This is a genomic window from Achromobacter insuavis (assembly GCF_902859645.1).
GTDB lineage: Bacteria > Pseudomonadota > Gammaproteobacteria > Burkholderiales > Burkholderiaceae_B > Achromobacter > Achromobacter insuavis.
In genome coordinates this window covers 1-41893 of record NZ_CADIJR010000055.1, presented here as the reverse complement: position 1 = coordinate 41893, position 41893 = coordinate 1, and the positions used below count along the sequence as shown (strand labels likewise).

The following is a 41893-nucleotide window of genomic DNA, read 5'->3' as shown; positions in this document are numbered from 1 at the left end:
GGCCCGGGCAGGCGCCTTGGCCGCGCCCTTGGCCGGCGCCTTGCGCGCGCGGGCGGCCTTGCGCGCCATCCAGCCCAGCAGCAGCGCGCCGGCCAGGCAGGTCAGGTCGAATCCCGCCATGACCCAGTCGCCCGCCGGCAACGACACGCCGAGGTGGCGCGAGGTGGTCAGGGCATTGACCACCGGCACCAGCGCCAGCGAAGCGGCGGCCAGCGTCAGCAGGTCCACCCACTTGCGCTTCTGGAACAGGAACGCATACACCAGCGACAGGCCCCAGGCGGCGAAGAACGCGCGCACTTCCCACAACTGGCGGCCCGGCAGGTCGGCCGGCACCAGGCGGTTGGTCCAGAAGAACGCGGCGACCGCGATGAACAGGCCGGCGATGGTGCCGGCGTTCAGGCCGTCCACCAGGCGCAACGAGAAGGCCTCGCGGGCGCCGGGGCGCGCTTTCTGGCGGCGCTTGGCGATCCACAGCACCAGGCCGGAACCGACCATGCCGGTGCCCGCCAGGCTGACCAGGAAATAGAACCAGCGCAGCAGCGGCTCGGCGAACAGGCCCAGGTGCAGGCCGACCACCACGCCGGCGGTGCGCACGGTCGGGCTCAGTTCGTCCTGCCCTTCCTGGAACGCGCCGGTGACGCCATCGAAGCGCGCATAGGGCGCGAGCCGGCCATAGGACACGCCATCGGCCGCATCGCGCGTCACGGTGACGGTGGCGCCGGCATCGCCGGGGTTGTTGACCGTGACGCGGCCCACGCGGCCATGCCAGCGCTGCTGCACCTGGTCCACCAGCGGCGCCAGGGCGACGAGAGGCGCGGGTTCGTTGCGCGGCGGCGTGACCTTGAACGCCGCGAACACGTCATCCGAATACTGGCGCGGGTTTTCATAGACCGCCATGATGCCGGCCGGCATCAGCATGGCCATGAACAGCACCAGGCCGCTGAAGGTGATCATCAGGTGGAACGGCAAGCCCAGCACCGACAGCGCGTTGTGGCCGTCCATCCAGGCCCGCTGCCCGCCCTTTTTCGGACGGAAGGTGAAGAAGTCGGCGAATATCTTCTTGTGCGTGATGATGCCGCTGATGATGGCCACCAGCATGAACATGCCGGCGATGCTGGCGAGCCAGCGCCCCCACGGGAACGCGGTCTCGAGTTCGAAATGGAAGCGGTAGAAGAAGTCGCCGCCGCGCGTCTCGCGCCCTTCGACGGCCTGGCCGGTCCGCGGGTCGAGCTTGGCGCGCACGAAGCCGCGCTCGCCCGGCTTGGGCTTGGGCACCTGGTACAGCAGCTGGATCACCGGTTCGCGGTCGGTCGGCGGCGTGATGAACCAGCGCTTGGCGTCAGGCGCGTGCTCGGTCAGGTAGCGCTGCGCCATGGCCACGGACTCGAGCGTGGGCGCGGCCTGCACCTGGATCTCGGGCTGCATCCAGCGGGTGATCTCGGGCCGGAAGAACGACAGCGTGCCGGTCAGGAACATCGCGAACAGCACCCAGCCGAAGATCAACCCCGACCAGGTGTGCAGCCACGACATGGATTGGCGCAGGCCCTCTTCGCCTTGCGCTTTTCCGTTAGCGGGTTTCATGCGCCCCCCACCATGCGGCCGATCAGGAACAGGCCGCCGAACAGCGCCGCCGGCAACAGGATGCCGGCCCAGGCGCGCCAGGCGTTGCGGGTGGCGAACACCCAGATGACGCCACAGGTGTAGACCACGAAGGCCGACATCTGCGCCGTGACCACGGCATCGGCGCGCTGCATGGGCAGCCAGACGGCCAGGCAGGCCGCGGCCGCCGAGGCCAGGCCGTAGCCGCCGAGGATGGCGGCCAGGGCCCGCGAGGCCACGGCAAGACGGTAGCGCATCATGCCTGCGCCGGCTGCGGGAGCTTTCACTTGGTCACGTTGAAGGTCAGGGTGGAAACGTAGCGGATCTTGGCGTAGGCCTTGCCGTCGGCCTCGCCGGCCTTGTCCTCGACGTGGGCGGCTTCCAGCACGTACTGGCCCGGCCACGGCGTGGTGATCTCGATGCGGCCGTTCTCGTCGCTGTGGAAACGCTTTTCCCACTTCGGCGGGCCGAACACGGTGACTTCGGTCTTGGCGAGCGGCTTGCCCTTGAACTGCAGCACGAAGGTATTGCTGCCCGCGGCGGCCGGCACCAGTTCCAGGTCGAGCTTGCCCTGGGTGTCTTCGCGGCCGGCCTTGGCGCCGTACTGCATCAGCGTGTCCTTGAACTGGATCGGCTGCGACAGGCGCACGTCGCCCTTGCCGGCGGCGGCGAACTCGACGAAATCCGCGCCCTCGGCCGACGCCTTGAGCGCCTTGCCGTCGGCGCCGGTCACCACCGGCGCCACCAGGACCTTGCCCAGGAGGCCGTCGCGCTTTTCACGCAGGTCGTCCGCCCATTCGCCGAAGTACGCCTTTGCCGGGCCCTGGTCGGCCCGCTCGAGCCAGACGAAGTGCGCCTGCGCCGCGCCGGCGCTGCCCAGCAGCGCAATGGCTGCCAAAGTCCTTGCGAATTTCATTGTCGATCTTCCTGTTATGAATGCCGGTCCGGAACCGCCGCCCGCGGCGGCCGCCTTATCGGCAAGGGTCTGAATTATAACCATTCTCACTACGATGTGAGGATCTGCGCGCGCGCCCGTCCACGGCCGGGCCGTGGACGGGCCATCTGGCCTACCAGCGATAACGCAGGCTGGCCTTGATCGAGCGCTGGTAGCCGTACCAGCACCAGGAATCGCCCGAGCACGAGGCGATGTATTCCTTGTCGAACAGATTCTGCACGTTCAGCGCCACCTGCATGCCCTTGAGCGATGGCGACACGCGGCCCAGGTCGTAGTCCAGCATCAGGTCGAACAGCGTGACCGACGGCACCTTCATGGTGTTGGCCTCGTCGCCGTACGACGATCCGATGTAGCGCACGCCGCCGCCCACGCCCAGGCCGGCCAGCGGACCGCCCTGCAACTGGTAGCGGGCCCAGGCCGAGGCCTGCTGCGACGGCACGCCCACCGGCGCCTTGCCCTTGAGATTCAGACCGGTCGTACCGGGATTGGCCTTGGAATAGGCGTTGTCCAGCAGCGAATAGCCCGCCATCAGCGTCAGGCCGCGCAGCGGCTCGGTCTTGGCTTCCAGCTCGATGCCCTGCGTGCGCAGTTCTCCCGACTGGATCTGGCAGCGCGCGTTCGACGTGCCGCACAGGTGCGCCGGGTCCGGATCGGTGGTCAGCATGTTCTCGCGGCGGATGTCGAACGCGGCCACCGACAGCAGCGTCGCGCTGCCCGGCGGCTGGTACTTGATGCCGACCTCGTACTGGTTGCCCTCGATCGGCTTGAACGGCGCGTTGTTCCAGCCGGTGCCCGATTGCGGCTCGAACGATTCGGAATAGCTGAAGTACGGCGCCACGCCGTTGTCGAAGTTGTAGATCACGCCGAAACGGCCGGTGAAGGCCTCGGCCCGCAGCGACGAGGGCGTGGTGCGGCCGGTGGCGATGGCGGTGCTTTCACCGACGTTGCGCGACCAGTCGTAGCGTCCGCCCAGCAGCACAGAGAGGCGATCGATCTTGATCTGGTCCTGGAAGTACAGGCCGGTCTGGTACTGCGTGGTGGTGGCGTCGGTCGAGAACGGCGGCACCGGGATGTTCTGGTGGTTGTCCGGGTTCATCACGTTCAGCGCGGGCGCGCTGCCGAAGCCCGACAGCGTGTCGGTCTTGACGTGCTGGTAGTCGAAGCCCAGCAGCACCGTGTGGCCGAAGGCGCCGGTGTTGAAACGCGCCTGCAGGTTGTTGTCGATGGTCAGCGCGCCGACCTCGACGTCGGTCGCGATCGCGGCGCGCTGCTGATACAGGTAGCGGCTGTCGGTGTAGCCGTAGAAGCGGCTGGACGCGCCGTAGATGCTGCGGTACTTGGCGTCGGAATGGGTCCAGCGCAGGCTCTGCGTCGCCTTCAGGCTGTCGCTGAAGCGGTGGTCCAGCACATAGCCGAGCGAATAGCTCTTGCGGTCGCTTTTCTCGAAGTTGGCGTCGCCGTCGTAGTAGCTCGGAGACAGGCGGATGCCGTCCGGCGCCGACAGCAGCGAGCGCATCGGCGGCACGGCGCCGTAGGAACCCATGTCGGGATCGCGCTGGAAATTCGTCAGCACGGTCAGCGAGGTGTCGCCGCTGGGCTTCCAGGTGAAGGCCGGCGAGACGAAATAGCGGCGCTCCTTGGTGTGGTCGATCTGGCCGTCGGACATGTAGCCCGATCCCACCAGGCGGTACAGGTACTTGCCGTCCGTATCGAGCGGGCCGCCGAAATCGAAATTGGCGCGCCGGTAGTCGTAGTTGCCGACCTGCAGCTCGACTTCATGCAGCGCTTCTTCCAGCGGCCGCTTGCTGACCTGGTTGACCACCCCGCCGGGGCCGCCCTGCCCATACATCACCGAGGCCGGCCCTTTCAGCACGTCCACGCGCTCCAGGCGGTAGGCATCCACCTGCGGCAGGGCATCGCGCCCGCCAAACACGCGCAAGCCGTCCAGGTAGGTCGACGCGGAGAAACCGCGCACGCTGAACTGGTCCAGCCGCGTGGCGGTGGCGCCGCGCGTTTCGGTCGCCACGCCGGGCGTATAGCGCAGCACCTGGTTCAGCGTCTGCGCGCCCTGCTCCGCGATCTGCTCGCGCGTGACCACGGACACCGATTGCGGCGTCTCGATCAGCGGGGTGTCGGTCTTGGTGGCGCTGACGCTGGCGCCGGCCACATAGCCCACGGTCGGCGCGAACGCGCTGAGGGAATTGCCCGACACCGTGACTGGCGCCAGCGTATGCGTATCACCCGCCTGCGCGGCCGGGGCCGCCACCAGCGTCCAGGTGTTGCCGGACTGGGCGCGCGCCTGCAGGCCGCTGCCCGCCAGGATGCGGGCAAAGCCCGCGCCCACCGAATAGGCGCCGTCCAGGCCGTCGGAGCGCAGGCCGCGCACCTGGGCCGGGTCGAACGACAGCACCACGCCCGCGCTGCGCGCGAACTGGGTCAACGCATCGCCGAGCGGACCGGCGGCGATCTGGTAGGTGCGCGGGGCCTGGGCCGCGGCGGGCGAGGCTTGCGCCCAGGCGGCAGGCGCGGCGGCCAGCCAGGCGCCGGCGCAGGTCGCGGCAAGCACGGCCAGGCGGCCGGCGGTCAAGGTCGCGCGCGGGCGCGGGCAGGATGAAGCGGACACGAAAAACTCCCTGTACGTAGGTCTCTATCTCTGCCTTTCCGTACCGGGAACAAAAACCTGCAATGCGTCGAGCGAGAAAATTGTAACGATCAGGCCGCGCGTGGACCGACCTGCAGCCAATACTGCGTATGCCGCGTCACCACGATGGGCAGCGCCGGCTCCAGCGCCCTGAGCGCGCGTTCGGCGTCGTCCAGCGGAAAGACGCCCGACAGCCGCAGCCCGGCCACCGCCGGGTCCACCCGGATCACGCCGATCCGCTGGCGCGCCAGGTATTGGGCGAAGTAATCCAGGCGCCAGTCCTTGGCCACCACCAGGCCGTCGACCCAGGCCAGGCGGTCCGGATCCGCGGCATGCCGCTCGACGGCGCCCTGCGCGCCATAGGTCAGGCGCTCGCCCGCCTCGGCCTGGGCCTGCCGCCCGTCGCGCAGCAGCGCGACGCTGCCCTGGTAGACCCCCAGCCGCGCGCCGTCATCCATGCGCCGCACGTCAAAGCGCGCATTCTCGGCCAACAGCACGCCGTAGCCCGTATCCACCCGCAGCGCGGTCGCGCCCGCCCGCGCTTGCGCGTTGACCAGAATCTCGCCGCGCAGCAGATCGATGCCGCGCGCGCCGCCATCGAGCCGCAAGCGCAGCGCGCTATCGCTGTTCAAGGTGATCAGCAGGCCATCGGCCACCGCGACCGTGCGCCGTTCGCCGACGCCGGTGCTCAGGTCCGCCGCCAGGCGTTGCCACGGCGTGTGCCGGTATCCGGCCCACCCCGTCACGCCGACGCCCGCAAGCGTCAGCATGGCGCGCAAGGCCCGGCGGCGGCCGGCCGGCCCCGGCGCGTCCAGCGCCGCATGCGCCAATGCCGCGGGAACGCGGCGCGCATCGCGGCCGATCATTTCCAGCCGATCCCAGGCCTGCCGGTGCAGGGGATCCCGCGCCAGCCAGGCATCACAGGCGTCGCGGTCGTGCGCATCGGCCTGACCGGATTGCAGACGGGCCCACCAGGCGATGGCCTCGCGCACCACGGACTCCGGCGGCCTGCCGAGGACGCTAGTCATAAAGCGCCGCATAGCAGGCGGACATGGCGCGCACCATGTACTGCTGCACGGAACTGAGCGACACGCCGAGCCGCTGCGCGATTTCGGGATAGGTCAGGCCGTCCAGCTGCGACAACAGGAACGCCGAGCGCGCCTTGGGCGGCAGGCTGTCGAGCAGCCGGTCGAGCTGCATCAGGGCCTGCATCTGCTCGGCCTGCGTTTCGGGCGACGGCGCATGGGCCTCGGGCATCGCGGCCAGATAGGCCAGATAAGCGTGTTCCAACGCCGCGTGGCGCTGATGATCGACCACCAGGCCCTTGGCGATGGTGGTCAGCAGGGCGCGGGCATCGCCGGCGCGCACCGCCTTGCGGCCCTGGATGACGCGCACGAACACATCCTGCGCCAGGTCCTCGGCGCGGTGCGCGCAGCCGAGCTTGCGGCGCAGCCAGCCGAACAGCCATGGCCGATGGTCGCGGTACAGGCCATCGACGGGCGTGACGGACGCATCGGCGCACGAGGCCGAAGACGGAATGAAGGGGGAAGACACTTGAAGACTGCGGTACGGGACCTGAAGTCTTCGGATCTTAATTGATAATGACTTGCATTACTAATGCTAACCACGCAAACCGCCCCGCGCGCGTCCACGAGGCGGGCGCTTGCGGCATAACTACAACGTTACGGTCAGGCGGCGCTCGGATTCCAGGTATTCGCGCGACTGCATTTCGAGGATGCGCGAGACCGTGCGGTGGAATTCATTGGCCAGCACGCCCTCGGTATAGATTTCCTCGGGTTCGCACTCGGCCGACATGATCAGCTTGACGCGGTGATCGTAGAACACGTCGATCAGCCAGGTGAAGCGGCGCGCCTCGGAGGCCTGCCGCGGTCCCATGCGCGGCACGCCGGACAGGATCACGGCGTGGAAGCGGTTGGCCAGCTCCAGGTAATCATTCTGCGAACGCGGGCCGCCGCACAGCGTGGCGAAGTCGAACCACACCACCGAACCGGCCAGCGCCAGCGCGCGGATCTCGCGGTGCTCGATGTGCAGCACCGGCTCTTGCGGCGGCGTGTCGGCCAGGCTGTCGAACGCCTGCTGCAGCGCCTGCTGCGCATGCTCATCGAGCGGCGAGTGATAGCACTGCACCTGCTCGAGCGAACGGCGGCGGTAATCGACGCCGGCATCCACGTTCATCACGTCCATGCGCGCCTGGATCAGCTCGATCGCCGGCAGCACGCGGTCGCGGTGCAGGCCGTCGGGATACAGCGTCGATGGCTCGTAGTTGGAGGTCATCACGAACGAGGTACCGTACTCGAACAGCTTGAACAGCAGACGGTGCAGGATCATCGCGTCCGCCACGTCCGACACATGGAACTCGTCGAAACAGATCAGGCGATAACGCTTGGCGACGCGCTTGGCGACCTCGTCCAGCGGGTCCTGCATGCCCTTCACTTCTTCCAGCTCGCGGTGCACGCCGCGCATGAACTCGTGGAAGTGCAGGCGCGTCTTGCGCACCACCGGCACGGTGGCGTAGAACGCGTCCATCAGGAAGCTCTTGCCGCGCCCCACCCCGCCCCACAGATACACGCCGCGCGGCACGTCGGGGCGGTTCAGCAGCTTCTTGAGCGCGTTCGAGCGCAGCGCCTTGAACTTGACCCATTCGTCGTAATAGCGCTGCAGCCGGTCGATCGCCTTTTTCTGGGCGGCGTCGGGCTGGTAGCCGCGTTCGGCCAGGGCTTGTTCGTAGTATTCGCGGACGTTCATGGGGAAGGCAGGTCAGGCAAATGAAAAAAAGGGCGGGTCCGAGAACCCGCCCCTTTGGCTAAGCCGCAGCGCGGTGCCGGATCAGAAGTTCAAGGCGCGCTTGTCGACGGCCAGGGCGGCTTCCTTCACGGCTTCCGACAGCGTCGGGTGCGCATGGCAGATGCGGGCGATGTCTTCGGCGGCGCCGCGGAATTCCATGATGGTCACGGCTTCCGAGATCAGTTCCGAGGCCATCGGGCCCACGATGTGCACGCCCAGGACTTCGTCGGTCTTGGCATCGGCGATCACCTTGGCGAAGCCGGTGGTGTCACCCAGCGCGCGGGCGCGGCCGTTGGCCAGGAACGGGAAGCTGCCGGCCTTGTACTCGCGGCCTTCGGCCTTGAGCTGCTGCTCGGTCTTGCCGACCCAGGCGATTTCCGGCGAGGTGTAGATGACCCACGGCACGGTGTCGAAGTTGACGTGGCCGTGCTGGCCGGCGATGCGCTCGGCAACCGCCACGCCCTCTTCCTCGGCCTTGTGCGCCAGCATCGGGCCGCGCACCACGTCGCCCACCGCCCAGACGTTGGGCAGATTGGTCTTGCAATCGCCGTCCACGGCAACGAAGCCGCGCTCGTCGAGCTTCAGGCCCACGGCGTCGGCGTTCAGGCCGCCGGTGTAGGGCACGCGGCCGATCGAGACGATCAGCTTGTCGACCACCAGCTTCTGCTCGGCGCCCTTGGCGTCGACGTAGGGCACGGTCACCGACTTGGCGGTCGCCTTGATCTCGCCGATCTTGACGCCCATCTGGATATTCAGGCCTTGCTTGGTGAAGGCCTTCAGGGCTTCCTTGGCCACTTGCTGGTCGGCGGCGGCCAGGAATTCCGGCATCGCTTCCAGGATGGTGACTTCCGAACCCAGGCGGCGCCACACGCTGCCCATTTCCAGACCGATGACGCCGGCGCCGATCACGCCCAGCGACTTCGGCACGGCGCCGATGTTCAGCGCGCCGTCGTTGGACAGCACGACCTTTTCATCGAACGGCAGGCCGGGCAGCTCGCGCGCCGACGAACCGGTGGCGACCACCACGTGCTTGGCAACCAGGTCTTCCTCGGCGGTGCCGGTGACCTTGATGGCCCAGCCGCCCTCGACCTGGCCGACGAACGCGCCCTTGCCATGGAAGAAGGTGACCTTGTTCTTCTTGAACAGGTACAGGATGCCGTCGTTGTTCTGCTTGACCACCGAGTTCTTGCGGCCGATCAGCGTGTCGAGCTTCAGGCTGACGCCCTTGACTTCGATGCCGTGCTCGGCGAAGTGGTGGTTGGCCTGCTCGTAGTGCTCGGACGATTGCAGCAGCGCCTTGGACGGGATGCAACCAACGTTGGTGCAGGTGCCGCCGGGGGCCGGGCCGCCCTGGCCGTTCTGCCAGGCGTCGATGCAAGCCACCGACATGCCGAGCTGCGCGGCGCGGATGGCGGCGATGTAGCCGCCGGGGCCCGCGCCGATGACGACGACGTCGAATTGTTTGGACATAGTGTTCTCGCGAATGAGGAGGGAGTGAAACTCGCCCCGGCCCGCGCGAGCCGGCCCGAGGGGCCGGCCGGGCGCCGCCGGCCCGAAGGCCGCGGCGGCGCCGGGCTCAGGGCGCCGAGATTACAGGTCCAGCAACAGGCGCTGCGGATCTTCCAGGGCGTCCTTCATGGCGACCAGGCCCAGGACGGCTTCGCGGCCGTCGATGATGCGGTGGTCGTAGGACAGGGCCAGGTAGTTCATCGGGCGGATGACGATCTGGCCGTTTTCCACCACGGCGCGATCCTTGGTGGCGTGCACGCCCAGGATGGCCGATTGCGGCGGGTTGATGATCGGGGTCGACAGCATCGAGCCGAACACGCCACCGTTGGAGATCGAGAACGTGCCGCCGGTCATCTCTTCGATGCCCAGCTTGCCGTCGGCGGCGCGGCGGCCGAAGTCGGCGATGGTCTTTTCGATCTCGGCGATCGACAGCTGGTCGGCGTTGCGCAGGATCGGCACCACCAGGCCACGCGGGCTGCCGACAGCGATACCGATGTCGAAGTAGCCGTGGTAGATGATGTCCTTGCCGTCGATCGAGGCGTTGATCAGCGGGAACTTCTTCAGCGCGGCAACGGCGGCCTTGACGAAGAACGACATGAAGCCCAGCTTGATGCCGTGTTCCTTCTCGAACTTGTCCTTGTACTTGTTGCGCAGATCGATGACCGCTTGCATGTTCACTTCGTTGAACGTGGTCAGGATCGCGTTTTCCTGTTGCGATTGCAGCAGGCGCTCGGCGATGCGGGCGCGCAGGCGGCTCATCGGCACGCGCTGTTCCGGACGGCCGTCCAGCGACAGCGTGGTCGGGGCCGGAGCGGCCGGGGCCTTGGCCGGCACGGCCTTGGCGGCGGGGGCGCTGGCGTTCAGGGCGTCGCCCTTGGTGACGCGGCCGTCACGGCCGGTGCCGGCGACGTTGGCGGCGTCCACGCCCTTTTCGGCGAGGATCTTGGCGGCGGCGGGCGAAGCCACGCCGGCGGCGGCGGTCGAGGCGGGAGCGGCCGGGGCGGCGGCGGCTTGCGCGGCGGCCTTGGGCGCTTCGGCGGCGGGGGCGGTGGCCGGGGTGGCGGCGGCCTTGCCGGCGGTGTCGATACGGGCCAGGACTTCGCCCGAGGTGACGGTGCTGCCATCGCCCTTGACGATTTCAGCCAGCACGCCCGAGGCGGGAGCCGGCACTTCCAGCACGACCTTGTCGGTTTCGACTTCGATCAGGATTTCGTCCGCTTCGACGGCAGCGCCGGGCTGCTTCTTCCAGGTCAGCAGGGTCGCTTCGGAAACGGATTCGGAGAGTTGGGGGACGACGACGTCGGTGATAGCCATTTTGTTTATTCCGTAGAGTGTGTGTTCTGGACCGCGCGGCGCGGGCAAAGTTCGAAAGCGGGTTGCTGGAACTTGCCGCACGCCGCGCGTGCATCGGGTTGGTTACTTGGTCAGCATGACCTTGAACTTGGGCGCGAAAGCCGTTTCGATCAGGGCCTTCTGCTGTTCCTGGTGCTTGGCCAGGTAGCCCACGGCCGGCGATGCCGACGCGGCGCGGCCGGCGTAACCCAGCTTCTGGCCTTCGACCATGTTCTCGTACACGTGATGCTGAACGTAGAACCACGCACCCTGGTTCTGCGGCTCGTCCTGGACCCAGATCACTTCGGTGGCCTTCGGGTACTTGCGCAGTTCGGTCTCGAACGACTTGTGCGCGAACGGGTACAGCTGCTCGACGCGGACGATGGCGACGTTGTCGGCGCCACGTTCACGGCGGGCATTGACCAGATCGTAGTAGACCTTGCCCGAGCAAGCCAGCACGCGCTTGACCTTGGCGGCGTCGATGGCCTCGTCGACCTCGCCGATGACCGGGCGGAAGCTGCCGCCGGCCAGTTCGGTCAGGGGCGAACCGGCGTCCTTGTTGCGCAGCAGCGACTTGGGCGTGAACAGCACCAGCGGCTTGCGGAACGGGCGGATCATCTGGCGACGCAGCACATGGAAGATCTGCGAGGCCGAGGTCGGCTGGATCACTTGCATGTTGTTGTCGGCGCACAGCTGCAGGAAGCGCTCGATGCGGCCCGACGAGTGCTCGGGACCCTGGCCTTCGTAGCCGTGCGGCAGCATCAGCGTCAGGCCCGACTGGCGGCCCCACTTGGCTTCGCCGGAGCTGATGAACTGGTCGATCACGACCTGGGCGCCGTTGACGAAGTCGCCGAACTGGCCTTCCCAGATGGTCAGCGTGTTGGGTTCGGCGCTCGAGTAGCCGTATTCGAAGCCCAGCACGGCCTCTTCGGACAGCACCGAGTCGATCACGGTGAACGGAGCCTGGCCTTCCGAGACGTTCTGCAGCGGAATGTAGGTGCCGTCGTTCCAGCGCTCGCGGTTCTGGTCGTGCAGCACGGCGTGGCGGTGCGTGAACGTGCCACGGCCCGAGTCCTGGCCGGTGATGCGGATCGCGTAGCCCGACGAAACCAGCGTGGCGAAGGCGAGGTGTTCGCCCATGCCCCAATCCAGGTTCATCTCGCCCTTGGCCATGGTGCGGCGGTCGTTCAGCAGCTTGGCGACCAGCGGGTGCACCGTGAAGCCTTCCGGCACCGTGGTGATGCGCTCGCCGATGCGCTTGAGCTCGGCCAGCGGCACGGCGGTGTCGGCCTGGTCGGTCCACTTGGCGCCCAGGAACGGCGACCAGTCGATGGCGTACTTGCTCTTGTAGTCGGTCAGCACCGGTTCAATGGTGCGCTGGCCGTCTTCCATCAGCTGACGGTAGTCCTTGACCAGCTGGTCGGCTTCGCCTTCGGCCAGCACGCCTTGCGTGGTCAGCTTGTCGGCGTACAGCTTGCGCGTGCCGGGGTGGTGGCCGATGCGCTTGTACATCAGCGGCTGCGTCAGCGACGGGGTGTCCTGCTCGTTGTGGCCCAGCTTGCGGAAGCAGACGATGTCGACCACGACGTCGTGGCGGAACTGCAGGCGGTAATCCAGGGCCAGCTTGGTGATGAACACGACGGCTTCGGGATCGTCGCCGTTGACGTGGAACACCGGGGCTTCGATCATCTTGGCCACGTCGGTGCAATACAGCGTCGAGCGCGAGTCGCGCGGATCCGACGTGGTGAAGCCGATCTGGTTGTTGATGACGATGTGCATCGTGCCGCCCGTGCCGTAGCCGCGGGTCTGGGCCAGGTTCAGCGTTTCCATCACCACGCCCTGGCCGGCGAAGGCCGCGTCGCCGTGCACCAGCACCGGCAGCACTTGCTTGCCTTCGGCGTCGCCGCGGCGTTCCTGGCGGGCGCGCGCGCTGCCTTCGACCACGGGGTTGACGATTTCCAGGTGGGACGGGTTGAACGCCAGCGACAGGTGCACCGGACCGCCACGGGTCGACAGGTCGCTCGAGAAGCCGTTGTGGTACTTCACGTCGCCATCGGTCAGGCCTTCGGCGTGCTTGCCTTCGAACTCGGCGAACAGGTCGCCGGGCATCTTGCCCATGATGTTCACGAGCAGGTTCAGGCGGCCGCGGTGGGCCATGCCGACCACGATTTCCTGGACGCCGTTTTCACCGGCGTGGTTCACCACTTCGTCCATCGAGGCGATGAAGCTTTCGCCGCCTTCCAGCGAGAAGCGCTTCTGGCCGACGTACTTGGTGTGCAGGAAGCGCTCGAGGCCTTCGGACTCGGTCAGCTGCTGCAGGATGTGACGCTTTTCCTCGACCGAGTAGGTCGGCGCGCCCAGCGTGGTTTCCAGGCGTTCCTGGATCCAGCGCTTGGCGGCGGGGTCGGAGATGTGCGTGAATTCAGCACCGATGCTGCGGCAGTACGTGTCGCGCAGCGCCTTCAGGATGTCGCGCAGCGTCATGGTGCTGGCGGTCGTGAAGTAGGTGTTGGTGGCCGAGTAGGTCTGGTCCAGGTCGGCTTCGGTCAGGCCGTAGAAGGCCGGATCGAGTTCGGGGATCGGGGGACGTTCCTGGCGCTTGAGCGGATCCAGGTCGGCCCAGCGCGAACCCAGCGAGCGGTAGGCGGCGATCAGCGATTGCACCGAGACTTGCTTGGAGGCGACGCTCAGATCGGGTTCGGCGGCGCGTTGCACGAAGGCATTGGCCTTGGCGCGCTGGGCGAACGATTCGACGATGGGAGCGTGGGCCTGGTCGCGGGTGGATTCCTGGCCGTCGGTCGCGGGAGCGTGCTGCAGCTGGTCGAAGTATTCGCGCCAGTTGTCAGGTACCGAACCGGGGTTGTCGAGGTAGGCTTCGTAAAGCTCCTCAACGTAGGGGGCATTTCCCCCAAACAAGTAAGACGTGGATAGGGATTCTATTTCCGAAGACATAATCGCTTCACCTTTACGAGTGCTTCACTCGATTACGATGCAGGAAAACCTTCCGCGACACGGGCTTCCCGTTTAGCGGATAGCAGGGGCAGAAGGCGCGTACAAGCCTTGAAAGCCGTATGGATGAAAGTATAACCCTTTGAGTTTATGGGCGTCTTCTTGCGATTGCGTGACGCAAAAGCGCAAGCGGAATGGCTCCATGCGGTATTGGAATGTCCGCCCAACCCCTGCAATTACGCTGTCTACTCGCCACCAATTTCCGCTAACGAAAAATGCCGCAATGCGGCATTTTTTTTGGCCCGCGCACGGGGTGTTGCGCAATAGCCTCGTCAGAGCGGCAGCTCGGTGGTCGACAGGATCTCTTTCAGGACGAAAAAAGTGCGGATCTGGCGCACCCCGGGCAGCTTGATGATCTCGCCCGCGTGCAGCTTGTTGAAGCGCTCCAGGTCGCGGATGCGCAGCATCAGGAAGTAGTCGAACTCGCCCGCCACGAGGTGGCATTCGAGGCAGCCGCTGATGCCGCGCGCCGCCGCTTCGAAGTCGGTGAAGGACTCGGGCGTGGAGCGGTCCAGCACCACCCCGACGATGACCAGCGTGGCCATCTCGACCTCGGCCGGTTCGAGCAGCGCCACGGTCTTCCGGATGATGCCCTCGGCCTTGAGCTTTTCCACGCGCCGCAGGCAGGCCGCGGGACTGAGGTGCACGCGCGCGCTCAGGTCCAGGTTGGTGATCTGGGCGTCCTGCTGCAGCAGGCGCAGGATCTGGCGGTCGATGCGATCCAGCCCGGCGATGGCGGCCATTCAATATGTCCCTATAAAATTTAATTTGGTCTTTATTTTTTATTGATAAATATTAAATCTAAAAATCCAATTTCCTAAAAATTTAAAAGGAAGAAATTAAAAAAATACGCAATTGACCAACAATCCGACGGGTTCCTATGATTTTTCCATCCGCGGCGCCGTCCGCCCGGACCCTTCCCCACCAGGAGCCCGCATGGATCTGCAACGCTTTCCCCGCCATCGCCTGACCTTCGGCGACACCCCCATCGAGAAACTCGACCGCCTGTCCGCCCATCTGGGCGGCAAGGTCGAGATCTATGCCAAGCGCGAGGACTGCAACAGCGGCCTGGCATTCGGCGGCAACAAGCTGCGCAAGCTGGAATACCTGATTCCGCAGGCGCTGGAACAGGGCTGCGACACACTCGTCACCATCGGCGGCATTCAGTCCAACCACACCCGCATGGTGGCGGCGGTGGCCGCCAAGCTCGGCCTGGCCTGCGTGCTGGTGCAGGAAAACTGGGTGGACTACTCGGACGCGGTCTACGACCGGGTCGGCAACATCATGATGAGCCGGCTGATGGGCGCCGACGTGCGCCTGGTGGACCAGGGCTTCGACATCGGTTTCCGCCGCAGCTGGGAAGAGGCGCTGGAAGACGTGCGCAAGCGCGGCGGCAAGCCCTATGCGATCCCGGCCGGCGCCTCCGACCATGAGCTGGGCGGGCTGGGCTATGTCGGCTTCGCCGAGGAAGTGCGGCGGCAGGAGGCCGAGCTGGGCTTCAGGTTCGACTACATCGTGGTCTGCGCCGTCACCGGCAGCACCCAGGCCGGCATGGTGGTGGGCTTTGCCGCCGACGGCCGCGCCGACCGCGTGATCGGCATCGACGCCTCGGCCACGCCCGACCAGACCCGCGCGCAGATCCTGCGCATCGCGCGCCGCACCGCCGACATGGTGGGCCTGCAACGCCCCATCACGGACAGCGACGTGGTGCTGGACACGCGTTATGCGTACCCGGCCTACGGCCTGCCGTCGGCCGAGACCAACGAGGCCATCCGCCTGTGCGCGCGGCTCGAAGGGATGATGACCGACCCGGTCTACGAGGGTAAATCGATGCAGGGCATGATGGACATCGTGCGGCGCGGAGAGATTCCGGCCGGTTCCCGGGTGCTGTACGCGCATCTTGGGGGGGTGCCGGCGATCAACGCCTACAGCTTTCTCTACCGCAACGGCTGACGGCGGCTACGGCGCCAGCGCCTGGCCCTGCGGCGACCTGCGCTGACCCGACCGATTACCGATGCCCACGAACAACCCGCCGGCAGCGCATGCCGGCGGGTTGTTCGTTTCAGGACGACCGATTTTCCCTGGCGTATTAGGGTCATCACTAATGATGTACATAAATTGTATACAGACAATGCGGTTTACCTTATCGTGTCGAACACGATGTCCACGCCCGCCCCGCCATGAGCACCTACGACGCCACCCAGCCCTACCCGCGTGACCTGATCGGCTACGGCCGCAACCCGCCGCATGCGCAATGGCCCGGCGGCGCCCGCATCGCGGTGCAGTTCGTGCTCAATTACGAGGAAGGCGGCGAAAACTGCGTGCTGCATGGCGACGCGGGGTCCGAGCAGTTCCTGTCCGAGATGTTCAATCCGGCCAGCTACCCGGAACGCCACCTGAGCATGGAAGGCATCTACGAGTACGGCTCGCGCGTGGGCGTCTGGCGCATCCTGCGTGAATTCGAAAAGCGCGGCCTGCCGCTCACGGTGTTCGCCGTCGGCATGGCGCTGCAGCGCCACCCCGAGCTGGCCTCGGCGCTGGTCGAACTCGACCACGAGATCGCCTGCCACGGCTGGCGCTGGGTGCACTACCAGAACGTGGACGAAGCCACCGAACGCGAGCACATGCGCCTGGGCATGGACGCCCTGGCGCAGCTGACCGGCGCCCGCCCGCTGGGCTGGTACACCGGCCGCGACAGCCCGCGCACGCGCCGCCTGGTGGCCGACTACGGCGGCTTCGAGTACGACAGCGACTACTACGGCGACGACCTGCCCTTCTGGATGCAGGTGCAAAAGAGCGACGGCAGCGTGGCGCCGCAACTGATCGTGCCCTACACCCTGGATTGCAACGACATGCGCTTCGCGCTGCCGCAGGGCTACTCGCACGCCGACCCGTTCTTCCAGTACCTCAAGGACAGTTTCGACGCGCTCTACGCCGAAGGCGACGAGGCCCCCAAGATGCTCAGCATCGGCATGCATTGCCGCCTGCTGGGCCGGCCGGGCCGCATCGTCGCCCTGCAACGCTTCCTGGACCACATCGCGCGCCACGACCGCGTCTGGGTCTGCCGCCGCCTGGACATCGCCCGGCACTGGCAGGCGCGCCATCCCTATCAACCCGCTCCCTGAACGGCGCAACCATGGCCCATACCCTCGCCCGATTCAACGACGCCGCGCCGCAAGACGCGGCCGCCATGCTGGCCGACCTGTATCCGCACGCGCCCTGGGCCGTGGACCAGGCGGTGCGCGCGCGGCCGGTGCACAGCGTGGCCCAGTTGCAGCTGGCGCTGCAACGCGCGGTGGACGACGCCGATGCCGCCGCGCAATTGGCGCTGCTGCGCGCCCAGCCCGCGCCCGCGTTCGCCGCAAACGCCGCAGCCGCGCTGGCCGCCGACCATGCCGCGCGTTTCGGCTTCCCGTTCGTGCTGTCCCGCTACGACCCGCGCGGCGCCCCCGTGCAAGACGCGCAGTGGGTCCAGGCCCTCGAACGCCGCCAGCACAACGCGCCGGACGATGAGCGCCGCGAGGCCCTGCGCCAATTGCACCGCGACGCCGAAGTGCAGTTGCACGAACGCTTCGGCGCCGAACCGCAACAGGGCAACGACATCTGGGACTGGCAGGAAAAACTCAGCGCGCACAGCGACCCCGGCTATGCCGAGAACGGCCAGCTCACCGTCACCTACCTGACCGATGCGCACCGCGCCTGCGCGCAGCGCATCTCGCACTGGATGCGCGATTGCGGCTTCGACGAAGTCGGCATCGATGCCGTCGGCAACGTGGTCGGCCGCTACCATGCGGTCCGCGCCGATGCGCCCATCCTGATGAGCGGCAGCCATTACGACACGGTGCGCAATGCCGGCAAATACGACGGCCGCCTCGGCATCTTCGTGCCGATGGCCTGCGTGCGCGCGCTGCACCGTCAGGGCCGCCGCCTGCCCTACGCGATCGAAGTCGTCGCATTTTCCGAAGAGGAAGGCCAGCGCTATCCGGCCACCTTCCTCGGATCCGGCGCGCTGATCGGCGACTTCCAGCCGCGCTGGCTCGAACAGAAGGACGCCGACGGCATCAGCATGCGCGACGCCATGGCGCACGCGGGGCTGTGCGTCGACGACATTGCCAAGCTCAAGCGCGACCCGGCCCGCTATCTGGGCTTCATCGAAGTGCATATCGAACAGGGCCCCGTGCTGAACGAAATGGGCCTGCCGCTCGGCGTGGTCACCTCCATCAACGGCTGCGTGCGCTACCGCGCGCGGATCCACGGCACGGCCTGCCACGCCGGCACCACGCCGATGGACCGGCGCCGCGACGCCGCCGTGGCCGCGGCCGAGCTGATCGTGTTCGTCGAAGGCCGCGCCGCGCGCGACGGCGACTCGGTCGGCACCGTCGGCATGCTGGAAGTGCCCAATGGCTCGATCAACGTGGTGCCCGGCGAATGCCGCTTCAGCCTCGACCTGCGCGCGCCCAGCGATCCGCAGCGCGATGCGCTGGCCACGGACGTGCTGGCCGAACTGGAAGCGATCTGCCAGCGCCGCGGCCTGCGCTACACACTGGAGGAAACCATGCGCGCCGCCGCCGCGCCCAGCGCGCCGGCCTGGCAGCAACGCTGGGAGCGCGCGGTCCAGGCGCAGGGCGTGCCGGTCCACTGCATGCCCAGCGGCGCCGGCCACGACGCCATGAAGCTGCACGAGATCATGCCGCAAGCCATGCTGTTCGTGCGCGGCCAGAACGCCGGCATCAGCCACAACCCGCTCGAATCCACCACCAACCACGACATGCAGCTGGCCGCGCAGGCAATGCAGCGGCTGCTTGACGATCTCGCCAACGAAGCAACGAGCTGAACCATGACCGACTACGCCCGACTCGACGCCTGGGTGGACGCCCACTTCGATGAAGAAGTGCGCTTCCTGCAGGAACTGGTGCGCGTGCCGACCGACACGCCGCCGGGCAACAACGCCCCCCACGCCGTCCGCACCGCCGAACTGCTGCAGGGCTTCGGCCTGCAGGCCGAGTCCCATCCCGTGCCCGCCGACGAGGTGCGCGCCTATGGCATGGAATCCATCACCAATCTGATCGTGCGCCGCGAATACGGCGCCGGCGGCCGCCGCATCGCGCTCAACGCCCACGGCGACGTGGTGCCGCCGGGCGATGGCTGGGAGCACGATCCGTACGGCGCCGAGATCGTGGACGGCAGCCTGTACGGCCGCGCCGCCGCGGTCAGCAAGAGCGATTTCGCCAGCTTCACCTTCGCGCTGCGCGCGCTGGAAGCGGTGGCCCGTCCGAGCCACGGCGCGGTCGAGCTGCATTTCACCTACGACGAGGAATTCGGCGGCCTGCTCGGGCCCGGCTGGCTACTGCGCCAGGGGTTGACGAAACCCGACCTGCTGATCGCGGCCGGCTTCAGCTATGAAGTCGTGACGGCGCACAACGGCTGCCTGCAGATGGAAGTCACGGTGCACGGCAAGATGGCGCACGCCGCCATTCCCGCCACCGGCGTGGACGCGCTGCAGGGCGCGGTCGGCATCATGAACGCGCTGTATGCGCAGAATGCGCGCTATCGCGGGATCACCTCGCAGGTCGAAGGCATCAGCCACCCCTACCTGAACATCGGCCGCATCGAAGGCGGCACCAACACCAACGTGGTGCCCGGCAAGGTCGTGTTCAAGCTGGACCGCCGCATGATCCCCGAAGAGAACGCGGCCGAGGTCGAGGCCGACATCCGCCGCATCATCGAAGACGCCGCGGCCGCCGCGCCCGGCATCCGCGTCGAGATCAGGCGCCTGCTGCTGGCCAACGCCATGCGGCCGCTGCCCGGCAACCAGCCACTGGTGGACGCCCTGCGCAAGCACGGCCAGGAGCTGTTCGGCGAGCCCATCCCCGCCATGGGCACGCCGCTCTATACCGACGTGCGCCTGTATGCCGAGGCCGGCGTTCCCGGTGTGATCTACGGCGCCGGTCCGCGCACCGTGCTGGAATCGCACGCCAAGCGCAGCGACGAGCGCGTAGTGCTGGAAGACCTGCGGCGCGCCACCAAGGTCATCGCCCGCACATTGGCCGACCTGCTGCGATCCGCATGAAAAAAGGGCATGGCGCCCGCGCGCCATGCCCCTTGATCGATGCGTCGCGGCGCTACGCCAGCCGCATCACCCGGCGCCAGAACAGCACCGCCACCAGCGCGAATACCGCCAGCCCCAGGAAAGAGGCGGTGCGCGCGAACTCCTCGCCCGCGATCGCCAGCGGCGCATCGGTGCCGGCGGCGCCGATGATGGCCGCCATCACCACGCCCACCAGGCTCTCGCCCACGATCAGGCCGGAGGCGATCAGCACGCCGCGCCGGTTGGCGGCCTCGGCGAACGACTCGTAGTCCTTGCCGGCGGCCGCGGCGCGGCGGCGCAGCGCCCGCTCCAGCAGCCAGGCCAGCAGCGCGCCGGCCACGATCGGCGCCGCCACGGTCGGCGGCAGGTAGATGCCGATGCCCACCGCCAGCACCGGGATGCGCGCCACCTTGCAGGTGCGCTTGAGGATCTCGTCCAGCACGATCAGGCCGACGCCCACCGCCATGCCGATCAGGATCATGGTCCAGTTCAGCTGGTGCGTGAAAATGCCGCGCGCGATCGCCAGCATCAGCGTGGCCTGCGGCGCCGACAGCGCCTGCGCCGGATCCATGCCTTCGCGCGGCATGGCGTCGGCAAAGCCGTAGGCGTTGTACAGCAGCTCCAGCACCGGCGAGATCACCGCCGCGCCGACCACGCAGCCAATCAGCAGCGCCACCTGCTGGCGCCAGGGCGTCGCGCCCACCAGCCAGCCGGTCTTCAGGTCCTGCAGGTTGTCGTTCGAGATCGACGCCACGGCCACCACCGCCGACGTGCTGAAGATGGCCAGCGCGATCGTCATCTGCACGCCGTTCTGCACCGCCAGCAATTCGCCGCCCAGGGCCAGCATCAGCAACGACACCAGCACGATGGCGACGATGCCCACGCCCGAGATCGGGCTGGTCGACGACCCCACCAGGCCGGCCATGTAGCCGCAGGCGGCCGCCACCAGGAAGCCGAACACGAAGGCGAACAGCACCGCGTAGGCCACCAGCTTCCAGATGGCCGCGGCCGACAGCGGCGCGCCCGCCAGGAACACCTGGAAGGTGATCACCAGCACCGCCACCAGCACCAGCGTGACCACCGAGATCCAGCCGGCAGACAGGTCGCGCTCGGTGCGCGGGGCCTTGCCGGCGCGCGCCGCGCCAGCCTTTGTCAGCGCCGAGAACGAGGCCTTGACGCCGCGCGCCATCGGCACGAACAGCGTCGCCAGCGTCCAGATGGCGCCCACGCCGATCACGCCGGCGCCGATGAAACGCACCTGCGACGACCACAGCCCGGTGGCGAACTTGGCCAGCGTCATGCCGGCGGGCATCTCGGCCATCGAGGTCAGGATCGGCACCGCGATGCCCCACGAGATCACCAGCCCGGTCAGCATGGCCAGGCCGGCCACGATGCCGATCAGGTAGCCGGCGCCGAGCAGCGCCAGCGAAAAACCCATCGGCAGCCGGAACACCGCGCCGCCCAGCGCGAACCAGCCGCTGACGCCTTCGCCCAGCACCCGCAGGCCGCTGGCGGCGAAGCTGACCGCCGCCGCGACCACGCCGCCGCTGACGATGTCGCCCATGCCGGTGGCGGCCGGCTTGGCCGGCGCTCGGCCCGCCTCTTCGGCCGCTTCCTGGGCGCGCTCGGCGCTGCCAACCCGCAGGATCTCGGCCGCGGCCACGCCTTCCGGATACGGCAGGTCGCTCTGCACCACCATCACATGGCGCAGCGGAATCGTGAACATCACGCCCAGCATGCCGCCGGCCGCGCAGATGCCCAGGGTCTGCCAGAACGGAAAGCCCTGCCAGTGGCCCATCATGACCAGGGCCGGCAGGATGAAGATGATGGAGGACAGCGTGCCGGCCGCCGAGGCCTGCGTCTGCACCATGTTGTTCTCGAGGATGTTGGCGTCCTTGAACAGCCGCAACACCGACATGGAAATAACCGCCGCCGGGATCGCCGAGGAGAAGGTCAGGCCGACCTTGAGCCCCAGGAACACATTGGAGGCGGTGAAGATGATGGTGATGACCGCGCCCAGCAGCACGCCGCGGAACGTCAGTTCCGGTAGCGTGACCTCTGCCGGGACGGTGGTGGGTTGAGTCATTGAAGTCTCCCTTTACTGGCCGGGGTCGACCCGCCGCGGGAGCGGGACGGCCACGGCCTTCAGGGCGTTTACGCCCTGTTGGTTGCCGGTTTGTTTTTTCTGAAGCGCGAATTCTAGCGCCTCGGCGTCCAGCAGGTGGTCACCACCGGTAAGCGGCCCTTGGCGGCAGATCCTGCCGCCCACCCTGAAATCGGCAAACGATTATGCTGAAAACCTGGATTTCCTCCTGGCATTTTGATTACCCATGCCCCAGGGACAGGACTAGCATGGCGCTTACAAGGAGACAAAACCATCATGTGCGACGCCAGCCATTCCCCCGCCGGGACAGACCCCCGGCATGACGCCGATCCCGCCGAAACCGCCGAATGGCGCGACGGCCTGCAGTCCCTGGTCGAGGCCTCGGGCGCCGACCGGGCGGGCTATGTGCTGGACAACCTGCTGGGGCATGCCGCCACGCTGGGGCTGCGCGCCAACAGCCAGACGCGCACCGCCTACCTGAACACCATTCCCGCCGACCAGGAGCCGCCCTTCCCCGGCAACCTGGCGGTCGAGGAACGCATTGCCCGCATCAACCGCTGGAACGCGCTGGCCATGGTGGTGCGCGCCAACCAGGCCCATGGCGAGCTGGGCGGACACATCGCCAGCTACGCCTCGGCCGCCGACCTGTTCGAAGTCGGCTTCAACCATTTCTTCCGCGCCGCCGGCGCCGACGGCCCGGGCGACCTGGTCTACATGCAGCCGCACTCGGCGCCCGGCGTCTACGCCCGCGCCTACCTGGAGGGTTTCCTCAGCGACGACGACCTGGCCCACTTCCGCCAGGAAATCACCGCCACCGCGCGCGGCCTGCGCGGCCTGTCGTCGTACCCGCATCCGTGGCTGATGCCGGATTTCTGGCAGTTCCCGACCGGCTCGATGGGCATTGGCCCCATCAACGCGATCTACCAGGCGCGCTTCATGCGCTACCTGGAGCACCGCTCGCTGGTGCCGGGCGCCGACCGCAAGGTCTGGGGCATCTTCGGCGACGGCGAGATGGACGAGCCCGAATCGATCGCCGCGCTGACCCTGGCCGCGCGCGAGAAACTCGACAACCTGGTGTTCGTGGTCAACTGCAACCTGCAGCGCCTGGACGGCCCGGTGCGCGGCAACGGCCGCATCATCGACGAGCTGGAAACGCTGTACGCCGGCGCCGGCTGGAACGTCATCAAGCTGGTCTGGGGCAGCGACTGGGACGCCCTGCTGCGCCGTGACACCAACGGCGCCCTGGCGCGCGCCTTCGCCAACACGGTGGACGGCCAGTTCCAGACCTTCGCCGCCAACGACGGCGCCTTCAACCGCGCGCACTTCTTCAACCAGAATCCCGAACTGGCGGCGCTGGTGGCCGACTGGACCGACGAAGCCATCGACCGCCTGCACCGCGGCGGCCACGACATGGTCAAGATCCATGCCGCGTACCACCGCGCCGCGCATCATCGCGGCCAGCCCACCGTGATCCTGGCGCAGACCAAGAAGGGCTTCGGCATGGGCACGGCCGGCCAGGGCAAGATGACCACCCACCAGCAGAAGAAGCTGGACGACGAGGCGCTGCTGGCGTTCCGCGACCGCTTCGCGCTGCCGATTTCCGACGCCGACTGTCTGGCGCTCAAGTTCTACCGCCCCGCCGAAGACAGCGCCGAGCTGCGCCACCTGCAGGCGCGCCGCGCCGCGCTCGGCGGCCACATTCCGCGCCGCCAGACGCAGGCGCCGCGCCTGGCGCCGCCGGCGGTCGAGCAATGGGCGCGCTTCGCGCTCAGCGCCGACGGCAAGGAAATGTCGTCCACCATGGCCATCGTGCGCATGCTGACAGCGCTGCTGAAGGACCCGCAGGTCGGCCCGCGCATCGTGCCGATCGTGGCCGACGAAGCGCGCACCTTCGGCATGGCCAACCTGTTCCGCCAGATCGGCATCTACTCGGCGCAGGGCCAGCTGTACGAACCCGAAGACATCGGCTCGGTGCTGTACTACCGCGAGGCGCGCGACGGCCAGATCCTGGAAGAAGGCATCACCGAGGCCGGCGCGATCTCCTCGTGGACGGCGGCCGGCACCAGCTACTCGGTCAATGGCCTGCCGATGCTGCCCTTCTATATCTATTACTCGATGTTCGGCTTCCAGCGCATCGGCGACCTGATCTGGGCCGCGGCCGACCAGCGCACGCGCGGCTTTCTCATCGGCGCCACGTCCGGCCGCACCACGCTGGGCGGCGAAGGCCTGCAGCACCAGGACGGCTCCAGCCACATCATGGCGGCGGCCGTGCCCAACTGCCGCGCCTACGATCCGGCCTACGCCTACGAAGTCGCGGTCATCGTCGAGTACGGCATGCGCCGCATGCTGGACGAGCAGCGCGACGAGTTCTTCTACCTGACCGTCACCAACGAGAACCTGGCGCAGCCCGACCTGCCGCAGGACGGCGCGGCGGCCGAAGGCATCCTGCGCGGCATGTACCGCCTGCGCCCGGCGCGCCAGCAGGCCGCGGTGCGCCTGCTGGGCGCCGGCCCCATGCTGCGCGAAGCGGAAATGGCCGCCGAGCGGCTGCACGCGGAATACGACGTGGATGCCGAGGTCTGGAGCGTGACCAGCTTCTCCGAACTGGCGCGCGACGGCCGCGAGGCCGAACGCGCCCGCGCGCTCGGCCTGGCCACCGCGCCGGACGCGGACTGGGTGCGCGCCTGCCTCGGCGGCAGCGACGCGCCGGTGGTGGCCGCGACCGACTACGTGCGCGCCGTGCCCGAACAGATCCGCGCCTGGGTGCCCGCGCCCTACCGCACGCTGGGCACCGACGGCTTCGGCCGCAGCGACACCCGCGCCCGCCTGCGCGACTTCTTCGAAGTCAGCGCCGACTGGATCGTGCTGCACGCGCTGGACAGCCTGGGCCTGCAGGCGCAGGCCGACACGCTGCGCCAGAAACTCGGGGCCAAGACCCGCGCCACGCCACCCTGGGCGCAATAACGCGCTGAAAGCAAAGGAAAAAGCCCCGAACGCCGGGGCTTTTTCCTTTTGCGTGCCGGAGGCGCGAAAGTGCGCCGGCTTGATCAAAATCGGACGATCGCTGCGGTGCAGCAACCAATTCGCGCCGCTTTCTGTTGAAATACGGGTGTTCCCTAAGCATTTCCCAAAGAATACGGCGGGCCGCGAGCCCGCTTTTTGCTTTCCGTTTTTTACCTACAGTTAGCGCCGAAAAGGCTATATCCCATGGACGAAACCCTCACCAAGCTGGCGTTGGATTACCACGCCTATCCCACCCCCGGCAAAATCTCGGTCACCCCGACCAAGACCCTCGCCAACCAGGACGACCTGTCGCTGGCGTACTCGCCCGGCGTGGCCGCCGCGTGCATGGCCATCTTCGACCAGGGCGACGACGCCGCCTCCAAGTACACCTCGCGCGGCAACCTGGTGGGCGTGATCACCAACGGCACCGCCGTGCTGGGCCTGGGCAACATCGGTCCGCTGGCCGCCAAGCCGGTCATGGAAGGCAAGGGCTGCCTGTTCAAGAAGTTCGCCGGCATCGACGTGTTCGACATCGAACTGGCCGAGAACGACCCCGACAAGCTGGTCGACATCATCGCCGCGCTCGAGCCCACGCTCGGCGGCGTCAACCTCGAGGACATCAAGGCGCCCGAGTGCTTCTACATCGAGAAGAAGCTGCGCGAGCGCATGAAGATCCCCGTCTTCCACGATGACCAGCACGGCACCGCCATCATCTCGTCGGCCGCCATCCTGAACGGCCTGAAGGTCGTGGGCAAGGACATCGGCACGGTCAAGCTGGCCTGCTCGGGCGCCGGCGCCGCCGCCATCGCCTGCCTGGACCTGCTGGTGCACCTGGGCGTCAAGCGCGAGAACATCTACGTGGTGGATTCGCGCGGCGTGATCTGGGAAGGCCGCGATGAAAACATGGAAGCCAACAAGAAGCGCTACGCGCAGAAGACCGACGCGCGCACGCTGGCCGACGTGGTCAACGGCGCCGACGTGTTCCTGGGCTGCTCGACCGCCGGCGTGCTGACCGCCGACATGGTCAAGACCATGGCCGACCGTCCGCTGATCCTGGCGCTGGCCAACCCGGAACCGGAAATCCGCCCGGAAATCGCCAAGGCCGCCCGCCCCGACTGCATCATCGCCACCGGCCGTTCGGACTACCCGAACCAGGTCAACAACGTGCTGTGCTTCCCCTTCATCTTCCGCGGCGCCATGGATGCCGGCGCCTCGCGCATCACCGAGGAAATGAAGCTGGCGTGCGTCAAGGCCATCGCCGAACTGGCGGAAGCCGAACAGAACGACGAAGTGGCCCGCGCCTACGCCGGCCAGGAACTGTCGTTCGGTCCCGACTACATCATCCCGAAGCCGTTCGACCCGCGCCTGATCGTCCAGATCGCCCCGGCCGTGGCCCAGGCCGCCGCCGACTCCGGCGTGGCCGCCCGTCCGATCGAGGACATCGAGGCCTACCGCCAGAAGCTGATGGGCTTCGTCTACCACTCGGGCCAGCTGATGCGCCCGCTGTTCGCCCAGGCCAAGAAGGCGCCCAAGCGCGTCATCTACGCCGACGGCGAAGACGAGCGCGTGCTGCGCGCGGTGCAGACCGTGGCCGACGAAAAGCTGGCGTTCCCGATCCTGATCGGCCGCCCGTCCGTGATCGAGATGCGCATCAAGAAGTTCGGCCTGCGCCTGGTCGCCGGCCAGCACTTCGAGATCGTCGATCCCGAAGACGACAGCCGCTTCAACGAAACCTGGAACGCGTACTACCAGCTCAAGGGCCGCGAGGGCGTGACCCCGGCCATCGCCAAGGCGATGATCCGCAAGCACAACACGCTGATCGGCGCGATGCTGCTGCGCCGTGGCGACGCCGACGCGCTGCTGTGCGGCGTGGCCAGCAAGTACGACAACCAGCTCAAGTACATCGACGAGATCATCGGCAGGAAGGAAGGCCAGACCTACGCCGCCCTGAACGTGCTGATGCTGCCCGACCAGACGCTGTTCGTCACCGACACCCACGTCAACGAGAACCCGTCGGCCGAGGAAGTCGCCAACATCACCATCCAGGCCGCCGACGAGATGCTGCGTTTCGGCGTGGTGCCCAAGATCGCCCTGCTGTCGCACTCGAACTTCGGCAGCCGCGTCACGGAATCGTCGCGCAAGATGGCCGCCGCGCGCCAGCTGGTGCAGGACCGCGCGCCCGACCTGGAAGTGGACGGCGAAATGCACGCCGACGCCGCCCTGTCGGAAAAGATCCGCGTGCAGGCCTACCCGGACAGCACCCTGAAGGGTCCGGCCAACCTGCTGGTCATGCCGACGCTGGACACCGGCAACATCACGTACAACATGCTGAAGATGACCGGCAGCAATGGCGTCGCGATGGGCCCGATCCTGCTGGGCGCCGCGCGTCCGGTGCACATCCTGACGACCAGCGCCACCGTGCGCCGCATCGTCAACATGACCGCCCTGGCCGTGGTCGATGCGCAGCAGGAAGCCGCCGAGGCCGCCAAGAAGCGCCGTTGATCGCATTGCGTTGATCGGCACGCAAGGGACGCCCCACGGGGCGTCCTTTTTTTGTGCGGCTTGATGGCGCGATAGTGCGTGGCGACGGGCGAATGGTAAAAACGGGGCAGAGACTCCCCTCGACCCCTTCCCTACCGGAGCCCGACCCTATGTTGCTCGACGCCTTCCTGGCCTGGTTTCACTTCCTGGCCATCTTCGTGCTGGTGGTGGTGCTGACCGCCGAAGCGGTGCTGCTGCGCCCCGACCTGACGCCGGCCACGCTCAAGCGCCTGGTGGTCTATGACCGCCTCTATCTGCTCAGCGCGATCCTGGTGCTGGTCACCGGCGTGCTGCGCCTGACCCTGGGCGTCAAGGGCGCCGCGTTCTACATGGGCAACCCGTGGTTCCACGCCAAGGTCACGCTGTTCGTCATCATCGGCCTCTGTTCGGCCCCGCCCACGCTGGCCTTCCTGCGCTGGGCGAAACAGGCGCGCCAGCAGCCCGCCTTCGTGCCGGACGCCGCGCAGATCAAGCGCGCGCGCCGCTGGGTGATGATCGAATCGCACCTGTTCATCTTCCTGCCGCTGTTCGCCGTGCTGATGGCGCGCGGCATCGGCGCGTAACGCGCGCCGCGACCCGCGCGGCCCGCCCGGCTCAGGGACAGCGCGCGCGGGTCGGCTGGGGCGCGTCGTCGCCCACGATGATGGTGGCGAAGTGGAACACGCCCACGGCGTCGTTCTTGACCACGTCGATGACCTCGCCCGACAGCGTCTGCCTCACCGACATGCCCTCGGGCACGTCGGCCTGGCCGTCGCGCCTGGCGACGTCGCCATTCCACGGACTCAGCACCAGCACGCCCGGGAACGGCTCGCGGCCATCGCCGCGGCCGCGCCGCATGGTCTGGACCTGCGTGCCGGCGGCGTAGCGGACGCCGCCAAAGGTCGTCGGGCAGGCCAATTCGGCATCGCTGACACGCAGCAGGCGCCGCTCGCCATCGAGGTAGAGCCGGGGCTCGCTCAACGGCAATCCGAACACCTTGACCGCCACCGGATCCTTGACCTCGATGCGCCATTGGTCCGGGTCGCGCGAGCCATCGGTATAGACGGTGCCGCCCGATCCATACACGATGGAGCCGGGCGCAAGATCGAGCGCATCGACCCGGTTGCCCGGGCCCAGCACGCACGTGTTCAGCGCCTTCATGGCGCCATCCTGCATCACGTCGAACTCGATGTCCTGGGTGGCGTCGCACTGCCAGCCCTGCACCGCCTGGCTGCCGGCGCCCCGCAGCAGGACGGTGCGCGGATGCCGGCCGCGCAGCGCGTAGGTCTCGCTGTCGTACTCGGCGTCCAGATAGCGCCGCGCGCTCGACGCCTGCACGCCGTACATGGCCACCGGCCGCGGGAACTCGGCCTCGACGTAGGTCTCCAGTTGCCCCTCGTCCTGCAGCTTCAGGCGCGTGCCGGCCGGCATGGCAATGCCGCCCACCGTGGTCGTCGCCGCGAGGGTGACATTGCGGGCGGCCTCGGCGCGATCGCCTTCGCGCTCCACCTGCCAGATCACCGCCTGGACCCAGGCATAGAAGGCAAAGGGAACCGCCAGCACCACGAACAGCAGGCTGGAGGTCTTCCAGTACTTGCGCACCGTGCGGCGCGCGCCGCCGCTGGCGACCAGCACCAGCGCCCAGCCAAGCAGGATAAGCCCCGCCAGGAAGCCCAGGGAAACGAAGATATAGAAGCCCGCGGAGGGCAGTGCTATCGGAATCATGGCAAGGATGATAAACGCCAAAGCGCCCGGCCGCGACGGCGCGCTCGACGGCGGCGCGAGCGGGCAACAAAAAACCGCCCGAAGGCGGTTTCTTGTTCAAGCCAGGCAGCGTATCAACGCTTGTCCATCGGGGGCACGTCGCGCGTGACCGAACCGGTGAACAGCTGGCGCGGACGGCCGATCTTGTAATCGGGATCCGACAGCATTTCGTTCCACTGGGCGATCCAGCCCACCGTGCGGGCCAGCGCGAAGATGGCCGTGAACAGCGAGGTCGGGATGCCGATGGCGCGCTGGACGATACCCGAGTAGAAGTCCACGTTCGGGTACAGCTTGCGCTGCACGAAGTAAGGATCCGACAGGGCGATGCGTTCCAGTTCCATGGCCAGCTTGAACAGCGGGTCGTTTTCCAGGCCCAGGGCCGAGAGCACTTCCTTGCACGTTTCCTGCATCAGCTTGGCGCGCGGGTCGTAGTTCTTGTAGACGCGGTGGCCAAAGCCCATCAGGCGCACGCCCGAGTTCTTGTCCTTGACCTTCTCCATGAACTCGCCGACCTTGGCGATGCCGCCGTTGGCTTGCAGCTCTTCCAGCATCTGCAGGCAAGCTTCGTTGGCGCCGCCGTGAGCCGGGCCCCACAGGCAAGCCACGCCGGCCGAAATGGCGGCGAACGGATTGGTGCCCGACGAACCGCACAGGCGGACCGTGGAGGTCGAGGCGTTCTGCTCGTGGTCGGCGTGCAGGATGAAGATGCGGTCGAGCGCGCGCTCGACGACTTCGTTGACCTTGTAGTCTTCGCACGGCGTGGCGAACATCATGCGCAGGAAGTTGCCCGTGTAGGACAGGTCGTTCTGCGGGTAGATGAACGGTTGGCCTTGCGAGTACTTGTACGCCATCGCGACCAGCGTCGGCATCTTGGCGATCAGGCGGATGGCCGAGATGTGACGGTGTTGCGGGTTCGTGATGTCGGTCGAGTCGTGGTAGAACGCCGACAGCGCGCCCACCAGGCCCGTCAGGACGGCCATCGGGTGGGCGTCGCGACGGAAGCCGCGCAGGAAGAAGTGCAGCTGTTCGTTGACCATCGTGTGATGGGTCACTTGCGAATCGAAGTCGGCCTTCTGTTCCTGGTTCGGCAGTTCGCCGTTCAGGATCAGGTAGCAGATGTCCATGAAGTCGCAATTGACGGCCAGTTGCTCGATCGGGTAGCCGCGGTACAGCAGCTCGCCCTTGTCGCCGTCGATGTAGGTGATGCCCGATTCGCAGGCGGCGGTCGACATGAAGCCGGGGTCAAACGTGAACATGCCCGTCTGGCCGTACAGCTTGCGGATGTCGATCACATCCGGACCGACCGTACCCTTGTAAACAGGGAACTCAATGGGTGCGCTGCCGTCCGAGAAGGACAGAGTGGCTTTTTTGTCAGACAGGTTCATGTTTTTTCCTCTCAATTAATCAGAGCGACCGCATCTGGCCGATGATGCCGCGGAGTCGGGGCGTGTCGAGTTCGCCCTCGAGTTCCTTGCGGGCCAGCAGCAGGTCGAGAAGATCGTTGTCTCCCAACTCGAAGAGCTGCGTCAATGCCGTCACGTCATCGTCGGTAAGCTCGGCTTCGTGGGCGTCGAGATACCGGGTGATGATCAAGTCGTTTTCGAGCAGGCCCCGGCGCGCCCGCCAACGCAGACGCGCCCGTTCCAGTTCAGTAAGCCTGCTCATCATTACACCTTAAATACACCAAACTACTAGACCGTCCGACGGACCATCAGTTCCTTGATCTTGCCAATGGCCTTGGTCGGGTTCAGCCCCTTGGGACAGACGTCGACGCAGTTCATGATGGTATGGCAACGGAACAGGCGGTACGGGTCTTCCAGGTTGTCCAGACGCTCGCCGGTGGCTTCGTCGCGGCTGTCGGCGATGAAGCGGTAGGCTTGCAGCAGGCCGGCGGGGCCGACGAACTTGTCCGGATTCCACCAGAAGGACGGGCAGGAAGTGGAACAGCACGCGCACAGGATGCACTCGTACAGGCCGTCCAGCTCTTCGCGCGCCTCGGGCGACTGCAGGCGCTCTTTCTCGGGCGGCGGCGTGTCGTTGATGAGGTACGGGCGGATCGAGTGGTACTGGTTGAAGAAGTGCGTCATGTCCACGATCAGGTCGCGGATCACGGGCAGGCCCGGCAGCGGGCGCAGCACGATCGGTTCCTTCAGCTCGCGCAGGTTCGTCGTGCAGGCCAGGCCGTTCTTGCCGTTGATGTTCATGGCGTCCGAACCGCACACGCCTTCACGGCACGAGCGGCGCAGGGCCAGGCTGTCATCGACGTCGTTCTTGATGCGCACCAGCGCATCGAGCAGCATCTTGTCGGTGGGCTGGAGTTCGACTTCCAGCTTCTGCATGTACGGGCGCTCGTCCTTGTCCGGATCGTAGCGGTAGATTTCGAACTTGACGATTCTCTTGGTGCTCATAGTAGGCTCTATCCGGACTTAGAAGGTACGCGCCTTGGGCGGGAAGGACTCGACCGTCAGCGGCTTCATCTGCACAGGCTTGTAATCCAGGCGGCTGCCTTCGGAGTACCACAGGGTGTGCTTGAGCCAGTTCTCGTCGTCGCGGGTCGGGTGGTCGTCCAGCGCATGGGCGCCGCGGCTTTCGGTGCGGTTGGCGGCCGACTTGATCGTGGCGCGGGCCACTTCGGTCATGTTGGCCAGTTCCAGCGCCTCGACGCGCGCGGTGTTGAACACCTTGGACTTGTCCTTGAAGTAGATGTTGTCGGCTTGCTTGGCCAGGTCTTCGATCTGGGTCACGCCTTCGTTCAGCAGCTCCAGCGTGCGGAACACGCCGCAGTGGCGCTGCATCGAGAAGCGGATGGCGTTGCCGATGTCCTGGGTCTTCTCGCCCGAGGTGCGCGATTCCAGCTTGTTGACGCGATCCAGCGAGAATTCGACGGCCTGCTGCGGCACGGGCTGGTGCGCGTGCTGGCGTTCCGGATGCGAATTGACGATGTGGTTGCCGGTGGCGCGGCCGAACACGATCAGGTCCAGCAGCGAGTTGGTGCCCAGGCGGTTGGCGCCGTGCACCGACACCGCGGCGCATTCGCCGATGGCGTACAGGCCGTTGACGATCTTGTTCTCGCCGTTTTCGCGCGTCAGCACCTGGCCGTGGTAGTTGGCCGGGATGCCGCCCATCTGGTAGTGGATGGTCGGAACGACGGGGATCGGTTCCTTGATCGGGTCGACGTTGCCGAACTTGATGGCGATTTCGCGGATCGAGGGCAGGCGCTTGTTGATGACGTCGGCGCCGAGGTGATCGAGCTTGAGCACCACGTAGCTGCCGTCCGGACCGCAACCGCGGCCTTCCTTGATTTCCTGGTCCATCGAGCGCGACACGAAGTCACGCGGAGCCAGATCCTTCAGCGTGGGCGCGTAGCGCTCCATGAAGCGTTCGCCATCCTTGTTCAGCAGGATGCCGCCTTCGCCGCGCACGCCTTCGGTGATCAGCACGCCGGCGCCGGCCACGCCGGTCGGGTGGAATTGCCAGAATTCCATGTCCTGCAGCGGGATGCCCGCGCGGGCGGCCATGCCCAGGCCGTCACCGGTGTTGATGAAGGCGTTGGTGGAAGCGGCCCAGATACGGCCGGCGCCGCCGGTGGCCAGCACCGTGGTCTTGGCTTCCAGGATGTAGATCTCGCCGGTTTCCATTTCGAGGGCGGTCACGCCCACGACGTCGCCAGCTTCGTTGCGCAGCAGGTCCAGCGCCATCCATTCGACGAAGAACTGGGTGCGGGCGGCAACGTTGCGCTGGTACAGGGTGTGCAGCAGCGCGTGACCGGTGCGGTCGGCAGCGGCACAGGCGCGCTGGACCGGCTTTTCACCGAAGTTGGCGGTGTGGCCGCCGAACGGACGCTGGTAGATGGTGCCATCGGGGTTGCGGTCGAACGGCATGCCGAAGTGCTCGAGCTCGTACACGGCGTTCGGGGCTTCGCGGCACATGAATTCGATGGCGTCCTGGTCGCCCAGCCAGTCCGAACCCTTGACGGTGTCGTACATGTGCCAGTACCAGTTGTCTTCGCTCATGTTGCCCAGCGAGGCGCTCACGCCGCCTTGCGCGGCCACGGTGTGCGAACGCGTGGGGAACACCTTGGACAGCACTGCAACGGACAGGCCCGCTTGGGACAGTTGCAGCGAACAACGCATGCCGGCTCCGCCGGCGCCAACGACCACCACATCAAACTGGCGGCGCGGCAAGGATTTCAGGACAGAGACCACGGCTTAGATGCTCCAGAGGATTTGCGCGAAGTAAACGACCGTACCGATCAACCAGAGGATCGTCAGCACTTGCAGCAGCAGGCGCAGGCCCACCGGCTTGACGTAGTCCATCCAGATGTCGCGCACGCCAATCCAGGCATGCCAGGCCAACGCAAAGAAGGCAAGGGAGGCCAGGATCTGGCCAACCGGAATGAAGCCCACGTAGAAATTGAACAGCTTGACCCAGTGTTCGTACGTGAAGGCGGGCATCGTCAGGATGCCGATGAGCAGCACCAGCGTGTACACGGCCATGATGACGGCGGTGATGCGCTGGATGATGAAGTCCATGACGCCGTAATGGGCGCCGACGACCAGGCGCTTGGGTCCGTAGTTTTTAGCGGCGGCCATTTACAGCACTCCGAACAGTTTGAGACCGAACACCAGCGTCAGCGCCAGGCTGACACCGAAGACCACGCCGGCGCTTTTCTTGGCCGACAGCTTGTCGATACCCAGGTGCAGGTCCAGCAGCAGGTAGCGGATGCCAGCACAGAAGTGGTGCAGGTAGCCCCAGATCAGGACCAGGAAGACAAGCTTGACGATCGGGTTGGCCGCGATGGAAGCGATCCATGCGAACGACTGCGGCGCGGCCACGCTCGCTGCGAACAGCGGAACGATGACCAAGGGCAAACAGAGGAACAGCAATATGCCGCTGATGCGGTGCAGGATGGACAGCTTGCCGGCCAGGGGCAGGCGATAGGAGAACGCAACTTGGGCAAGCCCAATATTGCGAAACTGCGGACGTGGCTTGGCAGCGGTGTCGGACATGACGGCCTCGGTGTTTCGGAACTAGGGAATCGTGACGGCGCTAATGCCGTGGCCCTTGCGGGCAAACACGGTATTTTCGCCCAGAGATCGGGTTGGTATCAAATCGTAGATAAAAAGCTCATCAATTCAGACTATTGCGGTAGTGGTAGCGATCGGTCAAGTACAAGCCCCGCCGAATTTCCATGGGGCGGTCACCATACGTGTACGACACGCGATCCACCTGCAACAACGGCGCGCCGGCGGCAACATTAAGCAGCGTACAGACTTCGGCCGGCGCCGCCACGGCGCGCAGCTTTTCGTCCGCGCGCACCATGCTCACGCCGAACTCGGATTCAAACAGGCCATAGAGCGGCGCCTTGTTGGCGGTCAGCAGCTCCTGGGTGAGGCCGCGGAAGATCGACCCGGGCAGCCAGATGTCGTCCAGCACGGTGGGCACCTGCCCCATGCACAGCAGCCGGCGGATCGAGATCACGGTTTCGCCGGCGCGCAGGTCGAGCGCGCGCGCGATCTCGGCCGGCGCGCGCAGGCGGCGGCACTCGAGGATGCGGCTTTCCGCCCGCACGGCCTCGCCCTCTTCATCGGGGGCCAGGCGCAGGAAACGGTAGCGCACGCGGGCTTCATGGTGGGTGGCGACGAAGGTGCCCTTGCCCTGGCGACGCAGCAGCAAGTGTTCGGCGGCCAGCTCATCGACCGCCTTGCGCACCGTGCCCTGGCTCACCTGGAAACGGGCGGCCAGATCGATTTCGCTGGGGATGAGTTCGCCGGGCTTCCATTCGCCGCGGTCCAGGCTCTGCACGAGCAGGTCCTTGATCTGGCGGTACAGCGGACTGAAAGCGGCCCCCTCGCCCGTCGGACGGGCGGCGCGTGTGCGTAGGGGAGTTTCGGGCCGGGGGTCTGCCATGGATCGTCTTGGAAGTGTCATGTTCATCCGGAGAATGGAAAGGCAGCGCAAACGATGCGGTTTCCATTCGCATGCGCTGCTGCGTTGCCGGTGTTCTGGCCTGATACAGGCGCGCAGCCGGCGGTGCTGCGGCGCATTCGAACAAACGCTCTATTGTGGCATATCGGGGGCGGCGCTGTCCAACGTCTTATGTCTTATATAAGATATAAGATCAATTGACGCACCCGTAAATTAGTTCTAGGATTTCTGTCTGTCCGGCAACCTGTCCGCCCCTCGCGCGCGGAGGGCCTTCGCCGCTCAACGGATTACACTGATTGGTGAGATTTTTTTCTCGCCACACCATTACGGAGAACGTCCATGTCTAAGCCTGCCTTGCGTGTCGCCGTCACCGGCGCCGCCGGCCAAATCGGTTACGCCCTGCTGTTCCGCATCGCCTCCGGCGAAATGCTGGGCAAAGATCAGCCCGTCATTCTGCAACTGCTCGAAATCCCCGACGAGAAAGCGCAAAAGGCCCTGAAGGGCGTCATCATGGAACTGGATGACTGCGCCTTTCCGCTGCTGCAGGAAGTCACCGCCCACAGCGATCCGCGCACGGCGTTCAAGGACGCGGACGTGGCCCTGCTGGTCGGCGCCCGCCCGCGCGGCCCCGGCATGGAACGCAAGGACCTGCTGTCGGTCAACGCCCAGATCTTCACGGCGCAGGGCAAGGCCCTGAACGACGTCGCCAGCCGCAACGTCAAGGTCCTGGTGGTCGGCAACCCGGCCAACACCAACGCCTACATCGCCATGAAGTCGGCGCCGGACCTGCCGGCCAAGAACTTCACCGCCATGCTGCGCCTGGACCACAACCGCGCCCTGTCGCAACTGGCCGCCAAGTCGGGCAAGGCCGTGGCCGACATCGAGAAGCTGGTCGTGTGGGGCAACCACTCGCCCACCATGTACCCCGACTTCCGCTTCGCCACCGTCGGCGGCGAATCGCTGTCCAAGCTGATCAACGACGACGCCTGGAACCGCGACACGTTCATCCCCACCGTGGGCAAGCGCGGCGCCGCCATCATCGAGGCCCGTGGCCTGTCGTCGGCCGCCTCGGCCGCCAACGCCGCCATCGACCACGTGCGTGACTGGGTCCTGGGCAGCAACGGCAAGTGGGTCACCATGGGCATCCCGTCGGATGGCTCCTACGGCATCCCCGAAGGCATCATCTACGGCGTGCCGGTCACGACCGAAAACGGCGAATACAAGCGCGTCGAAGGCCTGGAAATCGACGCCTTCTCGCGTGAGCGCCTGGACTTCACGCTGAAAGAGCTCCTCGAAGAGCGCGACGGCGTCAAGGACCTGCTGAAGTAAGCAGTCATCAAGCAGAATTGGGCCCGTTGACGCGGGCCCAATTCGCAAGCGGACGGCGCATCGACAGAGGCGCCATCCGCGGAACGCAAACCTGTCTCTTTGCGCCCGCGCAATGAATTGTCGCGAAGGGGACAGATTTACGTTCCGCGACCGCGGTAAGGTCGTGGCCAGGCGCCGGAACCCGATCCGGCACGGCCACACTCGCCGCGGGCCCGCAGACCCAGCCATCCCAGCCGGGGCAACGTCACGACACCCGGCCCTCTATAACGGAGACCCCTCATGTCCAGACCCGAATCCGCCGGCGCCCAGTTCCGCCGCGCGCTCGCCGAAGAAAGCCCGCTGCAGATCATCGGCGCCATCAACGCCAACCACGCCCTGCTGGCCAAGCGCGCCGGCTACCGCGCCATCTATCTCTCGGGCGGCGGCGTGGCGGCGGGTTCGCTGGGCCTGCCCGACCTGGGCATCAACACCATGGACGACGTGCTGACAGACGTGCGCCGCATCACCGACGTCTGCGACGTGCCGCTGCTGGTCGACATCGACACCGGCTTCGGTCCGTCGGCGTTCAACATCGCCCGCACCGTCAAGAGCCTGATCAAGTTCGGCGCCGCCGCCTGCCACATCGAGGACCAGGTCGGCGCCAAGCGCTGCGGCCACCGTCCGGGCAAGGAAATCGTCAGCACCGAGGAAATGGCCGACCGCGTCAAGGCCGCGGCCGACGCCCGCACCGACAGCGACTTCTACCTGATCGCGCGCACCGACGCCATCGCCTCGCACGGCGTGGACGCCGCCATCGAGCGCGCCCTGGCCTGCGTCGAAGCCGGCGCCGACGCCATCTTCGCCGAAGCCGCCTACGACCTGCCGACCTACGACCGCTTCGTCAAGGCCGTCAACGTGCCGGTGCTGGCCAACATCACCGAATTCGGCAAGACGCCGCTGTTCTCGGTGGAAGAGCTCAAGAGCGTGGGCGTGGGCATGGTGCTCTACCCGCTGTCGGCCTTCCGCGCCATGAACAAGGCCGCCGAGGCCGTCTACACCGCGATCCGCCGCGACGGCCACCAGAAGAACGTGGTCGACCTGATGCAGACGCGCGAGGAACTGTACGACCGCATCGGCTACCACGAATTCGAATCGCGCCTGGACGCCCTGTTCCAGAAGGGCAAGGCCTGAGCGCTTGCCACCGTATCCGGCGCCACGGCGAACCCGCGGCGCCACGCTTCCCCCATTGCATTGCATTGCATCGACCACCGCGAAAGGAAAGGAGTAGAGACATGAGCACGGCTCCCAAGAAGCAAGCAGCCAAGACGGACGCCACCCCGGATGCCAAGCCCGAAGAAAAGGCCGGCTTCAAGCCCAAGAAATCGGTCGCGCTGTCCGGCGTGGTCGCCGGCAACACCGCGCTGTGTACGGTCGGCCGCAGCGGCAATGACCTGCACTACCGCGGCTACGACATCCTGGACATCGCCCATACCAGCGAGTTCGAGGAAATCGCCCACCTGCTGGTGCACGGCAAGCTGCCCAACAAGGCCGAACTGAAGGCCTACAAGGAAAAGCTGCGCTCGCTGCGCGGCCTGCCGGTGCAACTGCAGGACGCGCTCGAAGCGCTGCCCGCCGCCAGCCACCCGATGGACGTGATGCGCACGGCCGTCTCGGTGCTCGGCTGCGTGCTGCCCGAGAAGGACGACCACAACCTGCCCGGCGCGCGCGACATCGCCGACCGCCTGATGGCCAACCTGGGCTCGGCCCTGCTCTACTGGTACCACTACAGCCACAACGGCCGCGTGATCGACGTGCAGACCGACGATGACAGCATCGGCGGCCACTTCCTGCACCTGCTGCATGGCGAGAAGCCCAGCGACGAGTGGGTCAAGGCGATGCACATCTCGCTGAACCTGTACGCCGAGCACGAGTTCAACGCCTCGACCTTCACCGCCCGCGTCATCGCCGGCACCGGGTCGGACATGTTCTCGGCCATCACCGGCGCCATCGGCGCGCTGCGCGGCCCCAAGCACGGCGGCGCCAACGAGGTCGCCTTCGACGTGCAGAAGCGCTACGAGACGCCCGACGAAGCCGAGGCCGACATCCGCCGCCGCGTCGAGGCCAAGGAAGTCATCATCGGCTTCGGCCACCCGGTCTACACCGTGTCCGACCCGCGCAACAAGGTCATCAAGGAAGTGGCCAAGAAGCTGTCCAAGAAGGCCGGCAGCACCAAGATGTTCGACATCGCCGAACGCCTTGAGACGGTCATGTGGGACATCAAGAAGATGTTCCCCAACCTGGACTGGTTCTCGGCCGTCAGCTACCACATGATGGGCGTGCCCACCGCCATGTTCACTCCGCTGTTCGTGATCGCGCGCACGGCGGGCTGGTCGGCCCACATCATCGAGCAGCGCGTCGACAACAAGATCATCCGCCCGACCGCCAACTACGTCGGTCCGGAAGATCAGAAGTTCGTGCCGATCGACAAGCGCAAGTAAGACGACGACATGGGCCTGCCGACGCCATTCCCCGCGCCGCGCGGGCCCAGTGCCGCCTGTAAACACTCAGGAGAGGTACCAAATGTCTGCCCCGATCTCCAACGTCCGTCCCGAGCCCGACCAGGTCCTGGTCGATATCGCCGACTACGTACTGAACTATGAAATCCAGAGCGGCCTGGCCTACGAGACCGCTCGCAACTGCCTGATCGACACCCTCGGCTGCGGCCTGGAAGCGCTGGAATATCCGGCGTGCCGCAAGCTGCTGGGCCCCGTCGTCCCCGGCACCGTCGTCCCGCACGGCGCCAAGGTGCCCGGCACCCAATTCCAGCTGGACCCCGTGCAGGCCGCGTTCAACATCGGCGCGATGATCCGCTGGCTCGATTTCAACGACACCTGGCTGGCCGCCGAATGGGGCCACCCGTCCGACAACCTGGGCGGCATCCTCGCCACCGCCGACTGGCTGTCGCGCACCGCCGTCGCCGCCGGCAAGCCGCCGCTGACCATGCGCGCCGTGCTGACCGGCATGATCAAGGCGCACGAGATCCAGGGCTGCATCGCGCTGGAAAACTCCTTCAACAAGGTCGGCCTGGACCACGTGGTGCTGGTCAAGGTGGCATCCACCGCCGTGGTGGCGCAGATGCTGGGCCTCACCCGCGACGAAGTCATCAACGCCGTCTCGCTGGCCTGGGTCGACGGCCAGAGCCTGCGCACCTATCGCCACGCCCCCAACACCGGCAGCCGCAAGAGCTGGGCCGCCGGCGACGCCACCAGCCGCGCCGTGCGCCTGGCGCTGATCGCCCGCACCGGCGAGATGGGCTACCCCTCGGTGCTGTCGGCCAAGACCTGGGGCTTCTACGACGTGCTGTTCAAGGGCCAGCCGTTCAGGTTCCAGCGCCCCTACGGCAGCTACGTCATGGAAAACGTGCTGTTCAAGATCTCGTTCCCGGCCGAGTTCCACTCGCAGACCGCGGTCGAGTGCGCCATGCAGCTCCATGACCGCCTCAAGTCCCTGGGCAAGTCCACCGACGACATCGCCAGCATCACCATCCGCACCCACGAGGCGTGCATCCGCATCATCGACAAGAAGGGCCCGCTGAACAACCCCGCCGACCGCGACCACTGCATCCAGTACATGGTCGCCGTCCCGCTCCTGTTCGGCCGCCTCACCGCCGCCGACTACGAGGACGACGTCGCCGCCGACCCGCGCATCGACGCCCTGCGCGACAAGATCACCTGCGTCGAGGACCCGGCCTACACCCGCGACTACCACGACCCCGACAAGCGCTCCATCGCCAACGCCCTCACCGTCAGGTTCACCGACGGCACCCAGCTCGACGAAGTCGTCTGCGAATACCCCATCGGCCACAAACGCCGCCGCGCCGACGGCATCCCCCTGCTCGAAGCCAAGTTCCGCACCAACCTCGCCCGCATCTTCCCCGCCCGCCAACAGTCCCGCATCCTGGACGCGTCGCTGGACCAGAAAAAGCTGGAAGCCATGCCGGTCCACGAGTACGTCGACCTGTATGTGATCTGAGGCGACAAGCGCGGATCGGAAGCAACAAGCAGCACCCCACAGGCCCCGTCACGACAAAACCGACGGGGCCGCGCTTTTCCCCAGCAAGCCACCGCGCGCCAAGCAAGCCCCCCACACCACCGCGCAGCGAACACCCTCCCGACGCAAACCACCGCGTAAGTCAAGACCGGCCGCCCGCGCGGCCGGCCTTGACGGGCCCCGCAAACCTCTCCAGCCCCCCCACCGCTCTGGCAGCGCATCATTTCTCGAACTCCGTAGCCCGTCGCGGCGGCGGTTTTGGGGGCGGGCAACCTCGATGCGCCCGAGGGAATCCGAAGGAGTCGCCGAAGGCGAGGACGAGGATGACGCAGGGGCAGTCCGGAGCGAACGCTCCGGACCGCAATCGTGGGCGCCCGCCCCCAAAACCGCCGCCGCGACGGGCGACCTACGAAGAACCCCCAGCCCCCCAGCAATTACAATCTCCCTTCCCCAAGAAAACAGAGACCGCCCCCACCATGTCCATGCTCTGGGTAAAAACCTTCCACATCGTCTTCATCGCCTCCTGGTTCGCCGGCCTGTTCTACCTGCCCCGCATCTTCGTGAACCTGGCCCAGCAATCGGATTCGGCCGTGCAGGTCACCCTGCTCGGCATGGCGCGCCGCCTCTACCGCTTCACCACCATCCTGGCGGTCGTCGCCGTGGCGCTAGGCATGTGGCTGTACCTGGGTTACGGCATCGGCGTCGGCCCCGGCAACGGCTGGATGCACGCCAAGCTCTTTTTCGTCCTGCTCGTCATCGGCTACCATCACGCCTGTGGCGTCATGCTGCGAAAATTCGAACAGGGCAAGAACACCCGTTCGCACAAGTTCTATCGCTGGTTCAACGAAGTTCCCGTCTTGCTGCTCTTGGTGGTGGTGGCGCTGGTCGTCGTCAAACCCTTCTGATTCCCCCCTACCTTTGCACATTCGCCAGGATTCGTATGTCCGCTGATGACCAGGACCGCCCGCGCAAGACGCTGACGATCAAGAAGACCGCGCGCGACGCGCATGCCGAAGCCGCGCCCAAGCGCGTGCGCACCGGCGCCCGTGCCCGCCTGGTCGCCCAGAACGAGCGCGCCAAGGACAACGTCGAGCGCCAGAAGGACCCCGAGGGCTACCAGCAGCGCCAGGCCGCCGCCCGCGCCGCGCGCCGGCCGGACGACCGTGAACGCGGCGATGGCCCCCGCGGCGACAATCCGCGCCGCGGCGACGGTCCCCGCGGCGACAGTCCGCGCCGTGGCGACGGCCCCCGCAATGACAGCCCGCGTCGTGGCGATAG

32 protein-coding genes and 1 pseudogene are annotated in these 41893 nt (G+C 66.8%); 13 read left to right on the top strand and 20 right to left on the bottom strand.

Annotated elements, in window-relative coordinates; translation table 11 throughout:
- From H0523_RS22935 to H0523_RS22885, 11 genes are all read right to left on the bottom strand, one after another.
- Window positions 1-1581: PepSY-associated TM helix domain-containing protein (locus H0523_RS22935; protein ID WP_180180152.1), on the bottom strand; the 1581-nt coding region annotated here is incomplete at its 3' end.
- A complete protein-coding gene (locus H0523_RS22930) occupies window positions 1578-1859 on the bottom strand; it encodes a DUF3649 domain-containing protein (RefSeq protein WP_006389389.1) in 282 nt (93 codons plus the stop codon). The genes H0523_RS22935 and H0523_RS22930, both read right to left, overlap by 4 nt.
- A gap of 23 nt (window positions 1860-1882) precedes the next feature.
- Window positions 1883-2515: a DUF4198 domain-containing protein gene (locus H0523_RS22925; protein WP_054429518.1), complete on the bottom strand. Its 633-nt coding sequence runs from the start codon at window positions 2513-2515 to the stop codon at window positions 1883-1885.
- Between the two features lie 151 nt (window positions 2516-2666).
- Entirely contained in the window at window positions 2667-5177 is a 2511-nt protein-coding gene (locus H0523_RS22920) for a TonB-dependent siderophore receptor (RefSeq protein WP_054429519.1), read from the bottom strand.
- An 89-nt stretch (window positions 5178-5266) separates the two neighbouring features.
- Entirely contained in the window at window positions 5267-6223 is a 957-nt protein-coding gene (locus H0523_RS22915) for a FecR domain-containing protein (RefSeq protein WP_054429520.1), read from the bottom strand.
- Window positions 6216-6749, bottom strand: a complete 534-nt coding sequence (locus H0523_RS22910; protein ID WP_054429521.1) for a sigma-70 family RNA polymerase sigma factor — start codon at window positions 6747-6749, stop codon at window positions 6216-6218. The genes H0523_RS22915 and H0523_RS22910 overlap by 8 nt, the downstream gene beginning before the upstream one ends.
- Window positions 6750-6869: 120 nt before the next feature.
- Window positions 6870-7961, bottom strand: coding sequence for a cell division protein ZapE (gene zapE / locus H0523_RS22905; RefSeq protein WP_006393570.1), 1092 nt, complete (start codon window positions 7959-7961; stop codon window positions 6870-6872).
- A gap of 81 nt (window positions 7962-8042) precedes the next feature.
- Window positions 8043-9470 carry a dihydrolipoyl dehydrogenase gene (lpdA, locus tag H0523_RS22900; protein WP_054429522.1) on the bottom strand — a complete coding sequence of 476 codons (1428 nt, stop codon included), beginning with the start codon at window positions 9468-9470 and terminating at the stop codon, window positions 8043-8045.
- Window positions 9471-9590: 120 nt separating this feature from the next.
- Window positions 9591-10823, bottom strand: coding sequence for a 2-oxoglutarate dehydrogenase complex dihydrolipoyllysine-residue succinyltransferase (gene odhB / locus H0523_RS22895; RefSeq protein ID WP_054429523.1), 1233 nt, complete (start codon window positions 10821-10823; stop codon window positions 9591-9593).
- 102 nt (window positions 10824-10925) lie between these two features.
- The gene (locus H0523_RS22890; protein ID WP_054429524.1) at window positions 10926-13793 is read right to left on the bottom strand and encodes a 2-oxoglutarate dehydrogenase E1 component; all 2868 of its coding nucleotides are present in this window, start codon (window positions 13791-13793) and stop codon (window positions 10926-10928) included.
- Window positions 13794-14122: 329 nt separating this feature from the next.
- On the bottom strand, window positions 14123-14593 hold the full coding sequence (locus H0523_RS22885; protein ID WP_006393566.1) for an Lrp/AsnC family transcriptional regulator: 471 nt from the start codon (window positions 14591-14593) through the stop codon (window positions 14123-14125).
- 193 nt (window positions 14594-14786) lie between these two features.
- Here H0523_RS22885 and H0523_RS22880 point away from each other — a divergent pair, with 193 nt between their 5' ends.
- The 4 genes from H0523_RS22880 to H0523_RS22865 all read left to right on the top strand — a co-directional run bounded on the left by H0523_RS22880 (window position 14787) and on the right by H0523_RS22865 (window position 19920).
- On the top strand, window positions 14787-15803 hold the full coding sequence (locus H0523_RS22880; RefSeq protein ID WP_054429525.1) for a 1-aminocyclopropane-1-carboxylate deaminase: 1017 nt from the start codon (window positions 14787-14789) through the stop codon (window positions 15801-15803).
- 227 nt (window positions 15804-16030) lie between these two features.
- Complete coding sequence (gene puuE / locus H0523_RS22875; RefSeq protein ID WP_054429526.1) at window positions 16031-16975, top strand: allantoinase PuuE; 945 nt, start codon at window positions 16031-16033, stop codon at window positions 16973-16975.
- Window positions 16976-16986: 11 nt separating this feature from the next.
- A complete protein-coding gene (locus H0523_RS22870) occupies window positions 16987-18684 on the top strand; it encodes a hydantoinase/carbamoylase family amidase (protein ID WP_054429527.1) in 1698 nt (565 codons plus the stop codon).
- Between the two features lie 3 nt (window positions 18685-18687).
- Window positions 18688-19920 carry a M20 family metallopeptidase gene (locus H0523_RS22865; RefSeq protein WP_054429528.1) on the top strand — a complete coding sequence of 411 codons (1233 nt, stop codon included), beginning with the start codon at window positions 18688-18690 and terminating at the stop codon, window positions 19918-19920.
- Window positions 19921-19972: 52 nt separating this feature from the next.
- Here the strand turns inward: H0523_RS22865 and H0523_RS22860 are convergent, their stop codons facing one another.
- Complete coding sequence (locus tag H0523_RS22860) at window positions 19973-22024, bottom strand: OPT family oligopeptide transporter (RefSeq protein ID WP_054429529.1); 2052 nt, start codon at window positions 22022-22024, stop codon at window positions 19973-19975.
- Between the two features lie 294 nt (window positions 22025-22318).
- Here H0523_RS22860 and mdeB point away from each other — a divergent pair, with 294 nt between their 5' ends.
- The 3 genes from mdeB to H0523_RS22845 all read left to right on the top strand — a co-directional run bounded on the left by mdeB (window position 22319) and on the right by H0523_RS22845 (window position 28149).
- A complete protein-coding gene (gene mdeB / locus H0523_RS22855) occupies window positions 22319-25006 on the top strand; it encodes an alpha-ketoglutarate dehydrogenase (RefSeq protein WP_054429530.1) in 2688 nt (895 codons plus the stop codon).
- Between the two features lie 243 nt (window positions 25007-25249).
- On the top strand, window positions 25250-27547 hold the full coding sequence (locus H0523_RS22850; RefSeq protein WP_054429531.1) for an NADP-dependent malic enzyme: 2298 nt from the start codon (window positions 25250-25252) through the stop codon (window positions 27545-27547).
- Between the two features lie 149 nt (window positions 27548-27696).
- Window positions 27697-28149: a DUF2214 family protein gene (locus tag H0523_RS22845; RefSeq protein WP_054429532.1), complete on the top strand. Its 453-nt coding sequence runs from the start codon at window positions 27697-27699 to the stop codon at window positions 28147-28149.
- Window positions 28150-28180: 31 nt separating this feature from the next.
- Here H0523_RS22845 and H0523_RS22840 read toward each other — a convergent pair whose 3' ends face one another.
- The 8 genes from H0523_RS22840 to H0523_RS22805 all read right to left on the bottom strand — a co-directional run bounded on the left by H0523_RS22840 (window position 28181) and on the right by H0523_RS22805 (window position 35239).
- Window positions 28181-29290, bottom strand: coding sequence for a hypothetical protein (locus H0523_RS22840; RefSeq protein ID WP_054429533.1), 1110 nt, complete (start codon window positions 29288-29290; stop codon window positions 28181-28183).
- A gap of 113 nt (window positions 29291-29403) precedes the next feature.
- Window positions 29404-30714 carry a citrate synthase gene (locus H0523_RS22835; protein ID WP_006393556.1) on the bottom strand — a complete coding sequence of 437 codons (1311 nt, stop codon included), beginning with the start codon at window positions 30712-30714 and terminating at the stop codon, window positions 29404-29406.
- A 19-nt stretch (window positions 30715-30733) separates the two neighbouring features.
- Window positions 30734-30994: a succinate dehydrogenase assembly factor 2 gene (locus tag H0523_RS22830; RefSeq protein WP_054429697.1), complete on the bottom strand. Its 261-nt coding sequence runs from the start codon at window positions 30992-30994 to the stop codon at window positions 30734-30736.
- Between the two features lie 26 nt (window positions 30995-31020).
- Window positions 31021-31737 (bottom strand): succinate dehydrogenase iron-sulfur subunit, encoded by a 717-nt coding sequence (locus H0523_RS22825; protein WP_006389365.1) that lies wholly within the window; start codon window positions 31735-31737, stop codon window positions 31021-31023.
- Window positions 31738-31755: 18 nt separating this feature from the next.
- Window positions 31756-33534, bottom strand: coding sequence for a succinate dehydrogenase flavoprotein subunit (gene sdhA, locus H0523_RS22820; protein WP_054429534.1), 1779 nt, complete (start codon window positions 33532-33534; stop codon window positions 31756-31758).
- 3 nt (window positions 33535-33537) lie between these two features.
- Window positions 33538-33921, bottom strand: a complete 384-nt coding sequence (sdhD, locus tag H0523_RS22815) for a succinate dehydrogenase, hydrophobic membrane anchor protein (RefSeq protein WP_006393552.1) — start codon at window positions 33919-33921, stop codon at window positions 33538-33540.
- The gene (sdhC, locus tag H0523_RS22810; RefSeq protein ID WP_006393551.1) at window positions 33922-34338 is read right to left on the bottom strand and encodes a succinate dehydrogenase, cytochrome b556 subunit; all 417 of its coding nucleotides are present in this window, start codon (window positions 34336-34338) and stop codon (window positions 33922-33924) included.
- A gap of 121 nt (window positions 34339-34459) precedes the next feature.
- A complete protein-coding gene (locus H0523_RS22805; protein ID WP_035360087.1) occupies window positions 34460-35239 on the bottom strand; it encodes a GntR family transcriptional regulator in 780 nt (259 codons plus the stop codon).
- A 357-nt stretch (window positions 35240-35596) separates the two neighbouring features.
- Between H0523_RS22805 and H0523_RS22800 the strand changes: the two genes are divergently transcribed.
- The 6 genes and pseudogenes from H0523_RS22800 to H0523_RS32340 all read left to right on the top strand — a co-directional run.
- On the top strand, window positions 35597-36586 hold the full coding sequence (locus H0523_RS22800; RefSeq protein ID WP_054429535.1) for a malate dehydrogenase: 990 nt from the start codon (window positions 35597-35599) through the stop codon (window positions 36584-36586).
- Between the two features lie 279 nt (window positions 36587-36865).
- Window positions 36866-37756 (top strand): methylisocitrate lyase, encoded by an 891-nt coding sequence (prpB, locus tag H0523_RS22795; RefSeq protein WP_054429536.1) that lies wholly within the window; start codon window positions 36866-36868, stop codon window positions 37754-37756.
- A 101-nt stretch (window positions 37757-37857) separates the two neighbouring features.
- Window positions 37858-39063 (top strand): bifunctional 2-methylcitrate synthase/citrate synthase, encoded by a 1206-nt coding sequence (gene prpC, locus H0523_RS22790; RefSeq protein WP_054429537.1) that lies wholly within the window; start codon window positions 37858-37860, stop codon window positions 39061-39063.
- A gap of 82 nt (window positions 39064-39145) precedes the next feature.
- Window positions 39146-40597 carry a bifunctional 2-methylcitrate dehydratase/aconitate hydratase gene (locus H0523_RS22785; protein ID WP_054429538.1) on the top strand — a complete coding sequence of 484 codons (1452 nt, stop codon included), beginning with the start codon at window positions 39146-39148 and terminating at the stop codon, window positions 40595-40597.
- A 494-nt stretch (window positions 40598-41091) separates the two neighbouring features.
- Window positions 41092-41520, top strand: coding sequence for a CopD family protein (locus tag H0523_RS22780; RefSeq protein WP_006384749.1), 429 nt, complete (start codon window positions 41092-41094; stop codon window positions 41518-41520).
- Window positions 41521-41555: 35 nt separating this feature from the next.
- Window positions 41556-41893 (top strand): annotated as a pseudogene (locus tag H0523_RS32340) (DNA methyltransferase); the annotation flags it as partial.

Excerpts from the sequence above, each read along its gene's own strand:
- H0523_RS22930 (WP_006389389.1), bottom strand. The coding sequence starts at position 1,859 with ATGATGCGCTACCGTCTTGCCGTGGCCTCGCGGGCCCTGGCCGCCATC.
- H0523_RS22925 (WP_054429518.1), bottom strand. The coding sequence starts at position 2,515 with ATGAAATTCGCAAGGACTTTGGCAGCCATTGCGCTGCTGGGCAGCGCC.
- H0523_RS22915 (WP_054429520.1), bottom strand. The coding sequence starts at position 6,223 with ATGACTAGCGTCCTCGGCAGGCCGCCGGAGTCCGTGGTGCGCGAGGCC.
- zapE (WP_006393570.1), bottom strand. The coding sequence starts at position 7,961 with ATGAACGTCCGCGAATACTACGAACAAGCCCTGGCCGAACGCGGCTAC.
- lpdA (WP_054429522.1), bottom strand. The coding sequence starts at position 9,470 with ATGTCCAAACAATTCGACGTCGTCGTCATCGGCGCGGGCCCCGGCGGC.
- odhB (WP_054429523.1), bottom strand. The coding sequence starts at position 10,823 with ATGGCTATCACCGACGTCGTCGTCCCCCAACTCTCCGAATCCGTTTCC.
- H0523_RS22890 (WP_054429524.1), bottom strand. The coding sequence starts at position 13,793 with ATGTCTTCGGAAATAGAATCCCTATCCACGTCTTACTTGTTTGGGGGA.
- H0523_RS22885 (WP_006393566.1), bottom strand. The coding sequence starts at position 14,593 with ATGGCCGCCATCGCCGGGCTGGATCGCATCGACCGCCAGATCCTGCGC.
- H0523_RS22880 (WP_054429525.1), top strand. The coding sequence starts at position 14,787 with ATGGATCTGCAACGCTTTCCCCGCCATCGCCTGACCTTCGGCGACACC.
- puuE (WP_054429526.1), top strand. The coding sequence starts at position 16,031 with ATGAGCACCTACGACGCCACCCAGCCCTACCCGCGTGACCTGATCGGC.
- H0523_RS22870 (WP_054429527.1), top strand. The coding sequence starts at position 16,987 with ATGGCCCATACCCTCGCCCGATTCAACGACGCCGCGCCGCAAGACGCG.
- H0523_RS22865 (WP_054429528.1), top strand. The coding sequence starts at position 18,688 with ATGACCGACTACGCCCGACTCGACGCCTGGGTGGACGCCCACTTCGAT.
- H0523_RS22860 (WP_054429529.1), bottom strand. The coding sequence starts at position 22,024 with ATGACTCAACCCACCACCGTCCCGGCAGAGGTCACGCTACCGGAACTG.
- mdeB (WP_054429530.1), top strand. The coding sequence starts at position 22,319 with ATGTGCGACGCCAGCCATTCCCCCGCCGGGACAGACCCCCGGCATGAC.
- H0523_RS22850 (WP_054429531.1), top strand. The coding sequence starts at position 25,250 with ATGGACGAAACCCTCACCAAGCTGGCGTTGGATTACCACGCCTATCCC.
- H0523_RS22845 (WP_054429532.1), top strand. The coding sequence starts at position 27,697 with ATGTTGCTCGACGCCTTCCTGGCCTGGTTTCACTTCCTGGCCATCTTC.
- H0523_RS22840 (WP_054429533.1), bottom strand. The coding sequence starts at position 29,290 with ATGATTCCGATAGCACTGCCCTCCGCGGGCTTCTATATCTTCGTTTCC.
- H0523_RS22835 (WP_006393556.1), bottom strand. The coding sequence starts at position 30,714 with ATGAACCTGTCTGACAAAAAAGCCACTCTGTCCTTCTCGGACGGCAGC.
- H0523_RS22830 (WP_054429697.1), bottom strand. The coding sequence starts at position 30,994 with ATGAGCAGGCTTACTGAACTGGAACGGGCGCGTCTGCGTTGGCGGGCG.
- H0523_RS22825 (WP_006389365.1), bottom strand. The coding sequence starts at position 31,737 with ATGAGCACCAAGAGAATCGTCAAGTTCGAAATCTACCGCTACGATCCG.
- sdhD (WP_006393552.1), bottom strand. The coding sequence starts at position 33,921 with ATGGCCGCCGCTAAAAACTACGGACCCAAGCGCCTGGTCGTCGGCGCC.
- sdhC (WP_006393551.1), bottom strand. The coding sequence starts at position 34,338 with ATGTCCGACACCGCTGCCAAGCCACGTCCGCAGTTTCGCAATATTGGG.
- H0523_RS22805 (WP_035360087.1), bottom strand. The coding sequence starts at position 35,239 with ATGGCAGACCCCCGGCCCGAAACTCCCCTACGCACACGCGCCGCCCGT.
- H0523_RS22800 (WP_054429535.1), top strand. The coding sequence starts at position 35,597 with ATGTCTAAGCCTGCCTTGCGTGTCGCCGTCACCGGCGCCGCCGGCCAA.
- prpB (WP_054429536.1), top strand. The coding sequence starts at position 36,866 with ATGTCCAGACCCGAATCCGCCGGCGCCCAGTTCCGCCGCGCGCTCGCC.
- prpC (WP_054429537.1), top strand. The coding sequence starts at position 37,858 with ATGAGCACGGCTCCCAAGAAGCAAGCAGCCAAGACGGACGCCACCCCG.
- H0523_RS22785 (WP_054429538.1), top strand. The coding sequence starts at position 39,146 with ATGTCTGCCCCGATCTCCAACGTCCGTCCCGAGCCCGACCAGGTCCTG.
- H0523_RS22780 (WP_006384749.1), top strand. The coding sequence starts at position 41,092 with ATGTCCATGCTCTGGGTAAAAACCTTCCACATCGTCTTCATCGCCTCC.